This window comes from Prevotella sp. P6B1 (assembly GCF_000702825.1).
GTDB lineage: Bacteria > Bacteroidota > Bacteroidia > Bacteroidales > Bacteroidaceae > Prevotella.
Genome location: NZ_JNKF01000018.1, coordinates 1 through 57,671, shown reverse-complemented (window position 1 = coordinate 57,671; position 57,671 = coordinate 1). Strand labels below are relative to the sequence as shown.

Below are 57,671 nucleotides of genomic sequence, written 5' to 3'. Positions count from 1 at the left end.
CCATGACAATGATGCGTATCAACATGGTGCAAGGCTTAGGTTCTGTGCTGCAACTGGCTGAAGGCTGGACTATTGAACTTGATGCTGAGACCCATGACATACTTGACAAACGTACGGATCCCACATGGCCCACCACATGGTTTGTGCCCCGTCTCGATGCCACCAAGGATTGTTTCAAGGATGTATACAGCGTCATGAACTGTTGGGGTGCCAACCACGGAGCCATTGCCTACGGTCATATCGGTGCCGACCTGCTGACACTCTGTTCCATCCTGCGTATCCCCGTATGCATGCACAATATCGCTGACAAGGACATCTTCCGTCCAGCAGCCTGGAATGCCTTCGGCATGGATAAAGAAGGCGCCGATTATCGGGCCTGTCAGAACTTCGGACCAATCTATAAGTAAATCTACCAATTAGCAATATGGAAAAGAAACCTTTAGTAGAAAAAAAGTATCTACTCACATTTATTCTCATCACCTCACTTTTCGCGTTATGGGGCTTTGCCAACGATATCACCAACCCGATGGTGGCAGCCTTCCAAACCGTGATGGAACTGTCGGCCACCAAGGCCTCCATGATTCAGTTCGCCTTCTACGGCGGTTATGCAACCATGGCCATCCCGGCAGCTCTGTTCATTCGTCGATTCAGTTACAAGGTGGGTATCCTCAACGGCTTGGCACTCTACGCCTTTGGAGCATTCCTATTCATCCCTGCAGCACAGTTCCAGCAGTTCTCGTTTTTCTGCGTCTCGCTGTATATCCTCACCTTCGGTCTCGCCTTCTTAGAGACAACGGCCAACCCGTTTATTCTCTCGTTGGGCGACAAGAGTAACTCCACGCGCCGACTTAATCTGGCACAGGCTTTCAATCCCGTGGGTTCGCTCTCGGGTATGGCTGTAGCCTCGTTTATCGTACTGCCCCAACTATGGTCGGATAAGCGCGATGCTGCCGGACAGATTATCTTCGGCACCTTATCCGAAGCCGAGAAAGCCAGCATTCGTCTGCACGACCTGGCTGTTATCCGCGACCCTTATGTCATTCTCGGTCTGGTGGTACTCATCATGTTTATTATCATTGCTGTAACTAAGATGCCAAACGTGGCAGGCGACGGCACCAAGCTCGATGCCAGTCACAGTCTGCGCCGCCTCTGGCACAACAATATCTACCGTTACGGCGTGCTTGCCCAGGTATTCTACGTGGCCGCCCAGATTATGTGCTGGACGTTTATCATCCAGTATGCAGACCGTTTGGGCATCAACAAGGCAACAGCACAGATGTTTAATATCGTAGCCATGTCACTGAACCTCTGCGGTCGCTTTGTCGGCACATTCATCATGCGCTACATCAACACCCGTCGGTTGCTTATGATCTTTGGCATCTGCGCCTCGGCCTTTACTATGGGTGCTATCTGCATTGATGGCCGTGCAGGCTTGTACAGTTTGGTGTGCATCAGCCTCTTCATGTCAATCATGTTCCCCACCATCTATGGTATCGCTTTGGAGGATGTTGAGGTTGAAGACACCACCCTTGGCGCCGCCTTCCTGGTGATGGCCATTGTGGGGGGCGCCCTGATGCCTCCCCTGCAGGGAATGATCATCGATCTGGGCACCGTAGCCGGCTGGCCAGCAGTCAATGTATCGTTCTGTCTGCCGCTGCTGTGCTTCTGCTTTATCGCCCTTTACGGCTATCGTACTTTTAAAGTGAGTCATCAAACAAAATAAAATATAGAAGAAATGGTTTATAACGAAATCGGAAAAACAGGCATGAAGGTGTCGAACCTCAGTTTCGGTGCCTCTTCATTAGGCGGTGTATTCCATGGCATCCGCGAAGACGAGGGCATTCGTGCCGTACACACAGCCATCGACAATGGTATTAACTTTATTGACGTATCTCCCTACTACGGACACCTAAAGGCCGAGATGGTCTTAGGAAAAGCACTGAAGGAGATTCCCCGCGACAAATACTATCTGTCAACAAAAGTAGGCCGCTACGGTAAGGATGGCGTTAACACCTGGGACTACTCAGCGAAACGCGTTACAGCCAGTGTTTACGAGAGTATGGAGCGTCTGAACGTAGACTATATCGACCTGATCAACGTCCACGATATTGAGTTCCAAGGCGATCTGGAAGGCGGGCTTCAGCTGATATGTGACGAGACACTGCCTGCACTGGTAGAACTGCGAAAGAAAGGTGTGGTAGGCCATGTAGGTATCACCGACCTGCAACCTGAGAATCTGAAGTGGGTCATCGAACATTGCGACGAGGGCGTGGTAGAAAGCATCCTGAACTTCTGCCACTACAGTCTGAACGACACGTTGCTACAGGACTACCTCGGTTTCTTTGAACAGCACAATGTAGGTGTCATCAACGCCTCACCCCTATCCATGGGTTTGCTCTCACAACGCGGTGCACCTGACTGGCATCCTGCCAGTAAGGACCTACAGGCAGCTTGTGCCCGTGCAGCAGCTCGCTGTCAACAGAAGGGCTACCCCATCGAGAAACTGGCCATTCAGTTCTCAACCAGTTGCAATCCACGTATCGCAACCACCCTCTTCAGCAGTGCCAATCCCGAAAACGTACTGAAGAACATCGGCTACGTCAACGAGCCTATGGACGAGCAATTGGTACAAGAGGTACAGCAGATTATCGGCGACCAGATGTTTGTTCGCTGGAGAAACTCATAGAAAAAGAAATAATGTAAAAAAACAAATAGCAATGAAAGCAATTCAGATAAGCGAGCCTTCGGTTATGAAGGTCATCGAGATGGCCGAGCCTCAAATGGGCGAAGGCGAAGTATTATTAAAGATGAAATATGTGGGTTTTTGCGGTAGCGACCTGAACACCTACCGTGGTGGCAACCCGATGGTGAAGATGCCCGTAGTGCCCGGTCACGAGGTAGGTGCCGAGATTGTAAAGGTAGGCAAGAACGTGCCTGCCAACCTGCAGGCTGGCATGATCGTCACCGTCAATCCGTACACCAACTGCGGCAAGTGTGCCTCGTGTCGTAATGGTCGTGTGAACGCCTGTCAGCATAACGAGACATTAGGCGTACAGCGCTGGGGCGCCATGTGCGACTATATCGCTCTGCCTTGGGAGAAGGTGATTCCAGCAGGCAACCTGCCCGCACGCACCTGCGCCCTCATCGAGCCAATGAGTGTGGGCTTCCATGCCGTGAGTCGTGCACAGGTAACTGATATTGATGTGGTCATGGTCATTGGCTGCGGTATGGTGGGTATGGGTGCTGTAGTACGCTCAGTCTTGCGTGGCGCCACCGTGATTGCCGCTGACATCGACGACGAGAAGTTAGCGCTGGCCAAGGAGATGGGAGCCACCTACACCATCAACACCAAGACGGAGGATGCGCATGCCCGTTTACAGGAGCTCACTGGTGGTTTCGGTCCCGATGTCGTCATCGAGGCGGTAGGTAGCGTACCCACCTATCAGATGGCAGTTAACGAGGTAGCCTTTACCGGTCGCGTGGTTTGCATTGGCTATGCCAAGAGCGAGGTATCGTTCCAGACGAAGTACTTTGTACAGAAGGAGCTCGACATCCGTGGTTCGCGCAATGCTCTACCCAGCGATTTCCGTGCTGTCATCCACTATCTTGAGCGCGGCACCTGCCCTGTCGATCGCCTCATCAGCAACGAGGTAAAGCCTGAGCAGGCCGAACAGGCCATGCAACAATGGGCCGAGAACCCGGGAAAGGTATTCCGTATCTTAGTAGATTTTAGGTAATAAATAAAACCCATCAACCATATATGAAAAGGTTTATCGTCATTCTGTCGTCTCTGCTGGCATTACAGAGTCAGGCACAAACACGCGATTGGGAGAACCCCGCAGTAGTAGGTATCAACAAACTTCCTTATCACGCCACACTACAACTACCATCAAAACAAAAGGAATGTGATGAGATTGTGAGCCTCGACGGACAGTGGCTATTCCATTGGAGCCGGAATCCAGAGGAACGTCCTGTCGAGTTCTATCGTGTCGACTTCGACACAAGTCATTGGAACTACATCACTGTGCCTGGCAACTGGCAGACACAGGGTTACGGTACACCGATTTATATCAATATCAACTATCCGTTCGTAAAAAACCGTCCGAGCGTAACCACCGAGCCACCCAAGGACTGGACGGCCTATGAGAACCGCAACCCTGTGGGGTCGTATGTCACCCACTTCGAGGTCAGCAAGGCCATGCTCAAACAGCATCTCATTCTGCACTTCGGCGGTGTACACTCGGCTTTCTACGTCTGGGTGAACGGGCAACGTGTAGGCTATAGTCAGAACTCGATGTCGCCAGCCGAGTTCGATATCACCAAATACGTGAAGGCCGGCCAGAACCGCCTGGCTGTCGAGGTGTATCGCTGGAGCGACGGCAGCTACTTAGAGGATCAGGACATGTGGCGCCTCTCAGGCATCTATCGCCCAGTACAATTATGGGTAAGACCATTGGTACACATCAGCGACTATCAAGTGAAGGCCGAGCCCAATGCCGACTATAGCAAAGCCGTCGTAAAAGCCACTATCAGCCTCTGTAATACAGGACAGAAAACCGCCAAAGGCCTGCAGCCTGTACTGCTCATCAACGATAAAGAGGTGAAGACCGATGCGACGTCATTGGCCGCTGGCGACACTACCACCATCACCCTCAACTATACCATTGACCATCCGCAACTGTGGTCGGCCGAGAAACCACATCTGTATCCTTTCCGAGTAGAGTTGCGTAATAAGAAAGGTCAGGTTGTGGAACACTTCGACTACCACTTAGGTGTAAAGAGAATAGAGGTTGATGGCGAAGTATTCAAAATCAATGGTAAGAACGTGAAGCTACGCGGCGTAAACCGTCATGACCATCACCCCAAGACCGGACGTTATGTTGATGATGCCACTTACGAGCAGGATATCCGCCTGATGAAACAGGCTAATATCAACTTCCTGCGTACCAGCCACTACCCCGACCGCGAATATATCTACGAACTCTGCGACCGCTGGGGCATCTATGTGATGGACGAAGCAAACCACGAGACCCACGGCTATGGCTATGCCAACGAAGAGATGGGCCTTGATCTGGCTTGGCAGCAGGCACATGTGGATCGCGCAGAATCGTTGGTTAAGCGCGACTTTAACCATCCAAGCATCATACTATGGAGTTTGGGTAACGAAGGTGCCGTTGGACCCAACATCGAGGCTATGTATAATAAGGTAAAGGAGCTCGATACAACCCGTCTACCCTTCTACGATAGCGACCGCCGTTATAGCTGCATCTGGGACGACAGCTACCTCTATCCCGCCGATCTGAAGAAGAATGCCGAAGCGGTGAAGGACAAACCTTTCATGATGCGCGAATACGCCCATGCCATGGGTAACTCCTGCGGCAATCTGCAGGAATACTGGGATGTTATCTACAACGACTCCAGCATCTGCGGCGCAGCCATCTGGGATTGGGTTGACCAAGGTCTGGAGAAGGACGGCTACTATGCCTATGGTGGCGACTTTGGCGACCAGCCTAACGATGGTCCGTTTAATATCAATGGTGTGGTGGCCCCCGACCGTCAGCCACACCCACATTACTATGAGGTGCAGTACGTATATCAGCCATTGCAGTTCAAGTTGAACAATGATCAACTCCACATCATCAACCGCGACCTTTTTACCAGCATCGACGAATACGACATCGTACGCGACACCGTCCTCATCGGCTCAGAACGTCTGCTGAATGTCTATGCCCGTTTGAAGTCTGATAGACCATGGGCTAAAAAAGGCTTTACCGTAGCCCGTGAACAATTTGTGCTTGAGCCCTACGACTTCGGCAACACCGTCCATGGCAAGCCCGCCAAGGTACAGAAAACCGCAAACGGCGCAAGACTACACACCAAACGCGGCACCATAACTATCGATCAGACAGGTGCTATGACCTCGTGGATTGTTGATGGCCAGGAACTGCTGAAGGCACCGTTGGAGCCTTATTTCTGGAAGCCCGAGAACGACAACCAGCATGCGGCCCACTTTGCCGAAGCGTCAGCCATCTGGGAGCATGCCGCCAAAAACCGCACGCTAAAAGCCCTACGAACAGAGAGCAACAAAAGCAGTGCCAAGGTGATTGTAGAACTGTCGCTGCCCGTAGGTGCCGACCTTACGCTGACCTACACCGCCAGTCAGGAAGGGCAGGTCAAGATCGATATGGATTACAAGCCAACACCGACTACTGACGGCTTACAGTCACCAGCCCAACCGCTCCCTTTAATGCCGAAGTTCGGTATGCGCATGCGATTGCCAGCCGACTACACTCAAATCAAATACTATGGTCGAGGCCCATGGGAGAACTATCCCGACCGCAAACGCTCTGCCTTCCTTGGTATCTACAAATCAGAAATACAGAATTTCGAAGTTGACTACATCCATCCGCAAGACAATGGCAACCGTTGCGACATCCGCTGGATACAATTATCCACAGCCACGCCACATCCATCAAGCATCACCATCACCGGTTGTGGCCCCCTATGCATTCGCGCTTGGGACTACGGTGAAGAAGACCTGACAGGTGTACGCCATCCCAATGAAATAAGCCGCGGACGCTTTATCAACCTGAATATTGACCAAAACGTCCACGGCGTAGGAGGTGCCGATACCTGGGGCAAACATACCCTACCCCAGTACACCATCGATGCCAACCAGCCTCACCACTACAGTTTTATCATGTCGACCAGTAACTGATGCAGACGCATGTCATCGTCTAATTCAGGGTGAAAGGCGGTGGCAATCTGATGGCCTTGACAGGCGGCTACGATGTGCCCGTCCACTTGAGCGATAGGAGTACAATCGGCAGCTAAGACCGCATCTATATAAGGTGCGCGGATAAATGTCATTGGCACATCGTTGCCGATGCCATCAACACGCCCCATTGTGTGGAAGCTGCCTAACTGACGACCATAAGCATTGCGACGTACACGGATATGCATCGTACCCAAATAGCCTTCCGACAACAGAATCATGCCAGCACAGGTGCCTAACACAGGCAAACCATCAACAATGGCTTGCCGGATAGGCTCGAAGAGTCCCAACTCCTTGAGCAGGCGCATCTGTACGGTGCTCTCGCCCCCCGGCAGAATCAGTGCATCTTTGGGTTGCTGCCAGTCGCTAAGCTGTCTGACTTCAAAGGTCTCTACTCCTAAACGCTGCAACACCTGTTCATGTTCTATAAAAGCCCCTTGCAAGGCCAATACTGCAATCCTCATTTTCCTCGTTCAGCCATTAAGAGTTCTATCTCGTGCTCGTTGATGCCTACCATCGCCTCACCAAGGTCCTCACTGAGCTCGGCCAGGAGTTTGGCATCTTTATAGTTGGTCACAGCCTTGACAATGGCGGCAGCTCGCTTGGCGGGGTTGCCGCTCTTGAAGATGCCGCTACCCACAAACACGCCCTCGGCACCCAACTGCATCATCAGCGCAGCATCAGCTGGGGTGGCGACACCGCCGGCAGCAAAGTTCACAACGGGCAGCTTGCCGTTCTCGTGCACGAACTTCACCAACTCATAAGGCGCCTGCAACTGCTTGGCAGCCTCGAAGAGCTCATCCTCGCTCATCGACACCAGTCGGCGGATCTCACTCTGCATCAGACGCATGTGACTCACGGCCTGCACCACATCGCCTGTACCCGGTTCACCCTTGGTACGAATCATTGTGGCGCCCTCGGCAATACGACGCAAGGCCTCACCCAGGTTCTTGGCACCGCAGACAAAAGGAACATCGAACTTGGTCTTATCGATATGATAGATATTATCAGCAGGACTCAGCACCTCACTCTCGTCGATATAGTCAATCTCGATGGCCTGCAGAATCTGGGCCTCAGCAATATGACCGATACGGCACTTCGCCATGACGGGGATGCTGACGGCTTCCTGAATGCCGCGAATCATTTTGGGGTCGCTCATACGACTCACGCCGCCTGCTGCACGGATGTCGGCAGGGATACGTTCGAGAGCCATTACAGCACAGGCACCAGCCTCTTCAGCAATCTTAGCCTGTTCGGGAGTAGTCACGTCCATTATAACACCACCCTTCAGCATCTGAGCCAACTGGCGGTTTAGCAATGTTCTTTCGTTTGTCATTTTCTTATTTATTGTTTATGATTCTGATAATCTCTTGGCGACACGCCTTTTCGTTTTTTGAAGAAGCGCGACAGGTGTGCTTGCGACGAGAACCCCAACCAGCGGGCAACGTCTTTCAGCGGTTTATTGGTGGTGGTGATAAGTTTAGCGATTTCGGTGGTGATACGTTCATCAATGATAGCTTTGGGCGAGCGGTTGGCAACCTGACGGGTCACCTGGCCTAAATAGCGTGGACTGACGTTCAGTTGTTCGGCATAGAACGCCACATCGGCATAGCGGTTGTAATAGCGCTCCACGGTGTCGAGAAACTGGTTGTAGAGCTCATCGGTACGGGTATTGCCATCAGTATAGTCGGCTGGCAACTGTTTCAGATACGTCTGTGCGTGCAACATAGCTTCGCTCACCTTTTCATTGAGACTCAGGTAGTAGGCTAATGCCGAACCTAACTGGTTGGCAGCACCATGCCGGCGAGGTCCTACGGGCAGATCGCTCGGTGCCAGCACCACGGTGCACAGGGGTAACAGCAAACGTTCGATAGCCTCATAGACACGCGGTTCTACCAATTGTTCACCCTTGGTTGATGTTAATACGGGCGCATAGATAATATGTTGTGGCTTGTAGCGCTGCAGCACCTCAGCCAATATCTGCACCACGTCGTTACGACGCACCAGTCCAATCTTGACGATTTGCGGCTGCAGGTCATTGATGATAGCCTCTACCTGCTGACGCACCACCGCAGCCGGCAGGTCATGAAACTCCTGGATACCCAGTGTGTTCTGTACCGTAATCGAAGTGATGGCCGAGGCTGCTGTGCCGCCCAGCTGACTGATAAGTCGGATATCGGCCTGTACGCCCGAACCGCCTGTACCATCACTACCTGTTATCGTCAGTATCGTTTTCATGGTTGCAAAGGAACAAAAATCCCACGAATCCACCAAACAATATTCTCACAATGATAAAAAAAACTGCAATTTGGCAAAAAAAGCAAAATACTTTGTCCCATATAGTACGCGTTTTGAGCAAATAAAGCAAATAAGTATGCAGAAAGACAAAAAAGTATCAGTTTTGAGCAAGCAAAAGCTAACTACTTTATCAAAAAAGGTCTATCTTTGCACCGGATTCAGTTTTTCTGTATTCCTCACTATAACTAATAATAAACTTTAAAAAAAGAACTTATGACCCAAAACAACTCCACATAATGGTTCGATGCGCGTACCTTTATTATATATAGGAACGTATGTGCGCACTGATTCACTATTGTCAGATTAAAAAGCTAACATCTCACAAACCAATTTTCAATAATAACTCTTAAGTATGAATCAATTTCTTACAAAAACAGCGCTATTGATGGGTGCTGTGACCTTCTTGGGGCTTGGCTACTCATCAAACGCTTATGCCGCAGGAGCTCCTCAGGAGATTCAGCAGGCAGCGAAGAAGATTACAGGTACTGTAGTCGACGCTTCGGGCCCCGTGATTGGAGCCAGTGTAGTAGTGAAAGGGACGTCAAACGGTGTAGCCACCGATTTCGACGGAAACTTCCAACTCAACGCCAGTCCAGGTCAGACCCTAGTCATCACTTACATTGGTTACACAACCAAGGAAGTAAAAATTACCGCTAACAAAACCACCTATCAGATCACTCTCGAAGAAGACAAGCAACTGCTCGAGGAAGTAGTTGTTGTAGGTTATGGTACGATGAAGAAAAGCGACCTTGCCGGTGCATCTGCGACCATGGACGAGAAGGCCATCAAGGGGTCAAATATCACAAATATCGACCAGAGTTTTCAGGGGCGTGTCACTGGTGTTACCGCTGTACAGACATCAGGAGCTCCAGGCTCGTCTTCATCCATCCGTGTACGTGGTCAGGCCACCATTAATGCCGGTGCCGAACCGTTGTACGTTATTGATGGTGTGATTATGCAAGGTGGCGGTAACTCTGGTGCCGACTTCGGCCTTGGCGACGCTCTGGGTAATGGTTCGGTTTCTACCGTATCACCACTATCAACCATCAACCCTGCTGATATTGTCAGCATGGAGATTCTGAAGGACGCCTCGGCCACCGCCATCTATGGTGCACAGGGTGCTAATGGTGTAGTACTGATTACCACCAAGCGCGGTAAGGCCGGCGAAGCTAAATTCACCTATGATGGCAGCGTAACAGTTCAGCGCCAGAGCAAGCGCCTCGATATGCTGAACCTACGTGAGTTTGCCGAGTACTATAACGATATGGCTCAGCAGGGGGAGATCTCGAAGCCCGACGAGACCTACAGCGATCCTTCAATACTGGGAAAGGGAACTAACTGGCAGGACGCCGTATTCCGCACCGCCTGGCAACACCAGCATCAAATCAGTGCGCAGGGCGGTACAGATGCCGTTAAGTACTTCATCTCTGGTGGTTTAATGAACCAGCAGGGTACTATCATCGGCTCTAATTTCAAACGTTTCTCTACCCGCGTTAACCTCGATGCACAGCTGAAGAAGTGGTTGAAGCTTGGTTTGAACGCATCGTTCACCTCAACGGATGAGGACCTGAAACTGGCCGACTCTGATGAGGGTATCATCAACTACTCATTGACCACCCCCCCAGATATCCAGATCTACGATATCAATGGTGGCTACTCGCATGTTTCAAAGGAAGGATTCACCAGTCCTAACCCCATCGCTCTGGCAATGATGGATGAGATTCTGCTGGGACGTAAGAAACTGAACGGTAGTGTATTTGCCGACGTCACCCCAATCAACCACTTGACATGGCATGCCGAACTCGGTTTCGACATCGGTAGTTCAAAGGGAGAGACTTATGAACCAAAGGTGAACTTAGGCACTTGGAACCGCGCGTCGAACGAGAGCCGCATGCAGAAGAACTCAAACACCTTCTGGGCACTGAAGAACTATGTAACCTATGCCAACACATTTGGCAAGCACTCTATCACAGCCATGGTGGGACAAGAGGCTTGGGAGTCGAAATACGACTACATCTCTCTACAGAACAACAATCTGCCTAACGACGAGGTTCACAACCCTGCACTCGGTTCAGGTGAGCCTAAGGTAGGCAGTGGCTTTGGTTCTTCATCAATGGCATCGTTCTTTACGCGCGAAACCTATAATTATGCCGACCGTTATCTGCTTACCTATACATACCGCTATGATGGTAGCTCAAACTTCGGTCCTAACAAGCGTTGGGCAGGCTTCCACTCTGTTGCAGGAGCATGGCGTTTCACTAACGAGGCATTCATGAAGAATCTGAAGTGGTTCACTAACGGTAAACTTCGCCTCGGATGGGGTCAGACTGGTAACTCAAGCATCGGTGGATACAAATGGGGTTCTGCCATGTCAACCATGGAAACAGGTCTTGGACTGAGCTATCGTCCTGCCAACCTGAAGAATCTCGACATCAAGTGGGAGACTCAGGAGCAGATCAACATTGGTCTTGACTTAGGTTTCTTTAATGGTCGCATTGCCATTACAGCCGACTGGTACAAGAAGGTATCTAAGGACATGCTGATGCAGCTCACCTTGCCTTCAATCATGGGTACATCAGGTAACGCCTCTTCTGCTCTTGCTGCGCCTTACGGTAACTATGGCGACATCGAGAATACCGGTTTCGAATTCGAACTCAAGACACGTCCTATCGAAACCAAGGACTTCAGCTGGCAGAGCGATTTCCAGATTTCGTTCAATAGAAACAAGCTGAAGAGCCTCAGTGGTTCTACCGCACTTCCAGGTTACGGTCAGTGGACTGATGTGGTCAGCCGTTCAGTACCAGGCGAGAGTCTCTATAATTTCTATGGCTACGAAGTAGAAGGAATCTACCAGAGTTTTGAGGACATTCTGAACTCTCCAGTAAACACGTTGCAGCAGAACAATCCAATCGTAACAAACCCTGATGGTACAAAGTCATGGAGCACAGATCCAACCAAGTATAATCCAAAGAACACCACCTATGTGGGAGATATCAAGTACAAGGATGTAAACGGCGACGGTATTATCGACGAAAACGATAAGACAAACATCGGCTCTCCACTGCCTAAGTTCACATTTGGTTGGAACAACACCTTCGTATATAAGAACTTCGACCTGAACATCTTTATCAATGGTTCGGTAGGCAACAAAGTTGGTAACTACATGAAGATGAAGCTCACACACATGAACTCTCCTTGGACTAACCAGCTCGCCGATGTACAGAACCGCACCCGTCTGCAGCCTAAGGACGGCAACTACTCTGATTGGTGGTACAACGACATATCTAATGTCATCACCACAGGCTATAGCAGTACACCACGTGCAGCTATCAACGACCCGAACGATAACGACGCTTGGAGTTCACGCTACATCGAAGATGGTAGTTATGTACGCCTTAAGGCTATCACACTGGGTTATACCTTTGATCAGAAACTCATCAAGAAGCTTGGTTTGACAAACCTGCGCCTAACCCTCAATGCCACCAATTTGCTAACCATCACAGGTTACGATGGCTACGATCCAGAAATTGGTGTGTCTACAGCATCAAACAACGTATATGGACTGGATAACGGACGCTATCCTTCTCCAACCTCTGTTACATTAGGCATTAACGTATCTTTCTAAAGGGTATTAGGTAAAATAGTAAAAACAAAAGATTATGAATATCAAGAATTTAAAATATGTAGCAGCAGCCATGCTTTTGGGAGTGAGCATGACCTCTTGTGACGACTTCCTGGACAGGCCTGTGGAAGACAACTACAACACAGAGAACTACTACACCGACGACAACTCATGTATAGCGGGTGTAAACTACCTGTACAACTCTCCATGGTATGACTTCCAGCGCGGTTTCATCAAGATCGGTGAAGTCATGTCGGGTAACATGTATTGGGGCAGTTCTCCTTATATGAACTTCTCGGTAAATGGTACCGATCAGGACTTGGTAAACATGTCATACTCTCTCTGGGCAGAGATAGGACACTGTAATACTGTCTACAACTCTATCAAGGGGGCTTCTGCCTCTGAGAGTGTAAAGAACCAGTGCATGGGTGAATGTCTGGCATGGAAGGCTATGGCCTACTTCTTCCTTGTACGTTCATTTGGCGATGTTCCCATCGTACACGATAACTCTGTGAACCTTGCTGCCGGTGACTACAATTCACTGCACAAGGTACAGAAAGCAGATGTTTACGAATACATCATGATGACCCTTGAAAAGGCAATGGAACTGTTGCCTAAGACCAAGAGTACTACAGGTCGTATTGACTACTACTGTGCAGAAGGTCTGTATGCAAAGGTTGCCCTGACAGCTGCAGGCGTTTCTGGCTCACTCGACAACAGCCTGTTGCAAAAAGCCTCTACCGCTTCGCTCGATGTGATTAACAACTCTGGTCGCAAACTGTTGGAGAACTATTCTGACATTTTCCGTGGCTCAAATAATGCAAGCGACGAGAGTCTATTTGCATGGCGCTGGACTGTAGGTTCTAAGTGGACCAGTCAGAACACCCTGCAAAGCGACTTGATGCCTGAAGGCTTCGACGAGTTTGGTGACTGTTGGGGCGGCTGGGGTGGCCCATCTGCCGACCTGCAGGATGCTTTCGGCTACGATGTAACCGAGAATCCCAAGAACCGTCTTGACGTAGATGCTCGCCGTAAGGCAACCATGATGGGGCCTGGCGATGTTTATGACTACTTCTGGCGTGACAAGGACCTGGGCAATGGTAAGAAAGGATTTGATGTTCTGAAGTTCTATTTCGATAAGGAATACAATCCTGCTGCCACCAGCAGCTTCCAGGGTCCATGCGGTGTCCAGAACGTAAAGCATGCTTATGGTGACAATGCCGATCATGAAGCAGAATGTGGTATTTCTGCTGCCCGAATGGCATACGCCCTAGCCACTCACATTCTTCGCCTTGCTGATGTTTATCTGGTACATGCCGAAGCAGAAGTACTGCAGGGTAAGACCACCAGCGCCACCGCTCTTGCTGCCTATAATGCTGTTCGTAGCCGTTCGGTACCATCATCTGTAGACAAGACACAGCTCAGCTTTGATGATGTTTGGAAGGAGCGCCGTTTGGAACTTGCAGGCGAGGGGGATCGCTGGTACGACTTCGTGCGCCGTTCATACTACGATGTAAATGCTTGTATCGCCGAACTTTCCAGCCAGCGCCGCAATGCCATTTTTAATTGTAGCGAGGTGTATAAGAAATACTTCGAAAGTGATGGTGCAACATGGGATCCAACAGAAATATCGTATGATGAGTCGACACCGATTCCCAATGTAACAGCCAACAGCTTCAATCTTCCCTATCCTACAGAGGATGTAGCCTTGAACCCGAACCTTGGCAGCAATGCAGAGGCTATCCATGTAGATGTGAGAACAGAATATACATATTAATCTATAAATGAGACTAACAATGAAAACAAAGAAAATATTCAAAGGTCTGAGTCTTGCTTTGGTAGCCTTTACCGCTTTGGCCGCCACTTCATGCAAGGACGAGCCTGATGCCTACAAGATTCAGGGGGGTAAGCCCAGTATCAGCTTCATCCGCCCCGTTAGCGTCAGTGCCAAGGACTCTATCATAAGTGCCGCTTCAATGCAGTCAACCATCTGTATCGTCGGTGAGAACCTGCGTAGTGTCACAGGTCTGCTTTTCAACGACCAGCAAGCTGTACTGAACACCAGTTATATGACAGACAACACACTGATTGTGACTGTGCCTAACGAGATTCCTAATACAGTGACAGATAAGATCTACTTTGCTACAAGGGATAAAGATACCGTAACCTACGACTTCCACGTGATTATCCCTGCGCCAGTAGTATCTTCCATGTCAAACGAATGGGCTGAGGCTGGTGAAGAGGTAACCATCATAGGTGACTACTTCCTGGACTATCCCGACTCCCCTGTAACGGTGAACTTTGGCGATAAATACACCCTTGCCCGTTCTGCCATAAAGAGCATCAGCAAGACCAAGATTGTCTTCACCATGCCTGCAGACGCTCCAGAGGAGAAAATCAGCGTAACATCTATCTATGGTACAACTGCTGGCGGATTCAAGTATAAGGACACTCGCGGTATGCTGTTCGACTTCGATACACCATGTAGCACAGGTACTGTACTGAGCAACAACGGATGGCACAACCGCGACATTCTCAACGACGAAACCTCACTGAAGGGCAACTATCTCGTACTGGGCGGTGCTGCCATGGCTGATGATGGTGGTTGGGACGATAGTAACTTCTCCTTCGAATACTGGTGCGGTGATTGGGAAGAGCCACAGGCTTATTCACAGCATCCACGTATCTTCGATGTGGCCGACTTTACCGACTTTGCCAACAAGAGTTTGAAGTTCGAGCTGAACATTCCTGAGTCCAACGCATGGTCAGCAGCTCCAATACAGATTTACTTCGGTTCTGTTGAGCAGGTATCACTGCCTGCCGGTCCTGATATCTACGGACATACTTGTGCTGGCGCCAACAACAACTTCTTCCACGAGCAGGGCAAGCTGAGTCGCGCACTCTATATGCCATGGAAGGACAAAGACGACCTGCTCTTCCATACCGGAGGAAAGTGGATTACTGTTACAATCCCCATCTCTGACTTTATCTATGACTGGGATGGTAATAAGATGAACAGCACCTACATGACCGAAGCTGACTTTGCAAACTTCAATATGTTCGTAGTGAGGGGTGGCTATAACAATAAGAGTGTGCTGCCTACTGGTGTAGCATGCACCCCGCTTATCAAGATTGATAACATCCGTATAGTTCCTAACAAATAATTATTAGAGTATTATGAATAATATATATAGATATTTCACATTGTCGATGGTAGCCCTCCTCGGGCTATCACTGACAGGGTGCTCTGAGGACAATCTGGACACAAACCCATATAACAAATCGGGGGTTAACCTCGTGGCCTTTGGTCCATCACCAATCCTCCGCACCCATGAGATTCGTATCACAGGTACCAACCTGAATAATGTAACCAGCGTGGTATTCCCAGGCGAAGGTGCAGTTGTTGCGAAGGCCAACTTTAACAAAGGAGACAATAAGGATATCTACTTGAACGTACCCGACGAGTCAGTTCCTGGTAAAATCCGTCTGCTGGTTGGCACAGATACTGTTGCCACCTCCATATCACCTATCACATTCGAGGAGCCTATTGAGATTACATCCGTATCTCCTACAACTGGATTGAATGCCGGTGACGAAGTAACGGTGAAGGGCGACTATGTATACAACATCTATCAAGCCATCTTCACCAATGGTGTGACTGGTGCGCCTGTTGAGGCCGAGAACTTCACCTACGTTTCTCGTAGCGAAGTCCGCTTCCGAGTACCTCTGGCAGCCGAGAGCGGTGTCATTACCTTCAACGATGGTGCCAATTGGGAATACGAGTATCCCACAGCATTGGAGATTCTGCCAGCCACATATACAGGCATCAGTACTACGACACCTGATTTCGGTCAGGAAATCAAGATTACAGGAACCAACCTGCACACTGTTGAGAGCATTATGTTCCCAGGCGGTGTCACCAGCGAGTTTACCGTATCTGATGACCATAACACCATCACGACAACTGTTCCTGCTGTGACAAAGTCGGGTGCTGTCACACTGGTGCTCTACTCAGGTGCATCACTCACAACTGACGAACTGACATTACCTACAGTAACAGTTACATCTTTCTCGAAGGTCAAGGACATCAAGGAGGATGATGTGATTACCATCACAGGTTATAACTTTGATCGCATCGAGAGCATCACCCTTCCGGGTTATGGTATTCTGGCTGATGATGAGTATACACTCACCAACACCATGATTACCTTCACTGTGCCCGAGGGCATGACCGATGGTAAGATTGTGATTGTACAGAACAGCTTCATCACCATCGAGCAGAGCGTGATGATGTACAGCGAGGCTCCTGAGACCACTATCTGGGCTAATGGATTCGAATGCACAGGTTGGAGCGGTAATCAGGATCTGGCTTGGGGCGGATATGATTGGAGCACCGTTCAGGCTGGTACCCAGCTTAAGTTCTACTACAATAAGGTTACTGCCGGTTCATGGGGATGTATCAGTCTGCGCCATGGCAACAGCTGGGGTGCTCTGCCCGATCCAATTCCTGGACAGTATGACCTGAATGACGACGAAGGTGTATTAACCGTTACGCTCACACAAGGTGTCATCGACGACCTTGTTGCTAATGGCGGTCTGGTTATTACTGGTGATAACTTCTATCTGCAGAAGGTTACCATTCCTGTTGCAGAGACCACACTCTGGGCTAACGAGTTCGTATGCTCGGGTTGGGGAGGAAACCAGGATCTGGCATGGGGCGGCTATGATTGGAGCACTATTGCTGGTGGTAGTACACTCTGTTTCAAGTACAAGAAGATTACCGCCGGCTCATGGGCCTGCATCAGCCTGCGCCATGGTGATAGTTGGGGAGCACTGCCTTCACCTATCGAAGGACAGTATGACCTCGATTCCGATGAGGGTGTACTCGAGGTGAAGTTCCCCCAGAATGTTATTGATGATCTTGTTGCCAATGGTGGTTTGGTTATCACAGGAGATAACTTCATCCTCACCAAGGTTTCGGCCAAGTAATATACTCTGATACAGAGAGGGTGTGTACATGTTGTTCACACCCTCTCTTCCTTATTTTTAAAGGACATATTTTAATACACAGATTATGAAGAAAACTCTACTACTATTCATCACACTGCTGGGCATGGCAACGGTGCAGGCTGAGGATTATAAGTATCTGACGATTGTTGGCATAGATGGAACAAAGACCTCTCTGACAGCAGTCGGCCTCTCAATCAGTTTTTCAGATACGCAACTGACAGCTAAGAATGCATATACCGACGAGACCGCAACGATAGCACTGACCAACCTTGCATCGATGAATTTCTCTAATACCGATGAGACCACTGGCATCCGTACCATCCAAGTTGGCGAAACAAATGGAAAAAGTGATGCCATCTATAACCTTCAAGGTGAGCAGTTGCCAGCCAACGCAACACTCCCCAAAGGTATCTATATCATCAAGAAAGGAAACGAAACGCAAAAAGTGATAGTAAAATGATAAAAGCATCCCTACAGAGACTGATTACAGTGCTTCTCACAATGCACTTTACACTATATATTGCCGCCCAAACCATCACAGTGATTGATGCAGAAGGCACACCCAAGCAGATCAAGGCTTCAGAGGCAGGTACGATGACTTACTCGCAAAGCGATGGCACACTCACCATCGCAGGTCAGGTTTATCAGGTAGACAGCATCGCCGTGGATGAAGAGAATGACAACATCGCCCTCAGCCCTGTTGCAGGCACAACAGATGCAGCAAAGCGCCTGTATCGCTATTTTCGTAACAACTACGGCAAGAGCATTATCTCGAGCGTGATGGCCGATGTGGCATGGAACCACACCATAGCAGATAACATCAAGAAGAATCTTACTGGCAAGTGGCCGGCCATGAACTGCTACGACTTTATCCACATCCAAGTACCGGATGGTAACGGATGGATTAACTATAGCGACATCACTCCAGTAACCGAGTGGACAGAAAAGGGTGGTATCGTGCAGCTGATGTGGCACTTCAATGTGCCCAAAAGCGAAACTACCACAGTGGGGACAGATGGTAGTGGCGTAACGTGCTCACCAAGTGAGACAACCTTTAAGGCTTCTAATGCGTTGATTGACGGCACATGGGAGCATCATTATTTCTACGCGCAGATGGACCGTGTGATTGCAGTCATGCTGAAACTGCAGGAGGCTGGTATCGCTGCCACCTGGCGTCCCTTTCACGAGGCAGCTGGTAACTCTACAGCCAAACAGCAAGCCGACTGGACCAAAGCCTGGTTCTGGTGGGGCAACGAAGGCTCCGACACATTCAAGAAGCTCTGGATAGCCATGTTCGATTACTTCAAACAGAAGGGAGTGAACAATCTCATCTGGATATGGACTACACAGAACTACAACGGTAATGCCGAGAGCTATCATCAGGACACCAATTGGTATCCCGGTGATGGTTATTGCGACATGGTGGCACGCGACCTTTATGGCTATACTGCAGCCCAGAATGCACAGGAGTTTACCGAAATCCAGACAACATATCCCAATAAGATGGTTGTGTTAGGCGAATGTGGCTGGGACAGCAGTAATAAGACAGGTAAGCCTCAGGGCGACATCGTAGAATGCTGGAATGCCGGTGCCAAGTGGGGGCACTTCATGGTATGGTATGATGGCAGTGCCGGAAACACATCGCGCACAATGGTGAGTGACAACTGGTGGAAGTCGGCCATGAAGAAAGCCAATGCCGATATCGTTATCACACGTAGTCAGGTAAAATACTAAAAAGGTTGAAGTTCTAAAAGTTAAATCCCTCCTCTTTGGATAGAGGAGGGATTTCTTTATTTCTTGACGAACTTCTTGCCGTTACGGATATAAACACCTTTGGTTGGGGCAGAGAGCCGGCGGCCATTCAAATCATACAACAAACCGTTGTTCTGCTTCTCATCCACCAAATTACTGACTATCCCCGAGGTTGAATCTACTGTTATATCACTTATCGTACAGCCCCAGAAAACGCTTGGATCACTGGGCACAGTAGCACCCGTTTTTTTCTTCAACAACACACTCTTTATCCTTGCGCTACCACTCGACTTCAAACATTGCAAAGTAATCGCAGTCACAGTACCTAAATCAGCTGTTATTGAATAAGTAGTCGTAGCAGACGATATCGTCTTCAAAGATGTCTGACCATTACCATGATATACTTTCAACTGCAACAGTCCAGAGGCAGGCGCCTCGTCTAAATCCAACATAAGTCGGATATAGTCATTAGATGTGATGGAGCCTTTAAATAAATACAGTTCAGAATAGGCCTGGTTGAAATCGACAGTGCACGAGATACTACCAAAATCACTACGTTCTGGAAGAGAGGGAGTATATTCACTACCATAATAGGCTTGGAGCAGCGTCTTGGCCAAGTCAGCCTGACTGAAGGCAGGAAAGAATCGAGACAAACCATCAGTGAGTCCCATCCAATAGAATGTTCCTATATTATTCTCCTTACACTTCTGCACAAAATATGTTGCAAACTCGAATAGTTTCTCTCTACGTACGTCATAATCAGTCTCGCCAGTCTTATCGACATTCGACGTTCCCCACTCGCCAATAATAACAGGGGCTCCTTTAGAAACCAATTTTTCCTTCAACAGACTGATCATCCCATCAACATCAGCCTTAACCGAAGCAATAGTACCACTCTCAATGTTGGGATAGGCATGAACCTCAAATATGATGTGGTTGCTTGTACTCTCGGGATTGTTTAACTTTGTCAAAGGATCTTTAAGGTGCGAATCCCATGACCCATAACCGTTAGCTGCGCAATAGGTGGTTATAACCAGATTACGCTGGGCATTGTTACCACCTGTAGCTCTTACAGCCGACACAAAGCTATCAGCATAACTATTGATGGCATCATAGGCCGTAGATGTCTTGGCATAGTTCCAACTGTTATTAGCATCCAACATCTCATTATAGCCTTCGAACAAGAGTGTCTGATCATACTCTTTGAACTCCTCTGCAATCTGAGTCCATAGTTTCTCATAACGAGACTTGTTAGCAGTATAATTATCCGCATCGGCTTTTATCCACGACTTAAACCTATCACCATCAGCACCTGTATCGTGGTGAACATTCAGAATGCAGTACATGCCCTGATTGACGACGTAATCTACCACCTCTTTGACACGAGCCATCCACGCAGCATCCACATTCCCATCCTTATCCATATGGTTATACCATGTAACGGGCACCCGGATTGCGCCAAAACCGGCATCTTTCAACATCTTTAAGAGTTCCGGCTTAGTGACATATTGCCCCCAACAGGTTTCTGAACTTAAATCCTGCTGTCCCCAATAGTTGTCATTTGTCACATCAGTTATAGTCTGGCTGTTGACCTCAAGAGTGTTACCGAGGTTCCAGCCTACCCCCATATTCTGAACTGCTACAGTTGCTGTTTCGAAGTCAGTAGCTTTTGCTGGTATATCCACCATCAAAAGCAAACCAACTACGATAGTTAATAACTTTTTCACACCTTCTTATTTTTACATATCTTATAATGCCGCAAAGATAAGAAAAAAAAAATATAAAATCCGAATTATAACTATGCCTTTTTATGACTTTGCAAAATTAATACAAGTATTTGACAAATAATGCTAACACAAATCGCTTTTTGCTTGTTCCTGGGCGGCGATTACCTTGTCGCACCATGCGTCGAACGCAGGATCCTCCGTCTGCAGTTCGGGATGAGCCAGGATATACGATACGCAGCGGCGCACGCCCTCATCGAAACGGGTGGTGGCCTGGAAACCAGGCACGGCACGCTTCAGCTTGCTGCAGTCGAAGATGACGGTGACACTCTTGTCGCCCAACAGATTACCCGTGAAGTCCCAATCCTTTGGCGATGTGGCAGCTAAGAAATCAGAGGCCACATAGTAGGGACGGAACTCAACACCCAGGGCATTGGCCACACACTGGTATATCTGATTCCACGACAACTGTTCGTCGCTCATAATCTGGAAAGCCTCGCCGATAGCCTTCGGATTGCCTAACAAGCCGATAAAGCCACGGGCAAAATCCTCATTCCAGGTGAGAGTCCAGAGTGATGAGCCATCACCGTTCACAACCACCTGCTTGCCCTCCATCATGCGTTTCAGCACCTGCCACGAGCCTTTAGGGCCATGCACACTGACAGGAACGGCGCGTTCGCAATAAGTATGCGACGGGCGCACAATGGTGATGGGGAACGCCTCTTCGCGATAAGCCTTCAACAGCAGTTCTTCGCAGGCTATCTTATTACGCGAGTACTCCCAATAGGGGTTGGCAAGCGTGGTACCCTCGGTAATGACAGGGCTGGCGGCGGGCTTATTGTAGGCCGAGGCCGACGAGATGTACACATACTGACGGGTGAGCCCACGAAACAGCCGGATGTCGCGCTCCACCTGCGAGGGCAGGAAGCCGATAAACTCGCATACCGCATCGAATAGCGCACCGCCCAGCACCTCCTCTATCTGTTGTCGGAGCTGGACTGATGCCGAGGCATCATTGATGTCGGCAACTATCTGATGTACACCAGCAGGCACCTCCTGTTTGCGGGTGCCGCGATTGAGCAGCCACAGGTCGTGACCTGCAGCTGCCAATTGTCGTGTGATGGCCGAGCTGATGGTGCCCGTACCGCCTATCAGTAATATCTTCATCCTCTTGCCATTTTATAGATTGCCTCCATATCTTCCGCTTTGAGCACCTTCAGACAGCCACAGGTAGCGGTATAGTCGCGACTGCACTTTCGAGCCACCATATTTTTTCACCAAAGCAGCCACCTGCTCTTCACTCTGTTCTCCAAAAACCACCTCAGTCGGTGCATAGTAATTGAAATCTTTCATAAAAAACGTCTATTTTGGTCATTGTACTGGTGCAAATATACAATTATTATCCCAATAACAGTACACTCTTAACAATTGTTTGTAATTACTGTTGTGCAAACGCTTCTCAAAGCCTGTTGAGCCCCGCCTGAAAAGAGTGCCTGAAAACCGTGAGTTAATTCAAACGATGAAATGAACGCGCTCGTTTCATCAATCGAGTTAACTCAGCCAAAATTCGGTCGATTCTGGCACCATGCCAGACAGATTCATCTGACCATAGACCGACATCGCTCCAGATAGCAATAATGGTAGTGATAATTTCTGTTTTATATAAAACAGTCATGGTAAAAATGTTGAATCAAAATCTCCGCAACTGCCTGATATTCAGGAACAAAAGCTTCCTTTTTGAAACTCGTTGAGGTGACGAAGGTGACGTGATTTACAAACTTTTTTTTTATAATAAAAATCTTCCACTTTTTTCTCGCGCGTATAAAGGTTGTGTTTATACGTCACCTTCGTCACCTGCAAAACAGTGTAAATCTCTACGAATCAATAAGTTAAATCATATTATTTAAAAACGTCATTTTTCTAAAAAAGAAAAAAAATGGAGGGTGATGTTGTATCTTTGTACTTCTTAAGGCAAGCGAGCCGCAGATAGGTCAGTTTAGGGTTGTCCAAGCGTCATCTTCCACTCGTTCCGCAGTCATCTTCGCATCGTTCCTCAGTCAGCTTAGAGGGGGAAAGTGACTGGACTACGACCGCAAGTTGACTTGCCTTCGAGCCATAGTTGCGTCATGCACGACCCATAGTTGACCCTGTCGGCGAGCAAGCCTGGACGGCGTGGCGGACGATGCCCTTCTTATCGACAACGATGGTCAGTGGGAAGCCCTCATAGCCAATCCATGCCATCATGTCCTTGGCCTCGACGAGATGCGTCCATGTGAAATGGTGCTTGTCGGTAATACGCTTGGCGGTTTCGGCATCGTGGTAGGTGGCCGAGAAAAACTATCGCACCAGTGTCTTGCGTCTGCCATGGATATAGAGGCCGGGCTTGGTTGGCTTGGACAGAGCACGACCGCTCAGGTCGAACCAATACTGATCATCCTTAGCCTCCGACTGAACGGGGCTAAGGATAGCAGTTGGCGTTATCGTCTGCTCAGGAAAGGTGCCACGCACATACACCCGATAGCCCTTGGCATCGAGCGAGAAGGTATGCGAGGCTGATAACGTGATCTGCTGACGGCTGGTGCCCTGAGCAATGGTCTCACTATCAAGCCAGAGGCTCCAATCGCCGGCAGCAATACCATCGACCGTGGCGGTGACAGCTGTGGTAGCCATATTGAGCACTACCAACACCTGACTGTCGCCCAGTGTACGGGTATAGGCCAGCACGCCTGTATTGCCCGTCACATTCAGCACGGTGGTGACAGGATTGTCGGCAGCCAGTCTGGCATCGCCCAGTGCAGGCACATCATGCTTCAGGGCAAAGAGGGTGCGCAGGGTGTTCAGCATCTTATCGTCTTTTGTGGTCCAGTTTATCTTAGTATCGTTGAAGTAGTCGAGCGCCTGATTGCCACCCGTTTCCTGACCATTATAGATAAGCGGCATACCATAGACGGTATAAGCCAGCACCGTGAGAGGATAGCGGTTGGCGCCGTATTTCTGGGTGAGGGTCTTTTTCTCCTCATTATAGTTCTGGTCGTGGTTGGTGACATAGAGCATACGACCGAACGAGAGGTCAGCCGACTTTTCGAGCAGGGTGTTGATAAATGCCTTGAGGCGCGCCGAGGTTGCACTGGTGCCGTAGTTAGCCAACGACGACTGGAACTGCCAGGCGTAATCGTAGTCGAAGCCAACGGTCTTGAGTCGGGTGGCATCGGAAGCGATATCTGCCTCGCCAAGGAAAGTAAAAGCCGCAGCCTCGCTGCCAACGGCCTGAGCCTTATAGGCCTTTATCATCGGGATGGTGGTCTGCCAGTAGCTGGCAGGAATCTTCGGACTGCTGATATAATCGCAGCGATAGCCATCGATATCAGCCTGATCGATCCAGAACTTCAGACAGTCGTTCATGGCGTTCACCAGATCAGCATTGTCGTAATCGAGCTGCCACACATCGCCATAGTTGTTAGGATGGATCATCTGTCCACCACTCTTGGCATAGTACTCTGGATGTGTGGTCACCCAATCGGCATTGGTAGCCGTGTGGTTGGGCACCCAGTCGAGCCACACTTCCATCTGCAGTTCGTGGGCACTCGCCACGAAAGCCTTGAGATCGGCAATGGTGCCGTAATTGGGATTGATCTGCTGGAAGTTGGTAGCAGCATAGGGACTGTTGATACCTCCACCACGGGGATAAATGGGCATGAGCCACACCACATCGACACCCAACAACTTGAGTTCCTGCAAACGGGCCTGCGCTGCGGCAAACGTACCTTCGGTAGTAAACGAGCCCACATTCATCTCGTAGACAACCCGATGGCCCTCAGGGCGCTTTTCGTTCGAGTTATTGATATTATCAACATAATCGACAGCAAAACCTGTGCTTGCTATCAGAGAGAACACTAACGTCATTAACAATTTCTTCATAACAACCAGATATTTTAAAGGGTAAAAATGGGGCCACCGGTCTTCACAGAGCGGTGCACCCCCTATGAGTCAACTCAAATATCAGTAATACCTTTGTTTATATGATGAAGCAGGTCATTACTGTATAACATATCACATGGATCAGGGTTGGAAAGTGGCGGGATCAATCTCCTCGACACCTGAAGTCGTGATGTGCAGATAGACATCGTGATCGATGGTGTAACCATAATCAGACAACTGGTTGGAACCAGCATTGCTGAAGATAAGGTTCTCGCCAAGACCTGTGTTAGCCTCACCCATATCGAAGTACTTATAGGTAACACCGTTGATGGTCTGCTCGCCAGTAACCGACATGCCAGGCCAATCGCCATTCAGATTGTTGGTGTCGCCCCACATATAAAGGGTCAAGGTGTCCCAGCCAGTCTCGTCGTACACAAACACAGCATAGCCATCGTGTACCACCTTAGGCGCAGCGCCAATTTCCTCGACACCTGATGTCGTGATACGGAGATAGATGTTACGATCGATGGTGAAGTTGAAGTCGGCCAGCTGCTCACCATTACCACCATTATTGAAGATGAGGTTCTCAACCAGACCAGTGTTAGCCTCACCAAGGTCGAAGTACTTCCATGTGACGCCATCGTGATTCCAGGTGCCAGTGACCTGCATACCGGGCCAGTCGCCATTCAGATTGTTGACATCGCCCCACATATAGAGTGTCAATGCATCCCAACCGGTCTGATCGTCGACATACACGCAGAAGCCATCGTGAGCGGGTTCTGGTGCCTCGCCACCACTCCAGTAGTAACTCTCCCAACGCTGTCCCCAGATATTGGTAAAGGTGCCAACACCTGGATTATCAGTATGCACAGCGCCCTCGCCTGCTACAGTGAGTTCCTTACCCTGAGTGGAGGAGTAGAAACAGAAGCCATCGGCCAGCGACTTACCGGCGACGAAGGTACTGGGATCAAGATAGATGCCCCACTTCACATTACTGTCGGGCGCTTTTGTCAACAGATACTGGGGATTGCCAATGGCCTCATCCTCGCCATTGAAGGCACCCGTGATATAGATTTCCTCGCTGGCAGTAGTGCCGAAAGGCGCAATGAACTCCAGCAGGATACGGTCGGCACGCGTTTCAAACTGCTGACGCTCGTGGTCAAACACGATGTCCTCATTGCTTGAGCAACTGCTCATCAGGCCAGAAAAGGCCAGCAGCGCCAGTAACAGACTATATATTTTCTTGTTCATAATTATCAATTGTCAATTATCAATTACAAATTACTTAATAGTTCGGGTTCTGAATCAGGCCCGGATTGACAGAGATGGCCGTCTGAGGCAATGGATACCACTCGTATTTGCGGTCGCGCTTAGCCGGCAGGTCGATACCATCCTCGGTAGCACGGCCCCAGAACCACCACTGGCCCTGTGTGAACTTATCAAAGCGACGCAGATCGGTACGACGGCGGTTGCCCTCGCCCAGATACTCCTTACCCCACTCAGAAAGCATCCAGTCCATATCGAAACTGTCGAAACCTGGACCAGGAACACTCAGTGCGGCAGTACGGTCAGCGCTTTTATAATAACGGGCACGCACGGCATCAACATAGCTCTTAGCCTCGGCGCTGTTACCCTTACGCATCTCGCACTCGGCCACATTATAGTAAGCCTCGGCCAGACGGAACTGCACATCGTCGATACTCTTGAAGCCACCGTTCTCGTCGTTAGGATAGAGCGGATACTTGACCAGACGTACACCAGAGTTGGTCTCGCCCCAACGAGGACTCATCACCGGCTCCAGGTCGCGCCCCTGATTCAAGAAGGTACCCAACTGGTCGACAAATACCAGGTCCTGACCATCGCGGTCGGCATCGGCCTTCAGCACATCGCCTGTACCGAAGTTAGCACGCATAACACCCTTGAGGAACATACCGGGACCGTGGGTCTTGGTAGCAGCATCGTAAGTATAGTTCTGCTTACGGATGTCGCGATCGTCGAAACGCTCGTAGGGAGCACCCAGCTTATCGCCATAGTCTAAGAAGCACTTAGCACCTATAGAACCGCCTGTTGACTGAACTGTACCCGAGTTATCGAACGAAGGAACCAGGCATACGCAGTTCCAGGCACCAATGCCATCGTAGCTCTGTCCGAAGTAGTCGGCATAGCCATACCACATGCCCACCATGGTGCGCACGTTAGAGATGGCATTAGCTGCACCCTGTCCATCCTCAGCAGCCAATGCGAAGATCACCTCAGGACTCTTGACATTATCCATAGAATAGAGGTTACGATAGTTATCGTCAATCGCATAGTCACCATAGACACCATTGATAATCTCCTTGGAAAGTGCCTCACACTCATCAAAATGCTTCTCGCCGATAAACACCTCGGCATTGAGCAGCAGACGCGCCTTGAGCAGACGGTTCATGGCCTGATTGGCACGATTCACCATCGAGTGGTTTGCATCGTCCTTAGCCAAAGCGCTCACAGTCTCATCGAGTTCGGTAGCAATGAAGTCGTAAATCTTCTTGCATGATGTATCCCAATCGGGATCGGCAGAGCCTGGTACCACGCTGCTGGCAGACGTATTCAATGGCAGAGCACCACCCCAGAGCTCGAAGATACAATAATAGTTCCAGGCACGGATGGTGCGGACCTCGGCCACATACTGTGCCAGCTGAGCATCGGTCATGCCAAGTGCTGAGGCGTTCAGACCTTCAAGGTCGCTCAACAAGAGGTTTGCCAGTCCGATAGCCGTCCAGGCGCCATTCCAGGCATTGTTGATAATCGTAGATTCTGATGTCCAGTTGTGCCAAGAGAGTACGGTCTTCATGGCCTCATCCCAGCCCCACAGTCCACCATTCCACACACGCCAGGTAATCTGGTCGGATGGGTATTCTGAGAGATGGAAGAAGTTCTCACCAGCCAAGGTCTGTGAGGTCTGGCCATAGATGGCAGCCACAGCACCCTTTACACTGGCCTCATTCTGGTAATAGACACCGGCGTCGATACGGTCGTACACCTTCTCGTCGAGGTCGGTACATGCCGTAAGCCCCATACCCAGTGCCATCGCTAATATGCTATTCTTTATTGCTTTCATAATAATTATCAGTTTTCAATTAGTGGAAACGAAGTGTAACGCCCAGACTTACCTGAGTGGCCTGTGGATAGGCACTGTTAGAATCGATACCAGGAGTGATACCTGTTGAGGTGACGATAGAAGGATCGTTGCCCTTATAGCCTGTCAATGTGAAGACATTCTTGGCAGTAAGGTAAACACGCAGACTCTCAACCAGTTGACGGTTCTTAGGAGCGTAGGTATAGCCCAAGGTTACATTGTCGAGCTTAACGTAATCGCCCTTCTCGAGGAAGTAGCTGGAGATGATACCACCACTTGAGTTCACATCGGCATAATCGGTATAGGCCGTACGCAGCACATTATCAGTACCAGCACCCTTCAGGCCCATGCCATACTTACGCATATTGAAAATCTCGTAGCCAAGTGCACTGCGGAAGAGCAGACTCAGATCCCATTTCTTATAGGTGAACGAGTTGCTCCACGACAGGAAGTGCTTAGGAGCACCATTGCCGATGGTACGCTTGTAAGAAGGATCGGCCTGAGCGGCAGGCACCTTATTACCATTGTTATCGTAGATGAGCAGCAAGCCGTTCTCATCGATGCCGGCATGCTCATAGCCATAGAACTGACCTATCTTGCCACCCTCCTCCACACGGAAGAAATACTCGCTGGTACCAGGACCGGGCTTCTGATACAAATCGAGATAAGCCATCTGATAGGCATCACTCGAAAGCTTGGTCAGCTTGGTATCACCCATGCTCCAGTTAACACCAGTGGTCCACTTAAAGGCCTTCTTGGCAATCACATCGTAGTCGAGAGCCACCTCGATACCGGTATTCTTTGTGCTACCTACATTCACCAGGATGGTGTTGTAGATGAATGGAGGCTGGGGAGCGGTGTAGTTGTAGAGCAGATCCTGCGAACGACGGTCGAAATACTCTATGCTACCACGCAGACGACTCTTCAATGCCACGAAATCAATACCCACATTGAATGCCGTTGATTTCTCCCAAGCCAGATCGGGGTTAGCATTCAGCGATGGTGCATAACCGTTAATCCACTGATTGTCGATGAGATAAGCGCCACGAGTACTATAGGTAGCGATACTCTGATAGGCATTAAAGTCGGAACGACCTGTCACACCATAGCTCACACGGGGTTTCAAGCTCTGGAAGGTCTGCTGCAAGCTCTGTGCAAACGGTGTATTGACGATTTCCCATGCCAGTGAGGCTGATGGGAAGCTACCCCACTTCTTGTTGGCACCGAACTTAGTGCTACCCTCACGGCGCATAGAGGCCGAGGCATAGATCATATCGTTGAAATTATAATTCACACGTCCGAAGAAACCGATCAGTGTTGATTCGGATGAACCAGCCCAGAGGTTAGCCTTACCATCGCGCAGGTAGCTACCGTTACCAATGCCATGATACGACAGGGCATCGTAGACAAAGCCCATATTCTCGTTACCGCTCTGCTCCCACATACTACGCTCCCATGAATAGCCAAGCACAGCCTTTAGCTGATGGTGCTTGAGGGTCATGGTGTAGTTGATGAGGTACTCCAAGCGGTTGGTCCACCACTTCTGGTAGTTGATGCGGGCACGACCATCATAGCCGTTCCAGTACGACTCACTTGAGGTGGATGGTGTATAGAAGTTCTCCTTCAGATCGTTGTACTGCAGAGCGTAACTCAACGATGTGTTCAGATTGTGCTGCTCCAACTGCAGGATATTCAGCTTTACATCTGCATTACCCAGGAGGTAGATACGATCGCCCTGACTTACGTTCTCCTTCAGGTCGTTCACCGGGTTGTGGATATCTGTAGGAGAGTTGGGCTGATAGTAAGTGCCATCAGGATTCTTTACCGGGATAGTAGGATTCATGGTGAGGGCAGTATCAAACAGACCATCGTTACCCCACTTCTCATGTACCTTACGGGCGGAGAGTGATGAGTTGAACTGCAAACGGTTGTTGAGCACACGCTGCTCGCCAACAAAGCGACCACCGTACTCCTCACGACCGGATACAATATCCAAGCCATTACCTTTCTTATAATTTACCGACAGACCGAAATAGCCGTTCTTGGTGGAAGAATCGACAGAGATATACTGATTCAGACTGTAGCTGACAGGGCGCGTAATCTCGCCCCACCAATCGGTATCAGCACCATAGTCCTGACCACGACGTGAACGACGGAACTCATCGGTAGAGAGAATATCCACACGGGGTTTCTGAATATTGAGAGCAATATAGCTGTCGTAGGTTACGTTGGTGACACCAGCCGAACCCGAACCTTTCTTGGTTGTAACCAGAATCACACCATTAGCACCACGGGTACCATAGATGGCAGCCGAACCAGCATCCTTCAGTACGGTGATTGACTCAACATCCTGCGTAGCTATGTTACGCAGATCGCCACCAGCAATACCATCAATCACAACCAGTGGACCGTTGCTGGCTGTCAACGAACCAGCACCACGCACCTGGATATCGGTCATGGCATTAGGGTTGGCATCGGCAGTAGCAGCCACATTCAGACCAGCCACCTTACCGGCAATCAGCGCCATAGGGTCGCTGGCTGCACCCTGATTGAACTGATCCTTGCTGATCTGTACCACAGAGCTCGAGATCTCTTTCTTAGCCATCGAACCATAACCTACAACGACCACTTCGTTCAACTGAGCCACATCCTCCTTCAGCGTAATCTCCATACCATTCTTGGCAGGCTGCTCCTGAGGATTGTAACCGATGTAGGTGAACACCAACGTTGCGCCGGCCTGACATTTCAGGCTGAACTTTCCGTCGAAGTCTGTCACTGTACCGTTTGATGTTCCTTTGACTACAACCGAGGCGCCAATTACGGCGTCGCCCGTTTCATCCTTCACATGACCATTAATGGTGGTCTGTGCCGAAACATCCAAGGCGAAAAACATTACCGCCAGCAACATGAGCAGGCGATAACAAAGATTTTTCTTTCTTTTCATCTTCATTGGTTTTGTTAAAATTAGAGTTATAGAAAAATAGTTACTGTTTCAGATCATCAACCTTTTAAAGCTTTTCAATCCTAATGGCAACACCACCGCTACGAGCCAGTCGCAGGTGTAAGGTATCGCCTTTAGTCACTGTGATCTGGCGTATCGTCATCTCGTAAGGATGACGTTCAAAGTCGGCCTCAGGACCATCCTCATAGATGACTGCACGATAAGTGGTGGCTTCGTCCAGGAAATCGAGCACGACATCCAGATGGCGCGCCTCCTCGTTAGTGATACTACCGATAAACCACCTGTCGCCGCCACGCTCCTTTCGGGCTATGGTGATATACTTACCAATCTCGCCATTAGGCACCAATGTACGGCTCCAGGTTGTAGGACAACTCTCGATAAAGCTGAGTGCTGGCTGACCTTCGTAATTCTCGATGGCATCGGCCGCCATCTGCAGCGGACTGTAGATGACAACAAACTCGCCCAGCTGCTTGGCCAGCGTAGAGTGCGGATGTGTACCCGGCACAATCTCAGAGAAATTGAAGATGGCGGGGGTAAAATCGGTAGGACCGGCCAATCCACGGGTAAACGGCAACGTAACGGTATGTGATGGCGGATTACCGCCACGACGGTCCCAAGCATTATATTCCTGACCACGAACACCCTCTTGCGTCATCAGGTTGGGCCAGGTGCGCTGAATACCTGTGGGCATAGCAGGCTCGTGGTTATCAATCATGACATGGTGCTTGGCAGCGCATTCTATCACACGACGGTAATGACGGATGCCATACTGCGACTTAGCCAGTTCCTTACCATCAAAATAGCGCCCCACATAGCCTGTCTTCACGGCACGAATGCCCAATCGCTCAAACCAGCTGAAAGCCTGCTCCATCTGGTTCTCCAACAGTGTGGCATTACCCCAGGTCTCTGTATGACCGATAAAGCGCACACCTTTCTGCAAGCCATAGCGAGTTACCTCGTCCATATCAAAATCAGGGTACGACTCCAGATAGCTGATCTTCTCGCCCTGTCCCCAACCTGGATTCCAGCCCTCGGCCAGTACACCACTGAAGCCATGACGGGCAGCAAAGTCCATGTAGCGTTTCACATTCTCGGTTGTAGCACCATGTGTGGGACCCAGCTCCCAGGTATTCTGTTTTTTGTGGATGCTCCACCAGATGCCGATGTAGCGACCTGGCTCTATCCATGACATATCTTTAATTTGCGATGGTTCATTCAGGTTCAGCATCAGGTTCGAGGTCAACAAACCACCAGCAGTCTTACTAATGATCATTGTGCGCCAAGGGCTCTTCATCTCACCCTGTGCATAGACCTTTACACCATTACGCCAAGGGGTGAGGGCCGTAAGCAGACGCACTGCACCGCCATCGCCAAAACGTGGTGTGAGGTTGATACTGGCGTAATCCTCAAGCGCAGCTTCGTGGATGGCCAGAAAAAGATCCTTCTCATACTCTATAGTAAGCGGTGTACAAACAGTATCCTTCTTACTCAGCAGGTCCTTCTTGTATATACCCTCGAAATACTCAGTGTGGTTTGAAGGAATAGACCATGCTTGGGCATCGTGCGACAGAGTCAGCTCTGTCAGTTCATCCATGATCTGATATGCCTGTCCTTTACGACTATCAGGCAGGATATAGCGGAAACCAAAACCATCATTGAAAACACGGAATACCACCAGCATAGGATGTCCTGTCTTCTCACGGAAACTAACAATCAACTCGTTGTAGTGGTTACGAGTAGTTTCGCATTCACCCCATGGCTGCGTCCAAGTCTCATCTTTTGAGGAACGGACCACTTTCCCCATCTTGGCATGGGCTCCCAACTCTCCATCAGCAATCAAATAGCCTAAGTGAGACGGTGCAACAAGCGTCTTGCCTTCGTAGTCAACCATATAAAATGGACGATGGTTCTTCACACCGACGGTGACTATCACAGCACCGTCGGGCGAAGACACCTTAACATTCTCAGCGTTACCTGCTGTAACACCAAACAGTACGAAACCAACTAATATAACAAATCTAACAACTAACTTTTGCATAGTTTTGGAATTTTTGCGGCAAAGGTATGGATAACTATCAACCCTTCCAAGCGCAACTAACAAATATCTAAACCGATAAAAATGCAATACACTCATAATCAAAGATATACATTTTACACGCTTCTTAAAAATCTAAATCAAATCAACCCAAAATCAGCACAAAACAGTCTATTCTATTTGGTTCTTTCAGAATATTTTTATAACTTTGCCCCAGGGTTTTACAAGAACAATACTAACTTATGATAAGACGATTGTTTATTTTAGTCCTAATGGTTTACGCGACAGATATTTCTGCCCAACGGACAAGTAACCAGCAACTCTATCAGACACTCGATAGTCTGATAGCCAACTACGATCAGCTCACCGCAGAGAAAGAACATCGTGTAGCCGACATCAAAGAAGGGGTAAAAGGCATTAACCTCACACCTGAGCAGCAATACGATCTGAACCAACGTCTCTATGATGAATATGTGGCCTATAAGTTCGACTCTGCTTTCTTTTATATAGATAAGAACGTGAAAGCGCTCAGCGGTTCAAAAGACAAAGACCGCTTTGCTTCCAGTGCCGTCCGTATGGCACATATCCTGGCCGTGACAGGCCTCTTTGACCGTGCCCGCAGGTTACTTGACCAAGTGAATCCGGACTCCATCAGTGACCAACAGAAAATAGCCTATTATAACCAACAAAGCGAGCTGAACATCTATCGGACAGAGATGGCACAATTCACACCTTACGTGCATGACTATATACAAAGAGCACAATACTACCGACAGTTGGTGATAAAGATAGCACCTGAGGACAGCTATGACCACATATTCAATCAAGCAACCTACACATGCGAGGAGGGAGATATTGACCAAGCCATCCAGATGCTTGAAGGCTACCTGCCCAAGCTACAGGAAGGCACACGTTCCTATAGCATCGTCACCAGTACACTGGCCTTTTTCTACCAAGCCAAACAGATGTACGAGCAACAGGAGCGATATCTGCTTCTGAGCGCCATCAGCGATGAACGGAGTGCCATCAGGGAAAACAATTCACTACGTTCGTTAGCCGAAATACTGATGGCACGTGGCGATAATGACAATGCTTACCGCTATCTCTATCAAGCCATCAGCGAGGCCCGGTTCTATGGCAGTCGCATTCGTATGATGCAAGTAAGTCACATGGCCCCACAGATATTACAGTTATATGATACAGAACGTGCGCAGACGCAACGACGTACTACGCTCCTTCTCATCGTGATATCCATCATCTCTCTTTTTCTTGTAGGCATCTTCATCTACACCCTTATACTCTATCGAAAGAAGCATGCTGCAGGATTACAGATTATTGAGATGAACAAAATGCTGGCAAAGCACACTGAAGAGATTGAGAGTGTGAACACACAGATGAAAGAGGCCAACCGCATCAAAGAGGAGTATATCGGACGATTCCTTGAACTGAACAGTATGCTCCTTTCAGACACAGAACAACGGTTGAAGCAACTGAACCGACTGGCCAGAGAGCACAAACTGGAAGAACTGTATGCAGAACTAAAAACTATGGAACCTGTGAATAAGGGAATTCGCACGTTCCATAGTCATTTCGATACAGCCTTTCTTAATATCTATCCCCACTTTATCAGCGAGGTCAACAAACTGCTGACTGACAGCAACCAGTTTACCATAGAGAGTAATGCCACGCCAACCAAACGGTTGACGACGGAACTACGCATTCTGGCCCTGATACGACTTGATATCACAGACAATCAGGAGATTGCCGACATTCTCCGATCCAGTATCACGACCATCTACACCTATCGGTCAAAACTCAAATCAAAAGCTATCAATAAAGATTCCTTTGAAGATGACGTCAGGCGGATAGCCACCTACTGATAACGGTCTATCTCCGCCAACCACCACGGTAGCCACCACGGTTATCGCGGCCACCCCACTTCTTATCGTAACGTCCATCGGTGTCAATCTTTCCACCGAACATATTGATACGATAACGCACATGAAGCATGGCATACGAGTTGACGCTGTTATAACGGGTATCGCTGCGACCTGTGGCGTTGACCCAGCGCTCATAGTTGCTCTGCTGGCCTAACAGATCATAGAAATTCAATGCTACAATGAGCGATTTTGACTTCAGAAAAGCCTTAGACACCTGTCCATTCCAAAGAAACTCGTTGGTGTTCATCGACGAGTCGTTATAACCTCGACGACTGCGCTCATGAAAGTTACTGCTGATTTCAAATCCTGACGGCAGTCGAACCAGGAACTGTCCACCATAATTGAATTGCCAGGTATCGAGATTGGCAGTAGGTTGCAGTTCATTACGCGAGTGCTGATAATTGAGCTGACCATCCAGAGAAATCTCTAGCCAGTCATTGCGATAGCCCAGCGAGACTCGCTCGTTCAGATTAGTGGTGCGAGTGGTGTTTTTGGCTGCATCGGCCTTATCCTGAGCCACATAACTCACCAGATTATTATAGCGAACACGCGTATCGGTACCTACATTCCAATGAGCAGTACTGTCGAGCGCAGTATTAAAGGTGACACCAGCATTCACATTCCAGTTGCCATTGATGTTCTCCGGACGGGTTTCGCTACCACCTGTTTCCGGGTTATAGCGGACCATGTTAGAGATGGCATTGCGGACATGACGATAATTAGCATAGACCACGATGCTACGCTTATAGCGGACAATGTAGTTATTATAGTAACCATTAAGCGAGTTGGTGAACTGTGGTTTCAAACCAGGATTACCCTTGGTGATATAGAGTGGATTGGAGTCGTCGGTGATGTCGAGCAGCTGCGTCATCTCTGGCTGACGGGTATCACCACGATAATGTAACCACAGATTACTCTGATCGCTGAACTTATAATGGAAATCGAATGTCGGCGTGAGATTAGTTACCTGACGCACAGTATCTACATAGACACCACGATAGTTCTGAATAAAGTTTGAGTGCTGCGGCTGAACCAGAAAACCGATGTTATAATCATACTTCTCCTCATGGTGACGCAGATTAACACGCATATTGTGAGTATAGTTCTTATACTCTGAATAGCGACTGAGATCACGCTCAAGATAATTATCGAGCGTAGGATAGACGCTATGAAGCCAAGGATCCCAGGTGCGATACTCAGGGGTAACATCCGCAAAGATATTCTGTGGCAAATCACTAAAGTCGTAAGTCAGACGGTCGCTCTTGTTCTGGCTATATCGCAGTTCGTAACTTAACTGCAGATGTGCTCCCTTCCACAGCGGTTCGCTATACGAAGTACGTACCACATAGCCGTAATTGTCGGTCGGTGTGGTATTATAGCGAGCCGTATAATATGTAGAATCATTTCCATATTGATCCTGTTTACGGAAAAGACGGACCTCATTGTCGCTCACATTCTGGCTTTCGCTATTGCCAACACTGCCTTCCAAGCGCAAGATGATATTGCGCCCACGTGAATTCAGTCGACGATACAACTGCATCATAGCCCAGGCGTTTTTGTTCTCGCTATAGGTCAGATTGGCATTCAGATTATGGTTTATCAGATAGGGGCCAAGCGATGAGAGCTGATTCAGAGGATCGGCTACATACAGATAAGGGTCGGCATCGAAAGTTGCTGCTACCGACTGGGTTGTTCCATCGTTGGTTCCATAGCTGCCGTTGGCACGAACAAGGATATTAGTCAGACTATCGGGTTTCCACTCAAAGCGCATATTACCCCACCAGTTGTTGCTACGGGTGTAATTGGCAGTAAGGGTATTTGAAAAGGTACTACCCTCGCTATAGAAATCCTCCTTAGCATTCTCGGTTTGATTATCGCCACCGCGATGGTTCCAGCGGATGCTGGCATCGAATTTCACGGTATCATTATCGAAGTTGAAATTAGAGCCCAACATCTTCCGGGCATTCAGTCCACGGCGATTCCACCAACCTGCATTCTCTTCTTTATTATTGAAATTGCCTAATAAGACAAATCGTACCTTATCAGTGAACATACTTCCCATTCCACGTGAAGCATAGCGGTGCTTGGTTCCACCAGCCAAGTCGAGGTTGGTCATAAAGCCATGGTTCATACCTTTCTTTATTGAGAAGTCTAACACCGTTTCTTTCTCACCGTCTTCGATACCTGTAATACGGGCCTGATCACTCTGCTGGTCATAGAACTTCATGTTCTGAATGATATTAACGGGTATATTCTTCAGAGCCGTCTCTACATCGCCCAACATAAACTCTTTGCCATCAATCAGGATTTTCTTGACCTCCTTGCCATTGATGGTGATATTACCATCCTCATCGACCTCGGCACCGGGGATACGCTTAATCAGCTCCTCGATAGGCGAACCTTCAGGTGTACGATATGCCTCGGGATTATAGACAAGCGTGTCTTTCTTTACAATAACCTGTGCAGCACGACCTGTTATCACGGCCTCTTGCAGCATAATACTCTCAGACTCCATCAACAGATTGCCGATATCCTGATTCTCGTTACGGCGTAAGGTAATCTCTCGTTCGATGGTGAGATATCCCACCGACGATATCCGCAATCTATAGGTGCCATTACGAGGAGCCACAATAAAAAAGTTTCCATGGTCATTACTAACCGTTCCGCCAACAAAAGTACTATCAGAGGCAGTAAAAAGCTGGATGGTAGCCTGCATCATGGGTTCTTTCAATTCTGCATCAAGTAACTGGCCACGTACAGTAAGTTTACGATCCTCTGGTTCAGGCTGTGCCCAAGCAGAGAGGAAAAACTGGATCATTAAAAATATAAAAAATAGTTTTTTGTATTGCATATTGTTTTGTTAAAATGGGACAAAGATGGTATCGCGTTTGTCAACTGGAATGCCCATGCCCGTATCAGCAATGGCAAACTGAACGTGCGTCTCGTTCTTGCTGACGGATAGCTTAATGAAACCCTCAGAAGTGAACCGACAGGGAATGAAAGCCGATTTGCGCTCATTTGCCTCAACGATATAGCTGCTAAGCGGACCATCATTATCAGCAGAGACAACTAATTGGGCATGGGAAAGCGACTGGATAAAACTCTCAAAATATCGATTCTTCTTGATCAGTCGTTCTACCAGTTTCTGGTCAACTGCAAAAGTGCGATGTTCGAGAAAGGCCGTCATTTCTGCCTGTCGAACTGTATTATCTATCCTCAGAGCAGTATTCTCGAGTGCCTGCATGGTGGTTTCGATAGTTTCGTCTATCACCACCTGTTGCGAAAAACGGACTAACAGGAAGATGACTACCCCATAGATTACAATAACAAATCCAGCCACCCAAAGTGTGAGCTGGGTGGTGAATGAACTGCGGATTCTATGGAATAAAGTCATTGATACTGCATACTTATTTAGGAGTGACAATATTCTTAAAGGATGAACCAAAGATGACATACTGTGTATTGCCGGCAATGGTACCCTCGTTCTGGCCCCAAAGGAATGGCCAGTCATCATAGTTCTCAAAATGATCGGGTTTGCGGAACAGTAAGCCAGGAGCCACATTACCAGGAATAAACGAGAAGTCGGCACGGTTGTTCCCGTAGAACACCTGCTTAGGACGAGCAGCTCCTACAACAGCCACAAACGAATAGTTATGATAAGGATGACAGCCGTAAAGCCAATTGGCGACACGATACACTTCGTCCTTTCTGACAATATCGGGGAAGTAAATATAAGCGTAGTTGACGGTGATACCGAAATTAAGCACCATGTTGACTCCAGCCCAGTTACCCAAGCCGATGGGTACGCCATAAGGATTCTGCTGATCGAAACTCTTGATATAAGCATTGTACTTTTCTACGTAGGGACGCAACTTCTTTTTGTAGGCCTCGTTCATATAGCGCACAGCATCAAGAGCGGTCTGCATACTAAATGCCACGTTGTGGTCGAGCGCCTTCCATATCTGTTTCTCAAAGCTAACAAGATACTGTTTCTCACCAGTAGCGCCATAGAGTTGGAGATTAGTGGCCATATCACCCTGTTCTCCTCCACCCAGCCAACTGAAGTCAGCCTCCATCTGGCTATCGGTTGCAGTTTTCTTAAGCAGTTCATCTGCTTCCTTCTTCAAACGCTTCGATTGGGCGAGCGCACGTGCCGCGAGCTCATCATTATAGCCCTTCAGGGCATGACTGGCGGCAGCAAACATGGTGGCTGCACGCTGATCGAGTTGAGGACTGCGGGTGGTGAAAGCCCACATATCATCGGGCGTTCCACTCCGTTTTCCATCGGCCGACACCTCATAGGGTTTCAGACTCGGATCGTAATGCAAGCCATCGGTAATCGAGGCCGCATCACCCAGATGATGATAATTATCCAGTACCGAATTAGAAAGTGTAGAAGCCATATGCCCAATCTGTTCTGCCTGAGCCACAAGGTTCAGTGTACCATGCTCTATAAACTGCAGGATATCGGGCACTCCATCAGGACGATGCAAATCCACATAGCGCTGCTGCTGGCTGACGAAGGTCTCATCGCGCTGAGGTTTGAAAAGCTCCCAAGTGCGGATAAAATTCTGTACCACATTGATGTTCGAACCTGTTTCTATGTCAAAGTCTCCAGCATCAAAGAATCCACCGACATTCAGTCCAGGAATCAGTTCCAAAGGCTTGTATTTGGTATCAGTGGTCTCACCCTGTCGGTGCAAATCGAAGTGATCGCTTGGTGGTGCCTGCAGATAGCCTTCCTTAAAGGGTTCGCCATGCCAGGTACGATAGCCCTCATTCACGTACATGTGGTTCATGTGGATAGGAACCCATACATCAGTAGTCGCATCAGTAATCTTATCATAAACGTGCTTATCGATAAGGAAATCATTACTTCGAGTGTTACCATACTGAATATAGTACACTCCTGGCTGACATACTGATGAGAAATCGAACTTCACATAATTATATTTATAATAAGGTCCCCAGTTCTTGACTTCCCCAACAAAGGCCTGTTCCGTTGTACCATCGTCCTTCATACGCATCAGAACTGCAGATGATTCGGGATGATCGTTCTTATCCAATTCGATAACAGCCACCTTGGGCTGTTCTGGGGTATAGCCTACTTGCGAGAAACCGATGTTGGGCTCACGAATCCAACCAGGAATAGCATAAGGTTCTACCAGCCACGTAACAACCTTTCCAGTTTTTCCCGAAGGCAACTCACTACGCAGGACATACCACCCATTCTGGGCAAGAACACGTCCATCGTACAATTTAAGTTCTGCATCACTACTGCTGATACTGACCATACGCTCAGGCTGGTCGGTAGCAAGCGTTATCTGATGACCTGTCTCTATCGGCAACGGATCAATAAAGCAATCGGTACCACGATCATCGTACGTCTTAAATCCCTTAAACTGGCGTGGTTTCTCGTTATTCGGACGGGTTATGGTCTGACTGGTTGCATAACGAGGCAGACGTCCCAACCGGCCATCTACACGATATGTCTTCAACCAATACTGAGAGGGCAGGAATTCCAAGTTAAAACCTGCCTCACCAGCCAACATCTCTGGCACAGGCTTATCAAGCCAAACGGCGATTTCTACGGCACGCCCCTTGGCGGTCACTACTACCCTACTATCGAAATCGTAGTCGTCATAGCGCATCACAACCTCTATACTTCCCTTCTCACGATCCACCTTGCGGGCAATAGTCTTGGGAACCAGATCCCATTGCTCTGGAGTGTTATTCAGGCGGACTGCACCTCCCTGAACGGTCCGGACTCCATGATGGATAATCTCTATTCCCGAATTCTTCTCATCATTGAAACCTCCATTGAAATCATTGCTGAAAACCAAAACGTTGACCCCTTGTCTTTCAAAATACTCACAATCGTTCAGTTTCAGGCCCTGTGCCTGTAGAAACACAGGTACAGTAAGCAGCGTTAATAGTGATAATAAGTTCTTCATAAACCCAGCGTTTTCTATTTTATTATTCTGATTGTTTATCGGGTGCTGTCTCTAACTTCAAAACGCGCTTTCACAATGACATGCTGTACACAAGTATCACCATTCATCTGATCGAACAGTAACTTGAAGGCTTTCAGACCTATCTCCTTCTGATTCTGCTTCACAAATGACACACGGGGCGATGCAACATCCGACACCCAGTCGCTCATATAGCCAATGATTGAAACGTCTTCAGGAATACGCAAACCTCTACTCTCTACAGCCTTCATAGCCGACGTGACCAATAAGCCGTGAGTAGCGATAATTGCATCAGGAGGTTCGGGTAAATCCAGCAGTTCCAATGTATCGGTCAATCCGGAGTTATAGCTAAAATAGTTACATTTCACCAGGTTCTTTCTGACGGGTATATTCCGTTCATGCAGCGCTTCAAGATAGCCATGCTTGCGATCAGAAGTTTGCTTCAGTTTGTTAGGGCCACCCAAAAAAGCAATCCTTTGAGCCCCTCTGTCAACAAGATAGTTGGTGATCTTACGAGCGGAATCAGCATCGTTGATAACGACCGACGAAATATCTATATCCGCATCTCTATCAAACAAGACAACTGGCATATGTATCTTTCTCAATCGCTGTATATGGGCATAGTCGGTTGTCTCTTGCGACAAACACATGATAATGCCCTCTACATGCATATTTACCAACAACTCCAAACAGTATTTCTCGTTTTCGTATTTATCATCCGTATCAGTAATAATGCACATGTAGCCTTCTTTTCGGGCCTCAGCCTCGATACGCTTCACGATATGGGCAAAATGATTGAACGAAACATCAGGCACAATGATACCTATCGTTCTTGTTGTATCATAACGAAGACTAACGGCAAATGGATTAGGACGATAGCCCTGTTCTTTGGCCAAATGCAGGATTTTTTGACGAAGTTCGGTACTGACTCCCTCCAAACCGCGTAATGCACGCGATACGGTAGAGACGTTTACTCCTAATAAATTAGCGATTTCCCGCTGTGATATCCGTTTCATCTGTAATATAGTTTTGTTAGCTCTACAAAAGTAACATTTTTACTCAAAAACAGAACGCAACAATCAGGAAAATGTTGCGCAACGGGTTGCGTAAATTACTAATTATAACGCCACCAACTTTCACAAGTCAATGGCGCTACTTCACTACTGTATTCAATGATATGCAATATAAATACACTATACTGTAGTATCATCAAACGGGCAATATCTAATATTCCTGTGTTGTAATCGTGCTACAAATTAAAGAAAAAAAAGCGAAACCAGGAATACATATGTACAAAAAATATACCGCAACGCGTTGCGGTATATTTCCTATATTTTAAGGTAAACTTATCCAACCTTCAGACACATCATGGTCAAGTCATCGTTAGGATCAGCTCCCTTACGGTGCTCCTCAACCTGACGTTTCAAGGTCTCAACCACCTGCATGGCATTAACAAATTTCGTTTCACGAAGCACATCAAGCATATGGTCGTCACCAAAACGAACCAAATCAGGATTCTCAGCTTCGTTCAGGCCATCGGTATAGATAAAGAGCGGTTTACCCTTGATGCTATCAATGCACTCGCCTTCGTACTCAATCCCCTGCCACAAACCGATAGGCGCATTTGGAATCATCTTGAGGAAGTTACCACCATCAGCATCACCTCCAAGTACTGGAGGATTATGACCTGCATTACAGAAATCGAGACGACCTGTAGTCAAATCCACCAGACCAATAAACATGGTGATAAACATGCCGTTCTCGTTATTCTCGGTCAACTCGTCGTTGATACGATTACATATCTCTGCAGGAGAATAGTGATGTTTTGCCATAGCACGGAACAGACGGATAACCTGTGCCATGAAGAGCGAAGCAGGTACACCCTTACCCGATACATCGCCGATAGCAAAGTAGAGATGATCCTTCTCCATGAAATAGTCGTAGAGGTCACCTCCGACTTCCTTAGCAGGAGTCATCGACGCAAAGAGATCCAATCCCTCGCTTTCCAAATTGGCTGCAGGAATCATCGACATCTGGATGTCGCGCGCGATACGAAGCTCACTCTCAATACGTTCACGGGCTGTTGTCGCCTCCTCCAGCTGTCCATAGGCTTCCTGCAACAGATTGAACGCCTTACGCTTATGAATCACATAGAAGCCCAAGAAACCTGCCAACAGAACAAAACCAATACCGAGGCTGATAAGACGCTGACGGAACATCTCGTGTCCACGTTTCTCTATCTCCCACTGACTGCGCTGCAACTCCTCCTCCTTCTGATGGGTCTCGTAGATAGTAGCCATTTCGGCTGTATCATCACGCTTTGACCAAACCAAAGCCGAATCATATGCATTGCAGATCTGTGTAGCCACATATAAGGCAGAATCTCTATGACCTGCACCAATATTAGCACGATACTTCGGAATGAGATACATGCTGATATTATCAAGTGTCATCTTCATGCCACGGAATTTTATCCAATGGTCGAGTGTACGGAAGTTCTTGGCAGCCTCATCATAACGATGCGCTATCATCAGATAGTCATTAGCATCCAATTGTCCCTGTTCAGTTTGAGCATAATCTGTTTTCAGGAAGCCTGCGAAAGCTGCTTCTGCCTCTGCATGACGACCTGCGTCATAAGAAGTCAGGGCATTGAACAAACGGATACGCGCACGATAGCGATCACAGAAATCAGCGTCAGCATCCGGACGCAAGCGATAAACATAGAGCAACGAATCGGTGCGATCATTCCACTTCTTACCCTCTTTATAATGTTGGGTATTAAGACAGGCTACTGTGATATTGTTAACACCGAGAATAGCTGAACGGATACGCGAACCATTGGTATCTTTCTTCGAAATTGAAGTCAAATAGTGATTAAAGGCATTCTCATAACTCTGCGCAGCATCCTTGTCGTGACCAAGATACATCTGTGCTGAGCCAATCACGTAATAGAGTACAGCCAAATCACGAGACTGAGCCTTATCACGTCCCTCCAATTTTTCAACGGCAGGCATAGCCACACGCAAGGTTGCTTCATAGTCGTTCTTAACAGAAAGCGATTGAGCAAGAGTTCTTGCCGCACGGCTATAGGGAATCAAATCCTTATCGTCCAAATGCTCAACGCTCAGCGCCTTCTTATAATAGACCTCAGCTTCGCCTTTTCTTTTCTGGCTATTCAAGGCCGAACCACGCAAATAGTTAGCTCTGACCATGCTGATATCTCCTGTTTTCTCCAAACTGTCTGCCAAGAAGAACTTGCGATCATAGTCTTTCGCGTTTTCAGCTTTTAAGATCATGCTGTCAATCAGATTCATCTTCACTGAGTCCTTAGCAGAGTTCTTGCCACTACCCTTCCAAGAGCGGTCATCCTTACTTCCACACGAAGCAACGAAGGCGATTACCAGGAGGACAGCTATCCCTAAACACCATTGTTTCAGTTTTCCCATTACCTTTTGTTATTTTTATTCTTTTATTTTAAATATTCAGCAAAGTCTGTCAGTTTCATGTCGCCCTTACGAGCCAGTGTGTCATGCATGGCAAATGCAGCTGTGAGGTTGTGTCGTGTTTGTCCCATCTTAGAAATTTTAAGGTAATCCCACAACAGCTGTTTATAATCGGGGTGTGCACAGTTCTCAATGATACACTCGGCACGTTGTGCGGGGCTCTTACCACGAAGGTCGGCAACACCCTGTTCAGTAACGATGATATTGACATCATGCTCCGAAGAGTCCTGATGGCTAACGAAGGGCACGATAGAACTGATGACGCCACCCTTAGCGATGGAAGGACAAGTGAAAATCGAGAGATAGGCGTTACGGATAAAGTCGCCGCTACCACCGATACCATTCATCATCTTCACGCCGCTGATATGGGTCGAGTTCACATTTCCATAGAGGTCGGCTTCGATAGCTGTATTGATAGCAATCACCCCCAGTCGACGTATCACCTCGGGTGAGTTTGAAATCTCACTCTGGCGCAGTGTCAGGTGCTGCTTCATATAGTCCATATTGTCGTAAACCTGCATCAGGCAGTCGTTCGAAACGGTCAGCGAGCAGGCAGAGGCATCCTTCACACGTCCGTTAAGCATCATCTCGATCACCGAGTTCTGGATCACCTCGGTATAGATATTGAAGTCGGGCACATGCTTATCCTCACCGAGGGCACCCAGGATAGCATTGGCTGTCGACCCCACACCACTCTGCAGAGGCAGGAACTCCTTGGGGATACGACCTTTGTGCATCTCCTCAACCAGGAACTCTGCTGTCAGGAAGCCAATCTTCTCTGTCACGGGGTCACTATCCTTGAAAGCACGAGCCTCGTCAGGGATGTTACACTCTACCACACCGACCACTTTGTCCTTGGGGATTGACACATAAGGAACACCGATACGATCGTTTACCTTTTCAATCATGATAGGCTTGCGGTAAGGAGGATCCAATGGTTCATATACGTCGTGAATAAACTTGGCATTAGGATTATGGAAAGCATTCAATTCCAAAATTACCTTTTTGGCCAAACGAGCTGCTGTGGGAGAGATACCGCCAGCAGCAGTCAGGTATACATGATAATCGTTACCTACTTCTTCAATATCACAGACTTCGAGGATGGCCCAGTCCACATCGCCATAAAATCCATAACGAAGCTCCTGTGCCATATGACTCAGATGAAGATCGTTATAAGGAATCTCACCCAAATTAACGTGCTTACGGAAATCAGGGTTTGTGGTATAAGGAGCACGATACTTGATCGCCTGAGCATTAGCCAGATCTCCATCAGTACTCTGTCCAGTTGAAGCACCAGTAAAAATACCCACTTTAAACTCGCGACCAGCCTCGTGTTCGGCAACCGCAATCTTAGCTAGTTCTTTTGTTGTTGCTTTAGCCACACCTGCAGGTGTAAAGCCACTCATAGCGATATTCTCGCCATTCTTAATCAGCGCTGCAGCCTCGGCAGCAGTCAAACGTGTATACGACATAATAGACCAAAATTTGCAAATTTGGGTGCAAATTTACATCATTTTGGCGAAACCACCAAAAAAACGGCTCAACTTTTAACCATTATAAGTACTCCATCAACACATCCCACACGGCAATGATGTGACAAACACTGCCTGCGAGCACAAAAAAGTGGAATACGGAATGCATATATTTGGTCTTATTCAAAGAATAAAAAACGGCGCCAGTGATGTAGCTAACACCTTCGGCAACAATCCAAATAACAGCTGCCGTTGACACCGAATCAATCAAAGGTTTGAAGGCAACAAGCACACTTAATCCCATGCCGACAAAGCAGAATGTTTCAACATTGGAATGCTCCTTTAAATGGATAAAACTGATGATTGTACCAGCAATGGCACAAGCCCATACAAAGCAGAACAGCCCCCATCCCCAATAGCCTTGTTCACGAAGTGCTACCAGCGTGAGAGGTGAATACGAGCCGGCAATATGCCAGTAAATAGCGGCATGATCCCATTTTCTGAGGCGCTCCTTCCACTTGGAATGATGTTTTATCGAATGATAGAGTGTAGAAGCAATGTATGACCCCAGCATACCAAACAAATAGAGAATGACGCCCCAGCGAGCCCAATTGTTATCGGTCTGAAAACACCAAATAAGAAAAATAATGCCAAACACCACACCCAGCAGGATGCCCCCGCCGTGCGATGACGCATTCCATATTTCTTCTTTTTTTGTATATCTTATCATAACACTATCTAATGAGATGGTACAAAGATAGTAACTTAAATTGAGACTTAAAGCCATTTTGCAACTTTTTTTAACTTTACACGGAAAAAAAAGGCGAATTATTTGGAACTTTCGGATATTTTTCATATTTTTGCCCCACGTATTGACCCCAAACTCAAAATATTACGAGACAAGATAATTCAGTTATTCACAACTTAAACAATTTCTAATTATGAAAGCTATTAAGATTTTCGCAGCATTATTCATGCTGTTTGCCGTATCGGCAAGTGTAGGTGCTCAGAACCTGAGCAAGGCTGACCAGAAGCTGCTCAAGAAATCTGTAAAAGAGTACAAGTCACAAGGATGGCAGGTCAACCCTGGTCAGTTACCTCTGGAGACTCAGGTTACAAAGGCATTTGAGGCCAGACTGGAAAGAGATTCTTCTGGCGGCGAGGCATGGATCACTGGTGAAGGCCGTAGCATAGGTACCATTTATGATGCTGCCAGAACTCAAGCCCTATCATTCTCAAGAGGCGAAATAGCCAACAAGTTGACAACCCAAGTATCAACAACTATTTCTGAAGACCTAGCCAACGAACAATATGGCAACGACGAGGCTGAATCTGTTGCTAAGACTATCATGGCCCGTGAAGGTCGTAGCGTCGATCAGTCTATCAAGCGCCCCATCACTCTAATGGAATGCTTCCGTAAATTGTCAAACGGAAATACTGAAGTTCTGATTATCCAGGCTATTTCGTCAGAAAATGTTGAAAAACTGGCCAAAGCCGCTCTTCAGAGAGCACGTCGCGACAATTTGCTGAAAGATGTCGAGAAACTTAAGAATCAGGAATAAATAACAGTATATGAAGCAATTACTCATACTGATCACCATATTCTCCTGGGCGCTATGCAGTAGCGCTCAGGAGAAAGGTAAAGTGAAAACGGTCGAGGCCAGTTATCTCTATGAGATACCCGCCAACCTTTCACTTGAACAAGCCAAACGTATTGCCCTTGTCAAGGCGCAGAATGACGCCATCGAGAGCGAGTTCGGCCTCACTGTGGGAAGTATCAATGTGACTGGCGTAACGAACATCAACGGTCAGTCGAGTACATCATTCCACTCCATGACAAGTGATCAGGTAAGAGGTGTATGGCTGGGCGATGTGAATGAGCCGAAATTCGAGCGCGTAATGGAAAACGGCCGCGATTTTCTGAAGGTGACCGTCAAAGGCAAGATCAGAGAATTGGTTGCCGCCGGCGTAGAATTCGACGCCAAACCCCTTCGCCGGCATCCTGACAAGGGAGACGAAGCCACCACGTTCAAAAGCGGCGACGACTTCTACCTATATTTTCAATCACCAGTCGATGGCTACCTGACAGTGTTCTTGTTTGATATCCAGAGTAATCAAGTTTTCAGCTTGCTTCCCTATCAGAGTTCAGGCATGGGGTCGTTTGCCATCACTCATGACAAAGAGTATTATCTATTCTCTGAAACTAAAGCTGGACCAGAAGATGGTGCTGTTGACGAACTAACATTAACCTGTGCCGATGAAAATACAGAAGAATACAACGACCTTTACGTCATCTTCTCACCTAACAACTATGCAAAAATCAGTTCTAAGGTAGGTCAGCAGAAACTGACTGACGCCTTGATTATTCCAAGTTCATTAAGTTACAAGGAATTTAATGCCTGGCTGACAAAATATCAGCAGAAGGACGAACAGATGCAGGTAAAGCGCATCCCTATTCGAATAGAAAATAACTAAAACAATAAAAGATATGAAAAAGCTTTCGTTCACCTTACTCATCATGATGCTACTCATTGGCTTGGCCGAAGCACAGGCCCAGAGACCGCAAAGACAACAAACCCAGCACCAGCGGGGCAGCCTGAGACAGCAGGTCAACAGCCGTCAGAAGCTGAATTACGACGATTTCGTAAAGGAAACCAACCGCAAGTACGAGGCTTTCCGCGACAGCGTGAACAAGAAGTATGCCGCCTTCATGGAAAAAGCTTGGAAGGATTTTGACATCGAAAAAGCTGTCGACCACCCAAAGGAGGACGATATCAAGCCTATTGAATACGATAAAAACCAAGATGAAGACTATCTTGAGGAGCTCCGTCAACAAGAAGAGGAGCAGAAATTGGCCGAAGAGCAACAGAAACGCGAAGCCGAACAAAAGAAACTCTTAGAAGAGCAGAAAAAGCACGAAGAGGAACAAGCCCGACTCGCTGCAGAGAAGAAGAAGCAGGAAGAAGAGCTAGCACGACTTGCGGCTGAGAAGAAAAAACAAGAGGAAGAGTTAGCTCGACTAGCTGCCGAAAAAAAGAAACAGGAAGATATCTTAGCCAAGTTAGCTGCCGAAAAGAAGAAGCAGGAAGAAAAGCAGGCCCAATTGGCAGCTAAGAAGAAACAACAGGAGGAAGAACAAGCCCGTTTGGCCGCCGAGAAAAAGGCCCGCGAAGAAGAACAAGCCCGCTTAGCTGCCGAGAAGAAAGCTCAGCAGGAGGAAAAGGCCCGTATTGCGGCTGAGAAGAAAAAACAAGAGGAGGAACAAGCCAAGCTATTAGCTGAGAAGAAGAAACAAGAGCAAGAGTTAAAGCGCTTGGCCGACCTGAAAAAGAAACAGGAGGAGCAGCAAAAGGAACTGGAGAAACTGCAGAAGAAAGCCGAGTTGGCCAAACTGTTAGCAGAGAAGAAGAAGCAGGAAGAGCAGGAGCGTCAGGCTCTCGCCAAACAGAAGGAGCAAGAGCGTCAGCAGCAATTGTTGGCCGAGAAACAGCGCAAACAAGAAGAACAAGCCCGACTTCTGGAAGAAAAACAGAAGAAACAAGAAGAGAAGGCTCGTCTGTTAGAGGAAAAGCGCAAACAACAAGAGGAGAAAGCACGCCTATTGAGCGAACAGAAGCGCCAACAGGAAGAAGAGCAGGCTCGTTTAGCTGCCGAAAAGAAAAAGCAGGAAGAGGAGCAGGCCCGCATAGCCGCTGAAAAGAAAAAGCAGGAAGAAGAACAGGCTCGCATAGCTGCCGAAAAGAAAAAGCAAGAAGAGGAGCAGGCCCGCATAGCTGCCGAAAAGAAAAAGCAGGAAGAGCAGGCCCGTCTGCTGGCAGAGAAGAAACGTCAACAGGAAGAAAAGACCCGCTTGTTAGCTGAGAAAAAGAAGCAACAAGAGGAGAAGGCCCGTCAGCTGGCTGAGCAAAAAAAGAAACAGATAGAAAAGAAGAGTAAGCCTATCGAGGCTGTTGTAGTACCCGTGGTTGTTGAAGTAAAGCCACAGCCAAAGCCTCAGCAGCCTATCGTCGAGAACGACGAAGCCACAGCCACCAGCAGCTTTGAGTTCTACGGTACCCCAATGAAGGTTCGCTGGGGTAACGCCAAGCAGTTCAAACTGAAGGGCACCGGCAAAAAAGAGCTTTCAAATGCCTTCCTTGAACTCACAGCCAAGGGGTATAACAACCTCGTACACGACTGTTTGGAGCTCCGCAAAGAATACAAGCTATGTGACTGGGCATATTATAAGATGTTGCAGAAAATCTCAGAAGAGGCTTGCGGGAAAGGCACTAACGAGGCTGTATTCATGCAGGGGGTACTCATGAACCAGTCGGGATATCAGATTCGCTTTGCCCTCGAGGAGGGTAACAAAATGCATCTCATGACCAGTATGGATGGTTTCCCCTACGATCGCAACTACCTGATTTCGGATGGCAAGATATTCCACCTGATGGATGGTTGCAAAGCCAAGACACTGACCGTTTGCGATGCAGCCTTCCCTGGCGAACAGAAAATGGGTTTAGGCATTGCCGAACAGCCCGAATTGAAAAAGAATCTGGGTGAGCAGCGTACCGTCATCTCACGCTTTGTAAACGTAAAAGCTGACATGCAGCTCAATAAAAACCTGATAGATTTCTACAACGACTACCCCACGTCGTACGACGGCAAGGACATGATGACTCGCTGGGCTTACTATGCCAATACCCCAGTAGCTCCTGAAATCAGCGAGAAAGTTTACCCACAACTCAAACAGCAGTTGGGTAGCCTACCCAAACTCAGAGCAGCCAACATGTTACTCAATTGGGTTCAGATGGGACTCACCTATGGTTACGACGACAAGGTTTGGGGTCACGACCGCGCCTTCTTTGCAGAGGAGACACTTTTCTACCCATTCTGTGACTGTGAAGATCGCGCTATCCTGTACACCCACTTAGTGCGCGACCTGCTCGACCTCGACGCTGTACTGGTTTACTACCCAGGCCATCTCTACACCGCCGTTTGTTTCAATAACGAAGAGGTTGCAGGCGATTATATTATGGTCAACGGCAGAAAGTTCACCGTGGCCGATCCTACTTATTACAATGCCAACGTGGGGAAGACCATGAGTAAGATGGACAACTCCAAGGCAAAAGTCATCCTTTTGAAGCGATAAAACCAACAGCCCATGAAGGCCATTTGGAAACGCATAACAAGCTGGATACACCAGCATCTGCACCTCGTCACACTCTCCGTGCTCACGAGCACCGTCATTATCATCTTCACCTACGTGATGGGCAACTCGGGCTATCCTCTGCCGGGTGAGACTGGTGCGCTCAAACAAATAACCGACTACAAGAAATTCCTCGGTATACAGATTGGTCAGATCCCCGACAGCGTTCTGATGATTAACGTGTGCTACGACAAGATGCTTGTCCCCTACACCGAGAACGAGGTTCCTGTAGGTAATACCATCATTACAGATCGCGGCAAGTTACTGGAGTTTCTCACCAAAGCTAAGGCTGCCAACAACTATCGTTACATCTTTATGGATGTATTCTTCGAGGAAGGCATGGAGACTGAATACGACTCGGCACTCTTCAGCACCATCCTATCGATGGACCGCTTGGTCATCCCAAAGCACAAAGGGGCAGTCATGTGCGACAGCAACCTTTACAGGAAGGCCTCAAATGCCGACTATGCCACTACATGGCAGGCACTCACTTTCTCGCGTTATCAATACATACACGACGATGATGAGTCGGTAGCCCTCAAGATCTATCAGGACCGTTGCGGCTCAACTATCAAGCGGCACTGGGGCGGACTATGGTATACCGACAACGGACGCCTATGTCAGAATAGTGCTACGCTTCTGCTACCTATCCGTGTGACAGGCAGTCTGCTTGACGAGGAAGGGCAAGCACGCGAACGCAACTATATCTATCTGAGCGCCGACATGCTCGATCTCGACGAGATGGGCGTAATGTCGGTGAGCGAACAAATAGATGACAAGCTGGTTATCATCGGCGACTTCAAGAGTGATGTTCATTCCACATTCCTTGGTCCACAGCCAGGCTCCAGCATTCTGTTCAATGGCTACATTGCCCTGACTCAAGGCGCCCATCTTGTCAACTGGACCTACATGGCAATCCTGTTTGTCATCTACATTATCATTGGTCTATTCTATCTCTCGGGACACTCATTCTCATCAATGGTCATGAATCCCTGGCTCAGCATCGTGCTATCGTTTGCCAGTACAGCCACAGTGTTCCTGATTATCGCTTTGGTAGCCAGCTGGTTCGACTTAGCATTCAACATGTGGGTTCCTACCACTGTCTACTCTCTCTACGACACATTTATGCAGAAGTATAACATCTATAAAAACAAGAAGAAATGAAAAGATTACTCTTACTCACATGTCTGGCCTCGTGGCTCAGCTACGCCAGCGCCGACAACTACAAGGTGCTCTTCATCAACGATGCTTCACTCACCTATAATAACGGCAAGAAAGTGAAAGTGGGCGACACCTTCAGTGATGTGAACGCCATTAAGTGGGCAAAGGACAAACAGGCCGTGAAGGTTTTCAACCTCACAACCAAGAAACAGATGCTCATGCTGGGCAAACAGTACATACGCAAAACAGGTATGGAGGCACTCATCAGTAGTAAGCGGCTGTCGACTAACGACTTTATGGATACCAGCGATGCGCCTAAGACTATCTATGAGAAGTTGGGTAGCGTTTTTGAAAGCCAATACGACCTGCTCGATTCTATCGAGTTACCTGCCGAGGTAGAACTGAATGAAAAGTGCTATTTCCAGGCTACCTATAAGTATGGCGACACCATGCTCACCAAGAAGCTGAAAAGCAAGAATGGCAACACGGTGATTCTCGACAAATCGATTTTTGAAGTCGATGGTCGCATGCTGGGACCTCGCGATGTCACCCTATCTATTGAATACGTAAACACCGACTCGGGCCTGCCCATCTTTGTAAAGGACGGCATCGAAGTTACATACATCCCTGACGTCATCGAATAAAGCGTGCGAGAAATGAAATAAATGTGCTGCACGCGATATTGCCTGTAGCACATTTTTACATTTTATCTTAGAAATTTGAGACTTCCAATTTTTATTCTTATCTTTGCACCCGAAACGAGAGAGAGAAAGGAATGACCATTCACATGACGAATAGCAAACTAACTACCCATCGGCTGATACTACTATTAGCTATCAGCGTCTCTACTTTGGTTGCCCATGCAGCCAAAGATCAGAAATACACATTCAAGCAGCCCATAACCATAGGCCTTGATGCCAACTATGCCCCCCTACAATCAGTGGGGCGTGATGGGAAACCACGTGGCTACGATGTTGACTTTACCCACGAACTGATGAGTCGTCTCGGGTTAAAGTTCTATTACGTGCCCGCATTGTGGGGAAAGGTTGCGTCCGACGTACTGAACGGTGAGACAGATCTGGCCATGATGGTCTATTCGCCTTATCGCAAAGACAGCATCCACTACTCCCACCCCATCTTCCGTCTGTATTATCAGGTGGTATATCGTAAGTCAGATTACAAAAAATTTGACTTCCGTAACCTGAAAGGCAAGACTCTTGCCTTTCTCAATTCACGTCCCATTACAGAGTTGATTAAACGTGAAGGCGGCAAAAGCGTGCGTGTCTACGACTTAAACGAGGCTTTTCAGAATCTGGCCATCGGCAAATATGATGCCATCATCTGCTATAGTTACCAAGCCAAGTACTTTATTCAGCATTACCACCTGAACCAACTACAGGCCGAAGAAATCTCCATGCAGCCACGCGAATACTGCTATGTAAGCCACAATAAAGAACTGATTGACGCCATCGATCAGGAGCTGGACAGAATGGAGGCCGCAGGCATTATCGACAGCATCTATGGCGACAACTTCAAACATAGCGTAGAAACACGTGTTCCCCAGTGGATGTGGTATCTGCTGTTTGCTGTAGGAACTCTGTTCCTAATTCTCTACACAGGTATGATGTATCGTTCTCGCCGCAAATTAAAGTTGACCAATGCGATGCTCGAAACCAACTATAAGATTTTGGAAATGAGCCATGAGGAACTGCTTGAAACTAACCACCAACTGATTGCAGCCAGTGAGAAAGCCGAGGAATCAGCCAAGATGAAACAAAACTTCATCAAGCAGATATCTCACGAGATACGTACACCTCTGAACATTCTGAGCGGCTTCACTCAAGTTATCACCACCCCCGACATGGACCTGAGCAACGAAGAAAAAAAACAAATAGGTCATAATATCATTGAAAACACCAATCGTATCACCCGTTTGGTTAACCGTATGCTGGAACTGAGCGAGGCTGGAAGCCGCAGTGTGATAGAGCGCAACGACGAGACAACAGCGGCAGACATAGCCCGAAGCGCTGTCAGCACCAGTTGCATAAGCGACGCTCAAGGTCTATCATTCAATATGAACATAACACCCAAGGCCGAGACCATCAGAATCAAGACTAATATAGAATCGGCAGTTAGTGCACTAAGCTGTCTGCTGGATAACGCACAAAAATACACCACAAAATCGTCAGAAAGACGAGCATCGCTCAATGTCAGAGTGACACCCGAAAATATAGAGTTCGCCGTTGAAGATACCGGAATAGGCGTACCTGCCGAAGAGGCCGAACATATTTTTGAGGAGTTTGTACAGCTTGACGACTATTATGACGGTACAGGTATCGGACTCAGCGTGGCGCGCAGTCTGGCGCGCCGCATGGGGGGCGATGTGGTACTCGACACCACATACTCACCCGGTGCCCGGTTCATTCTCACACTTCCGAGATAAGAAAAGTGCTGCTGATATAAAACCAACAGCACTTATTGCTTTTGAAGAATCTTGGTACCCAGACCCGATACACAACCCTGCAAAAATCTGAAAAAATGAGAAACAAAAAGTATTGATTTTCAGTGTTTTACATTTTTAATGTTTTCACTTAGTTTCTCCAAGGTGTACTATTTTAGATTATTTAGTACACCTTATAGTACACCTTTTGAAAATATTTTTTAACTTTGCACCAGAAAAAGAAACCAAAAGATAAAAAGTTAGTTATGGCAAAGTTAGAAAACAAGACCAAAGACAACCCAAGGTTAGAGCAAAGGTTGTTATCAGACGGACAAATAAGCCTCTATCTGGAGTATTACTTAGGTAGAGAAAGCGAGCCTGTATTGGATGAGTTTGGCGATCCTGTATTGTATGAGAGTGGCAGGATGGCAGGCACGCCCAAATTTAAGGTTAAGCATATCAGAAGAAAAGAAAACCTAAATTTATATTTGGTTGCAAAGCCCAAAAGCCCGATAGACAGAAACCACAACAAAGAAACCCTATTATTAGCAAAGAAGATAAGACAGGAGAAAGAACAAGAGTTTCTGGAACAAGAAAACGGCTATAGGTTACAGAAGAAAGTCAAGATCAACTTTTTGGAGTATTTCCAAGAGTATCTGGATGCATACACCAAGAAAGATGTTAGAATGATACAGATGGCCTTACAGCGTTTTAAGGACTTTCTAAGAGATACACCAGAGTACACCAGATATAAAACAGAGATAAGACCAGAACAGATAAATAGTGAAATGGTTGAGGCTTTCACAGAGTATCTGCAGAGTAGGAGTAGTGGAGAGGGGGCTAAAAGCATTTATCAGCGTTTTAAGAAAGTGTTTAAGAGTTGTGCAACAAAGTGCAATATAAACTACCAAAGGCCTTTTGTCGATAGCGAGGGGAAAACCATATCAATAATGGTGGATGAGGGCGTTTTGGTTAAGGACTTTCTAAGCCCAGAAGAAGAAAAGCAGCTGATGGAAACCCACTATACAGGGGAAAACAAAGAGATCAGAAACGCTTTTATCTTTTGCCTGTACACAGGTATGCGCTTTTGTGATATTAAAGAGTTGACCTTTGGAAACTTTGACTTTGCCAACAGAGTGCTAATTTATGAACAGAACAAGACCAAAGGACACAGCAAACACAGCAGCGTTTCTTTACCCCTTACAGATGGCCTGTTGGCTTTGATTGCTGACAAGATGGAGGCGGCAGAGAAAAACGCCTTAGTGTTTGATCTACCAAGCCATACAATGTGCCTTAAAGCCCTAAGGCGATGGACTAAGAGAGCGGGGATTGATAAACATATAACGTGGCATTGTGCAAGGCACTCTTTTGGTACTAATATGGCAGCAACAGCAGCCCAGAAAGGCTTTAGTGTGAGAGTTGTACAAGAAATGATGGGACACAGCAACCTAAGATATACAGAACGCTATACAAGGGTTGTAGACGAACAGAAAAAGCAGGCGATGGCAGAACTTAGCAAACTGATGGAGGGTTAAGGTATGGAGAAAAAGAAACAAATCGGCTACCCTGTAGATCTGGATCTTAGTAAATGTGAGGTTAGATTTTGGGTTGATGGTGATTGTATGGATGCACCAGAGGCACCAATAAGGCTAAAAGATGGGCAAAAGCTAAAAGTACACGAGTTAGAGTGTGATGATGGCGTTTTCCATATCTACAGGCATATTGAGGAAATGAGAGGAAAGGTGTGTGCAATAGTATCAAGGCAAAATGGAAAGCGGTATTGTGTAGTAAAAGAGGTTGTAGGACTTGATGAGTTAACAGGCTGTTTGAGGTTGGTTTTTTACAACCCCAAGAAAACAGATGTTTACTTAAAAATGGATGCAATAGAGAGAGTATATATTGTGGATGGTGTAGAAGAATAAAACAGAATAAAAGGAGGGTGTTAATATGGAAATATGGCCTATAGACTTTAATAAATCACTAAGAGAAATAAACGAGTGGTTTGATGGTTGGAAAACAGAGAGGTTTGGCGGTGATAGCCTCAACCCAGAGAGATACTATGAAACAACCCCAGATGAGGGTGGCCGTTATCTATATGGCGTGGCAGAGGGGGAAAGCCTCAACGATGAAAAAGCAAAAGCCGATAAGGTTTTGGAGTTGCTTTTGAGAATTAAGCAGATAAACGACAAACTAAGCGGCAAAGCACTTTCACTGCATTTACAATGGAAAGAGCGAGAGCAGCTAAAAAGTGAGCGAGAAACACTTTATAAAGAGTTTCTGGATGAAGTACAACCAGAGCCAGAGAAAGCCGCCCCAGAGCCTCAACAAGAGGAAACTAACAATGTTATTTTGCCAGATTTATTAAATAACGATGAGGCAAAAAGATACTTTAAAAAGGCTATAAATATAGGGCTTATAGATGCAAATTATAAATGGCTTAAAGGTTTTCAACTATTAGCTGATAATATCGGCGAAACGGTACCATCGTAGCGCTTGAATCGGTACCACCGTAGCGCACCAATCGGTACCACCATAGCACTCCAACCGGTACCAGCGTAGCGCACCAATCGGTACCGCTGTAGCGCTCGAATCGGTACCAAAAGTTCATTTCGGTTCTGCCATTGAAGTTAAATTACTATCTTTGCCGAAGGAAATACAAAACCTTTAGCGAGATATGGCAAACCAAAATGTAACAATGAGCAAGTTAAAAAGAGCATTTCAAATGCTGGCGGCAAGCATCCCACACCGCGAAATCTGTGGACAACTGCACATGGGACGTGG

The 57,671-nt window shown here is 47.8% G+C and carries 39 protein-coding genes (1 of these 39 running past the window's edge); 21 read left to right on the top strand and 18 right to left on the bottom strand.

What is annotated here, in order from left to right; genetic code table 11:
* The 5 genes in view from T495_RS0114750 to T495_RS0114730 are tightly spaced (at most 31 nt apart) and all read left to right on the top strand, a layout consistent with a single transcriptional unit that may run on beyond the window.
* Positions 1-407: the 3' end of an L-fucose isomerase gene (locus T495_RS0114750; protein ID WP_033149242.1), read on the top strand. 1,420 nt of this gene lie to the left of the window's left edge; only the last 407 of its 1,827 coding nucleotides appear in the window; its start codon lies beyond the left edge, outside the window; the stop codon is at positions 405-407.
* Positions 408-424: 17 nt separating this feature from the next.
* Complete coding sequence (gene fucP, locus T495_RS0114745) at positions 425-1,723, top strand: L-fucose:H+ symporter permease (protein ID WP_033149241.1); 1,299 nt, start codon at positions 425-427, stop codon at positions 1,721-1,723.
* 12 nt (positions 1,724-1,735) lie between these two features.
* Positions 1,736-2,686 (top strand): aldo/keto reductase, encoded by a 951-nt coding sequence (locus T495_RS0114740; RefSeq protein WP_033149240.1) that lies wholly within the window; start codon positions 1,736-1,738, stop codon positions 2,684-2,686.
* Between the two features lie 31 nt (positions 2,687-2,717).
* Positions 2,718-3,737: a zinc-binding alcohol dehydrogenase family protein gene (locus T495_RS0114735; protein ID WP_033149239.1), complete on the top strand. Its 1,020-nt coding sequence runs from the start codon at positions 2,718-2,720 to the stop codon at positions 3,735-3,737.
* Between the two features lie 23 nt (positions 3,738-3,760).
* On the top strand, positions 3,761-6,718 hold the full coding sequence (locus T495_RS0114730) for a glycoside hydrolase family 2 TIM barrel-domain containing protein (protein ID WP_033149238.1): 2,958 nt from the start codon (positions 3,761-3,763) through the stop codon (positions 6,716-6,718).
* Here the strand turns inward: T495_RS0114730 and pdxT are convergent.
* From pdxT to T495_RS0114715, 3 genes are read right to left on the bottom strand one after another with little or no spacing between them, the layout of a single operon-like run.
* Entirely contained in the window at positions 6,688-7,239 is a 552-nt protein-coding gene (pdxT, locus tag T495_RS0114725; protein ID WP_033149237.1) for a pyridoxal 5'-phosphate synthase glutaminase subunit PdxT, read from the bottom strand. The two genes, T495_RS0114730 and pdxT, sit on opposite strands and share 31 nt — an antisense overlap.
* Positions 7,236-8,111 carry a pyridoxal 5'-phosphate synthase lyase subunit PdxS gene (gene pdxS / locus T495_RS0114720; protein ID WP_033149236.1) on the bottom strand — a complete coding sequence of 292 codons (876 nt, stop codon included), beginning with the start codon at positions 8,109-8,111 and terminating at the stop codon, positions 7,236-7,238. Before pdxS ends, pdxT begins: the two co-directional genes overlap by 4 nt.
* A gap of 8 nt (positions 8,112-8,119) precedes the next feature.
* Positions 8,120-9,013 carry a bifunctional hydroxymethylpyrimidine kinase/phosphomethylpyrimidine kinase gene (locus tag T495_RS0114715; RefSeq protein ID WP_033149235.1) on the bottom strand — a complete coding sequence of 298 codons (894 nt, stop codon included), beginning with the start codon at positions 9,011-9,013 and terminating at the stop codon, positions 8,120-8,122.
* Between the two features lie 412 nt (positions 9,014-9,425).
* Here T495_RS0114715 and T495_RS0114705 point away from each other — a divergent pair, with 412 nt between their 5' ends.
* The 6 genes from T495_RS0114705 to T495_RS0114680 all read left to right on the top strand — a co-directional run bounded on the left by T495_RS0114705 (position 9,426) and on the right by T495_RS0114680 (position 19,439).
* Complete coding sequence (locus T495_RS0114705; RefSeq protein ID WP_033149233.1) at positions 9,426-12,698, top strand: TonB-dependent receptor; 3,273 nt, start codon at positions 9,426-9,428, stop codon at positions 12,696-12,698.
* A 34-nt stretch (positions 12,699-12,732) separates the two neighbouring features.
* A complete protein-coding gene (locus T495_RS0114700; RefSeq protein WP_197020408.1) occupies positions 12,733-14,472 on the top strand; it encodes a RagB/SusD family nutrient uptake outer membrane protein in 1,740 nt (579 codons plus the stop codon).
* A 19-nt stretch (positions 14,473-14,491) separates the two neighbouring features.
* Positions 14,492-15,859, top strand: a complete 1,368-nt coding sequence (locus T495_RS0114695; protein ID WP_033149232.1) for a glycan-binding surface protein — start codon at positions 14,492-14,494, stop codon at positions 15,857-15,859.
* Between the two features lie 13 nt (positions 15,860-15,872).
* Positions 15,873-17,684 (top strand): hypothetical protein, encoded by a 1,812-nt coding sequence (locus T495_RS0114690; RefSeq protein ID WP_155993742.1) that lies wholly within the window; start codon positions 15,873-15,875, stop codon positions 17,682-17,684.
* A gap of 85 nt (positions 17,685-17,769) precedes the next feature.
* Positions 17,770-18,165 carry a hypothetical protein gene (locus tag T495_RS0114685; RefSeq protein ID WP_033149230.1) on the top strand — a complete coding sequence of 132 codons (396 nt, stop codon included), beginning with the start codon at positions 17,770-17,772 and terminating at the stop codon, positions 18,163-18,165.
* Positions 18,162-19,439, top strand: a complete 1,278-nt coding sequence (locus T495_RS0114680; protein ID WP_081832156.1) for a glycosyl hydrolase — start codon at positions 18,162-18,164, stop codon at positions 19,437-19,439. Before T495_RS0114685 ends, T495_RS0114680 begins: the two co-directional genes overlap by 4 nt.
* Before the next feature lie 56 nt (positions 19,440-19,495).
* Here T495_RS0114680 and T495_RS15425 read toward each other — a convergent pair whose 3' ends face one another.
* The 8 genes from T495_RS15425 to T495_RS0114645 form a co-directional block, all read right to left on the bottom strand.
* Positions 19,496-21,184 (bottom strand): glycoside hydrolase family 5 protein, encoded by a 1,689-nt coding sequence (locus tag T495_RS15425; protein WP_155993739.1) that lies wholly within the window; start codon positions 21,182-21,184, stop codon positions 19,496-19,498.
* 123 nt (positions 21,185-21,307) lie between these two features.
* Entirely contained in the window at positions 21,308-22,348 is a 1,041-nt protein-coding gene (locus tag T495_RS0114670; RefSeq protein WP_033149229.1) for an NAD-dependent epimerase/dehydratase family protein, read from the bottom strand.
* A gap of 12 nt (positions 22,349-22,360) precedes the next feature.
* Positions 22,361-22,534, bottom strand: coding sequence for a hypothetical protein (locus T495_RS16085; protein WP_197020409.1), 174 nt, complete (start codon positions 22,532-22,534; stop codon positions 22,361-22,363).
* Between the two features lie 984 nt (positions 22,535-23,518).
* Positions 23,519-25,099, bottom strand: coding sequence for an alpha-amylase family glycosyl hydrolase (locus T495_RS0114665; protein ID WP_033149228.1), 1,581 nt, complete (start codon positions 25,097-25,099; stop codon positions 23,519-23,521).
* Between the two features lie 141 nt (positions 25,100-25,240).
* On the bottom strand, positions 25,241-26,350 hold the full coding sequence (locus T495_RS0114660; protein ID WP_051652099.1) for a starch-binding protein: 1,110 nt from the start codon (positions 26,348-26,350) through the stop codon (positions 25,241-25,243).
* A 34-nt stretch (positions 26,351-26,384) separates the two neighbouring features.
* Complete coding sequence (locus tag T495_RS0114655; RefSeq protein ID WP_033149227.1) at positions 26,385-28,199, bottom strand: RagB/SusD family nutrient uptake outer membrane protein; 1,815 nt, start codon at positions 28,197-28,199, stop codon at positions 26,385-26,387.
* A 19-nt stretch (positions 28,200-28,218) separates the two neighbouring features.
* Complete coding sequence (locus T495_RS0114650) at positions 28,219-31,167, bottom strand: SusC/RagA family TonB-linked outer membrane protein (protein ID WP_033149226.1); 2,949 nt, start codon at positions 31,165-31,167, stop codon at positions 28,219-28,221.
* A gap of 58 nt (positions 31,168-31,225) precedes the next feature.
* A complete protein-coding gene (locus T495_RS0114645) occupies positions 31,226-33,217 on the bottom strand; it encodes a glycoside hydrolase family 97 protein (protein ID WP_033149225.1) in 1,992 nt (663 codons plus the stop codon).
* 239 nt (positions 33,218-33,456) lie between these two features.
* Between T495_RS0114645 and T495_RS0114640 the strand changes: the two genes are divergently transcribed.
* Positions 33,457-35,094 (top strand): DUF6377 domain-containing protein, encoded by a 1,638-nt coding sequence (locus tag T495_RS0114640; RefSeq protein WP_197020407.1) that lies wholly within the window; start codon positions 33,457-33,459, stop codon positions 35,092-35,094.
* A gap of 7 nt (positions 35,095-35,101) precedes the next feature.
* Here the strand turns inward: T495_RS0114640 and T495_RS0114635 are convergent, their stop codons facing one another.
* From T495_RS0114635 to T495_RS0114605, 7 genes are all read right to left on the bottom strand, one after another.
* Positions 35,102-37,972 carry a TonB-dependent receptor gene (locus T495_RS0114635; protein ID WP_231495128.1) on the bottom strand — a complete coding sequence of 957 codons (2,871 nt, stop codon included), beginning with the start codon at positions 37,970-37,972 and terminating at the stop codon, positions 35,102-35,104.
* 42 nt (positions 37,973-38,014) lie between these two features.
* Positions 38,015-38,548, bottom strand: a complete 534-nt coding sequence (locus T495_RS0114630) for an ATP-binding protein (RefSeq protein ID WP_033149222.1) — start codon at positions 38,546-38,548, stop codon at positions 38,015-38,017.
* A gap of 13 nt (positions 38,549-38,561) precedes the next feature.
* Positions 38,562-41,108 carry a glycoside hydrolase family 9 protein gene (locus T495_RS0114625; RefSeq protein ID WP_033149221.1) on the bottom strand — a complete coding sequence of 849 codons (2,547 nt, stop codon included), beginning with the start codon at positions 41,106-41,108 and terminating at the stop codon, positions 38,562-38,564.
* 35 nt (positions 41,109-41,143) lie between these two features.
* The gene (locus T495_RS0114620) at positions 41,144-42,142 is read right to left on the bottom strand and encodes a LacI family DNA-binding transcriptional regulator (protein WP_033149220.1); all 999 of its coding nucleotides are present in this window, start codon (positions 42,140-42,142) and stop codon (positions 41,144-41,146) included.
* A 330-nt stretch (positions 42,143-42,472) separates the two neighbouring features.
* Positions 42,473-44,572 (bottom strand): PP2C family protein-serine/threonine phosphatase, encoded by a 2,100-nt coding sequence (locus T495_RS15420; RefSeq protein ID WP_051652098.1) that lies wholly within the window; start codon positions 44,570-44,572, stop codon positions 42,473-42,475.
* Positions 44,573-44,595: 23 nt separating this feature from the next.
* On the bottom strand, positions 44,596-46,101 hold the full coding sequence (locus T495_RS0114610) for a succinate CoA transferase (protein ID WP_033149219.1): 1,506 nt from the start codon (positions 46,099-46,101) through the stop codon (positions 44,596-44,598).
* An 82-nt stretch (positions 46,102-46,183) separates the two neighbouring features.
* Positions 46,184-46,831 carry a hemolysin III family protein gene (locus T495_RS0114605; RefSeq protein ID WP_033149267.1) on the bottom strand — a complete coding sequence of 216 codons (648 nt, stop codon included), beginning with the start codon at positions 46,829-46,831 and terminating at the stop codon, positions 46,184-46,186.
* Positions 46,832-47,042: 211 nt separating this feature from the next.
* On the opposite strand from T495_RS0114605, the gene T495_RS0114600 reads away from it, so the two are divergent.
* The 9 genes from T495_RS0114600 (at position 47,043) to T495_RS0114550 (ending at position 57,380) form a co-directional block, all read left to right on the top strand.
* Positions 47,043-47,663 (top strand): hypothetical protein, encoded by a 621-nt coding sequence (locus tag T495_RS0114600; RefSeq protein ID WP_028902327.1) that lies wholly within the window; start codon positions 47,043-47,045, stop codon positions 47,661-47,663.
* A 10-nt stretch (positions 47,664-47,673) separates the two neighbouring features.
* Positions 47,674-48,576: a hypothetical protein gene (locus tag T495_RS0114595; protein ID WP_155993735.1), complete on the top strand. Its 903-nt coding sequence runs from the start codon at positions 47,674-47,676 to the stop codon at positions 48,574-48,576.
* Between the two features lie 13 nt (positions 48,577-48,589).
* Positions 48,590-51,232, top strand: coding sequence for a hypothetical protein (locus T495_RS15415; RefSeq protein WP_051652096.1), 2,643 nt, complete (start codon positions 48,590-48,592; stop codon positions 51,230-51,232).
* A gap of 12 nt (positions 51,233-51,244) precedes the next feature.
* Positions 51,245-52,453, top strand: a complete 1,209-nt coding sequence (locus T495_RS0114575; RefSeq protein WP_033149218.1) for a hypothetical protein — start codon at positions 51,245-51,247, stop codon at positions 52,451-52,453.
* Complete coding sequence (locus T495_RS0114570) at positions 52,450-53,094, top strand: hypothetical protein (RefSeq protein WP_028902325.1); 645 nt, start codon at positions 52,450-52,452, stop codon at positions 53,092-53,094. Before T495_RS0114575 ends, T495_RS0114570 begins: the two co-directional genes overlap by 4 nt.
* 143 nt (positions 53,095-53,237) lie before the next feature.
* The gene (locus T495_RS0114565) at positions 53,238-54,893 is read left to right on the top strand and encodes a transporter substrate-binding domain-containing protein (protein ID WP_197018771.1); all 1,656 of its coding nucleotides are present in this window, start codon (positions 53,238-53,240) and stop codon (positions 54,891-54,893) included.
* 263 nt (positions 54,894-55,156) lie between these two features.
* Positions 55,157-56,425, top strand: a complete 1,269-nt coding sequence (locus T495_RS0114560) for a site-specific integrase (RefSeq protein WP_033149262.1) — start codon at positions 55,157-55,159, stop codon at positions 56,423-56,425.
* Between the two features lie 3 nt (positions 56,426-56,428).
* Entirely contained in the window at positions 56,429-56,812 is a 384-nt protein-coding gene (locus tag T495_RS0114555) for a hypothetical protein (RefSeq protein ID WP_033149216.1), read from the top strand.
* A 25-nt stretch (positions 56,813-56,837) separates the two neighbouring features.
* Positions 56,838-57,380 (top strand): hypothetical protein, encoded by a 543-nt coding sequence (locus T495_RS0114550; RefSeq protein WP_033149215.1) that lies wholly within the window; start codon positions 56,838-56,840, stop codon positions 57,378-57,380.
* Positions 57,381-57,671: the final 291 nt, after the last annotated feature.

What these genes read in the sequence shown, in the direction of transcription:
- fucP (WP_033149241.1), top strand. Translation starts at nt 425, where the DNA reads ATGGAAAAGAAACCTTTAGTAGAAAAAAAGTATCTACTCACATTTATT.
- T495_RS0114740 (WP_033149240.1), top strand. Translation starts at nt 1,736, where the DNA reads ATGGTTTATAACGAAATCGGAAAAACAGGCATGAAGGTGTCGAACCTC.
- T495_RS0114735 (WP_033149239.1), top strand. Translation starts at nt 2,718, where the DNA reads ATGAAAGCAATTCAGATAAGCGAGCCTTCGGTTATGAAGGTCATCGAG.
- T495_RS0114730 (WP_033149238.1), top strand. Translation starts at nt 3,761, where the DNA reads ATGAAAAGGTTTATCGTCATTCTGTCGTCTCTGCTGGCATTACAGAGT.
- pdxT (WP_033149237.1), bottom strand. Translation starts at nt 7,239, where the DNA reads ATGAGGATTGCAGTATTGGCCTTGCAAGGGGCTTTTATAGAACATGAA.
- pdxS (WP_033149236.1), bottom strand. Translation starts at nt 8,111, where the DNA reads ATGACAAACGAAAGAACATTGCTAAACCGCCAGTTGGCTCAGATGCTG.
- T495_RS0114715 (WP_033149235.1), bottom strand. Translation starts at nt 9,013, where the DNA reads ATGAAAACGATACTGACGATAACAGGTAGTGATGGTACAGGCGGTTCG.
- T495_RS0114705 (WP_033149233.1), top strand. Translation starts at nt 9,426, where the DNA reads ATGAATCAATTTCTTACAAAAACAGCGCTATTGATGGGTGCTGTGACC.
- T495_RS0114700 (WP_197020408.1), top strand. Translation starts at nt 12,733, where the DNA reads ATGAATATCAAGAATTTAAAATATGTAGCAGCAGCCATGCTTTTGGGA.
- T495_RS0114695 (WP_033149232.1), top strand. Translation starts at nt 14,492, where the DNA reads ATGAAAACAAAGAAAATATTCAAAGGTCTGAGTCTTGCTTTGGTAGCC.
- T495_RS0114690 (WP_155993742.1), top strand. Translation starts at nt 15,873, where the DNA reads ATGAATAATATATATAGATATTTCACATTGTCGATGGTAGCCCTCCTC.
- T495_RS0114685 (WP_033149230.1), top strand. Translation starts at nt 17,770, where the DNA reads ATGAAGAAAACTCTACTACTATTCATCACACTGCTGGGCATGGCAACG.
- T495_RS0114680 (WP_081832156.1), top strand. Translation starts at nt 18,162, where the DNA reads ATGATAAAAGCATCCCTACAGAGACTGATTACAGTGCTTCTCACAATG.
- T495_RS0114670 (WP_033149229.1), bottom strand. Translation starts at nt 22,348, where the DNA reads ATGAAGATATTACTGATAGGCGGTACGGGCACCATCAGCTCGGCCATC.
- T495_RS16085 (WP_197020409.1), bottom strand. Translation starts at nt 22,534, where the DNA reads ATGAAAGATTTCAATTACTATGCACCGACTGAGGTGGTTTTTGGAGAA.
- T495_RS0114665 (WP_033149228.1), bottom strand. Translation starts at nt 25,099, where the DNA reads ATGAAGAAATTGTTAATGACGTTAGTGTTCTCTCTGATAGCAAGCACA.
- T495_RS0114660 (WP_051652099.1), bottom strand. Translation starts at nt 26,350, where the DNA reads ATGAACAAGAAAATATATAGTCTGTTACTGGCGCTGCTGGCCTTTTCT.
- T495_RS0114655 (WP_033149227.1), bottom strand. Translation starts at nt 28,199, where the DNA reads ATGAAAGCAATAAAGAATAGCATATTAGCGATGGCACTGGGTATGGGG.
- T495_RS0114650 (WP_033149226.1), bottom strand. Translation starts at nt 31,167, where the DNA reads ATGAAGATGAAAAGAAAGAAAAATCTTTGTTATCGCCTGCTCATGTTG.
- T495_RS0114645 (WP_033149225.1), bottom strand. Translation starts at nt 33,217, where the DNA reads ATGCAAAAGTTAGTTGTTAGATTTGTTATATTAGTTGGTTTCGTACTG.
- T495_RS0114640 (WP_197020407.1), top strand. Translation starts at nt 33,457, where the DNA reads ATGATAAGACGATTGTTTATTTTAGTCCTAATGGTTTACGCGACAGAT.
- T495_RS0114635 (WP_231495128.1), bottom strand. Translation starts at nt 37,972, where the DNA reads ATGATCCAGTTTTTCCTCTCTGCTTGGGCACAGCCTGAACCAGAGGAT.
- T495_RS0114630 (WP_033149222.1), bottom strand. Translation starts at nt 38,548, where the DNA reads ATGACTTTATTCCATAGAATCCGCAGTTCATTCACCACCCAGCTCACA.
- T495_RS0114625 (WP_033149221.1), bottom strand. Translation starts at nt 41,108, where the DNA reads ATGAAGAACTTATTATCACTATTAACGCTGCTTACTGTACCTGTGTTT.
- T495_RS0114620 (WP_033149220.1), bottom strand. Translation starts at nt 42,142, where the DNA reads ATGAAACGGATATCACAGCGGGAAATCGCTAATTTATTAGGAGTAAAC.
- T495_RS15420 (WP_051652098.1), bottom strand. Translation starts at nt 44,572, where the DNA reads ATGGGAAAACTGAAACAATGGTGTTTAGGGATAGCTGTCCTCCTGGTA.
- T495_RS0114610 (WP_033149219.1), bottom strand. Translation starts at nt 46,101, where the DNA reads ATGTCGTATACACGTTTGACTGCTGCCGAGGCTGCAGCGCTGATTAAG.
- T495_RS0114605 (WP_033149267.1), bottom strand. Translation starts at nt 46,831, where the DNA reads ATGATAAGATATACAAAAAAAGAAGAAATATGGAATGCGTCATCGCAC.
- T495_RS0114600 (WP_028902327.1), top strand. Translation starts at nt 47,043, where the DNA reads ATGAAAGCTATTAAGATTTTCGCAGCATTATTCATGCTGTTTGCCGTA.
- T495_RS0114595 (WP_155993735.1), top strand. Translation starts at nt 47,674, where the DNA reads ATGAAGCAATTACTCATACTGATCACCATATTCTCCTGGGCGCTATGC.
- T495_RS15415 (WP_051652096.1), top strand. Translation starts at nt 48,590, where the DNA reads ATGAAAAAGCTTTCGTTCACCTTACTCATCATGATGCTACTCATTGGC.
- T495_RS0114575 (WP_033149218.1), top strand. Translation starts at nt 51,245, where the DNA reads ATGAAGGCCATTTGGAAACGCATAACAAGCTGGATACACCAGCATCTG.
- T495_RS0114570 (WP_028902325.1), top strand. Translation starts at nt 52,450, where the DNA reads ATGAAAAGATTACTCTTACTCACATGTCTGGCCTCGTGGCTCAGCTAC.
- T495_RS0114565 (WP_197018771.1), top strand. Translation starts at nt 53,238, where the DNA reads ATGACGAATAGCAAACTAACTACCCATCGGCTGATACTACTATTAGCT.
- T495_RS0114560 (WP_033149262.1), top strand. Translation starts at nt 55,157, where the DNA reads ATGGCAAAGTTAGAAAACAAGACCAAAGACAACCCAAGGTTAGAGCAA.
- T495_RS0114555 (WP_033149216.1), top strand. Translation starts at nt 56,429, where the DNA reads ATGGAGAAAAAGAAACAAATCGGCTACCCTGTAGATCTGGATCTTAGT.
- T495_RS0114550 (WP_033149215.1), top strand. Translation starts at nt 56,838, where the DNA reads ATGGAAATATGGCCTATAGACTTTAATAAATCACTAAGAGAAATAAAC.